Source organism: Streptomyces sp. CC53 (assembly GCF_001865245.1).
Taxonomy (GTDB): Bacteria; Actinomycetota; Actinomycetes; order Streptomycetales; family Streptomycetaceae; genus Streptomyces.
This window is the reverse complement of the sequence record NZ_MKXB01000145.1, coordinates 27217-83585: the sequence shown is the minus strand read 5'-3', so window position 1 is coordinate 83585 and position 56369 is coordinate 27217. Positions and strand designations below refer to the sequence as shown.

52 protein-coding genes, 1 tRNA gene and 1 pseudogene (1 of these 54 running past the window's edge) are annotated in these 56369 nt (G+C 72.8%); 36 read left to right on the top strand and 18 right to left on the bottom strand.

Annotation, left to right across the window (positions count from 1 at the left end; all coding sequences use genetic code 11):
- Positions 1-547, bottom strand: the 5' portion of a protein-coding gene (locus BJP40_RS15445; RefSeq protein ID WP_143065952.1) for a hypothetical protein. The gene continues 281 nt to the left of window position 1, outside the view; the window shows 547 of its 828 coding nt (coding positions 1-547); the start codon lies at positions 545-547; the stop codon falls past the left edge of the window.
- Positions 548-649: 102 nt separating this feature from the next.
- Positions 650-2311, bottom strand: a complete 1662-nt coding sequence (locus BJP40_RS15440) for a protein kinase (RefSeq protein WP_071280852.1) — start codon at positions 2309-2311, stop codon at positions 650-652.
- Positions 2312-2633: 322 nt separating this feature from the next.
- Between BJP40_RS15440 and BJP40_RS15435 the strand changes: the two genes are divergently transcribed.
- Positions 2634-4442 carry a protein kinase gene (locus tag BJP40_RS15435; protein ID WP_079171201.1) on the top strand — a complete coding sequence of 603 codons (1809 nt, stop codon included), beginning with the start codon at positions 2634-2636 and terminating at the stop codon, positions 4440-4442.
- A 230-nt stretch (positions 4443-4672) separates the two neighbouring features.
- Here BJP40_RS15435 and BJP40_RS15430 read toward each other — a convergent pair whose 3' ends face one another.
- Positions 4673-5764, bottom strand: coding sequence for a phosphotransferase (locus BJP40_RS15430; RefSeq protein WP_079171200.1), 1092 nt, complete (start codon positions 5762-5764; stop codon positions 4673-4675).
- A gap of 425 nt (positions 5765-6189) precedes the next feature.
- On the opposite strand from BJP40_RS15430, the gene pdhA reads away from it, so the two are divergent.
- From pdhA to BJP40_RS15405, 5 genes are all read left to right on the top strand, one after another.
- Positions 6190-7383, top strand: coding sequence for a pyruvate dehydrogenase (acetyl-transferring) E1 component subunit alpha (pdhA, locus tag BJP40_RS15425; protein WP_071280850.1), 1194 nt, complete (start codon positions 6190-6192; stop codon positions 7381-7383).
- A gap of 2 nt (positions 7384-7385) precedes the next feature.
- Positions 7386-8366, top strand: a complete 981-nt coding sequence (locus BJP40_RS15420) for an alpha-ketoacid dehydrogenase subunit beta (RefSeq protein ID WP_071280849.1) — start codon at positions 7386-7388, stop codon at positions 8364-8366.
- Between the two features lie 35 nt (positions 8367-8401).
- Positions 8402-9808, top strand: a complete 1407-nt coding sequence (locus tag BJP40_RS15415) for a dihydrolipoamide acetyltransferase family protein (protein ID WP_071280882.1) — start codon at positions 8402-8404, stop codon at positions 9806-9808.
- Positions 9809-9890: 82 nt separating this feature from the next.
- On the top strand, positions 9891-10538 hold the full coding sequence (locus BJP40_RS15410; RefSeq protein WP_177204391.1) for a GntR family transcriptional regulator: 648 nt from the start codon (positions 9891-9893) through the stop codon (positions 10536-10538).
- Positions 10535-11839 carry a nitrate/nitrite transporter gene (locus BJP40_RS15405; RefSeq protein ID WP_071280847.1) on the top strand — a complete coding sequence of 435 codons (1305 nt, stop codon included), beginning with the start codon at positions 10535-10537 and terminating at the stop codon, positions 11837-11839. Before BJP40_RS15410 ends, BJP40_RS15405 begins: the two co-directional genes overlap by 4 nt.
- 150 nt (positions 11840-11989) lie before the next feature.
- Here BJP40_RS15405 and BJP40_RS15400 read toward each other — a convergent pair whose 3' ends face one another.
- Positions 11990-12814 (bottom strand): maleylpyruvate isomerase family mycothiol-dependent enzyme, encoded by an 825-nt coding sequence (locus BJP40_RS15400; protein ID WP_071280846.1) that lies wholly within the window; start codon positions 12812-12814, stop codon positions 11990-11992.
- A gap of 188 nt (positions 12815-13002) precedes the next feature.
- Here BJP40_RS15400 and BJP40_RS15395 point away from each other — a divergent pair, with 188 nt between their 5' ends.
- Positions 13003-13800 carry a carbon-nitrogen family hydrolase gene (locus BJP40_RS15395; protein WP_071280845.1) on the top strand — a complete coding sequence of 266 codons (798 nt, stop codon included), beginning with the start codon at positions 13003-13005 and terminating at the stop codon, positions 13798-13800.
- A gap of 219 nt (positions 13801-14019) precedes the next feature.
- Here the strand turns inward: BJP40_RS15395 and BJP40_RS15390 are convergent.
- Positions 14020-15667, bottom strand: a pseudogene (locus tag BJP40_RS15390) (pectinesterase family protein).
- 305 nt (positions 15668-15972) lie between these two features.
- On the opposite strand from BJP40_RS15390, the gene BJP40_RS35575 reads away from it, so the two are divergent.
- Positions 15973-16098, top strand: coding sequence for a hypothetical protein (locus BJP40_RS35575; protein WP_256220745.1), 126 nt, complete (start codon positions 15973-15975; stop codon positions 16096-16098).
- Between the two features lie 525 nt (positions 16099-16623).
- On the opposite strand, the gene BJP40_RS15385 is transcribed toward BJP40_RS35575, so the two are convergent.
- Positions 16624-17403: a DNA-binding transcriptional regulator gene (locus BJP40_RS15385; RefSeq protein WP_071280881.1), complete on the bottom strand. Its 780-nt coding sequence runs from the start codon at positions 17401-17403 to the stop codon at positions 16624-16626.
- A gap of 307 nt (positions 17404-17710) precedes the next feature.
- On the opposite strand from BJP40_RS15385, the gene BJP40_RS15380 reads away from it, so the two are divergent.
- The 4 genes from BJP40_RS15380 (at position 17711) to BJP40_RS15365 (ending at position 21048) form a co-directional block, all read left to right on the top strand.
- Positions 17711-18199 carry a hypothetical protein gene (locus tag BJP40_RS15380; RefSeq protein ID WP_256220744.1) on the top strand — a complete coding sequence of 163 codons (489 nt, stop codon included), beginning with the start codon at positions 17711-17713 and terminating at the stop codon, positions 18197-18199.
- Positions 18200-18291: 92 nt separating this feature from the next.
- Positions 18292-18969, top strand: coding sequence for a bifunctional 2-polyprenyl-6-hydroxyphenol methylase/3-demethylubiquinol 3-O-methyltransferase UbiG (locus BJP40_RS15375; protein ID WP_071280843.1), 678 nt, complete (start codon positions 18292-18294; stop codon positions 18967-18969).
- A gap of 121 nt (positions 18970-19090) precedes the next feature.
- The gene (locus tag BJP40_RS15370) at positions 19091-20932 is read left to right on the top strand and encodes an NHL domain-containing thioredoxin family protein (protein WP_071280842.1); all 1842 of its coding nucleotides are present in this window, start codon (positions 19091-19093) and stop codon (positions 20930-20932) included.
- A 41-nt stretch (positions 20933-20973) separates the two neighbouring features.
- Positions 20974-21048, top strand: a tRNA-Trp gene (locus BJP40_RS15365).
- A 91-nt stretch (positions 21049-21139) separates the two neighbouring features.
- Here the strand turns inward: BJP40_RS15365 and BJP40_RS15360 are convergent.
- The 4 genes from BJP40_RS15360 to BJP40_RS15345 form a co-directional block, all read right to left on the bottom strand.
- On the bottom strand, positions 21140-21673 hold the full coding sequence (locus tag BJP40_RS15360) for an NUDIX hydrolase (protein WP_071280841.1): 534 nt from the start codon (positions 21671-21673) through the stop codon (positions 21140-21142).
- 127 nt (positions 21674-21800) lie between these two features.
- Positions 21801-22121 carry a MafI family immunity protein gene (locus BJP40_RS15355; RefSeq protein WP_071280840.1) on the bottom strand — a complete coding sequence of 107 codons (321 nt, stop codon included), beginning with the start codon at positions 22119-22121 and terminating at the stop codon, positions 21801-21803.
- A gap of 51 nt (positions 22122-22172) precedes the next feature.
- On the bottom strand, positions 22173-22418 hold the full coding sequence (locus BJP40_RS15350) for a hypothetical protein (RefSeq protein WP_071280839.1): 246 nt from the start codon (positions 22416-22418) through the stop codon (positions 22173-22175).
- Between the two features lie 87 nt (positions 22419-22505).
- Positions 22506-23801, bottom strand: a complete 1296-nt coding sequence (locus tag BJP40_RS15345; RefSeq protein ID WP_071280838.1) for a M18 family aminopeptidase — start codon at positions 23799-23801, stop codon at positions 22506-22508.
- Between the two features lie 134 nt (positions 23802-23935).
- On the opposite strand from BJP40_RS15345, the gene BJP40_RS31845 reads away from it, so the two are divergent.
- A complete protein-coding gene (locus BJP40_RS31845; protein WP_226962574.1) occupies positions 23936-24442 on the top strand; it encodes a DUF6083 domain-containing protein in 507 nt (168 codons plus the stop codon).
- Positions 24443-24685: 243 nt separating this feature from the next.
- Here BJP40_RS31845 and BJP40_RS15335 read toward each other — a convergent pair whose 3' ends face one another.
- A complete protein-coding gene (locus BJP40_RS15335) occupies positions 24686-26515 on the bottom strand; it encodes an acyl-CoA dehydrogenase (protein WP_071280836.1) in 1830 nt (609 codons plus the stop codon).
- Between the two features lie 218 nt (positions 26516-26733).
- On the opposite strand from BJP40_RS15335, the gene BJP40_RS15330 reads away from it, so the two are divergent.
- Positions 26734-27480, top strand: coding sequence for a hypothetical protein (locus BJP40_RS15330; protein WP_226962575.1), 747 nt, complete (start codon positions 26734-26736; stop codon positions 27478-27480).
- An 84-nt stretch (positions 27481-27564) separates the two neighbouring features.
- Here BJP40_RS15330 and BJP40_RS15325 read toward each other — a convergent pair whose 3' ends face one another.
- Positions 27565-27747 carry a hypothetical protein gene (locus tag BJP40_RS15325; protein WP_071280835.1) on the bottom strand — a complete coding sequence of 61 codons (183 nt, stop codon included), beginning with the start codon at positions 27745-27747 and terminating at the stop codon, positions 27565-27567.
- A 119-nt stretch (positions 27748-27866) separates the two neighbouring features.
- On the opposite strand from BJP40_RS15325, the gene BJP40_RS15320 reads away from it, so the two are divergent.
- The 3 genes from BJP40_RS15320 (at position 27867) to BJP40_RS15310 (ending at position 29606) form a co-directional block, all read left to right on the top strand.
- On the top strand, positions 27867-28640 hold the full coding sequence (locus BJP40_RS15320) for a helix-turn-helix transcriptional regulator (protein ID WP_319020091.1): 774 nt from the start codon (positions 27867-27869) through the stop codon (positions 28638-28640).
- A 140-nt stretch (positions 28641-28780) separates the two neighbouring features.
- Positions 28781-29065 carry a DUF397 domain-containing protein gene (locus BJP40_RS15315; protein WP_071280879.1) on the top strand — a complete coding sequence of 95 codons (285 nt, stop codon included), beginning with the start codon at positions 28781-28783 and terminating at the stop codon, positions 29063-29065.
- A 49-nt stretch (positions 29066-29114) separates the two neighbouring features.
- Positions 29115-29606, top strand: a complete 492-nt coding sequence (locus BJP40_RS15310; protein ID WP_071280834.1) for an N-acetyltransferase — start codon at positions 29115-29117, stop codon at positions 29604-29606.
- A 121-nt stretch (positions 29607-29727) separates the two neighbouring features.
- On the opposite strand, the gene BJP40_RS15305 is transcribed toward BJP40_RS15310, so the two are convergent.
- Positions 29728-30660: an alpha/beta fold hydrolase gene (locus BJP40_RS15305; protein WP_071280878.1), complete on the bottom strand. Its 933-nt coding sequence runs from the start codon at positions 30658-30660 to the stop codon at positions 29728-29730.
- A gap of 96 nt (positions 30661-30756) precedes the next feature.
- Between BJP40_RS15305 and BJP40_RS15300 the strand changes: the two genes are divergently transcribed.
- Positions 30757-31380: a TetR/AcrR family transcriptional regulator gene (locus BJP40_RS15300; protein ID WP_071280833.1), complete on the top strand. Its 624-nt coding sequence runs from the start codon at positions 30757-30759 to the stop codon at positions 31378-31380.
- A 321-nt stretch (positions 31381-31701) separates the two neighbouring features.
- Here the strand turns inward: BJP40_RS15300 and BJP40_RS34925 are convergent, their stop codons facing one another.
- Together BJP40_RS34925 and BJP40_RS34920 are read right to left on the bottom strand one after the other, a co-directional pair.
- Positions 31702-32133: a DUF2785 domain-containing protein gene (locus BJP40_RS34925; protein WP_218153211.1), complete on the bottom strand. Its 432-nt coding sequence runs from the start codon at positions 32131-32133 to the stop codon at positions 31702-31704.
- Positions 32134-32532, bottom strand: coding sequence for a hypothetical protein (locus BJP40_RS34920; protein ID WP_218153210.1), 399 nt, complete (start codon positions 32530-32532; stop codon positions 32134-32136).
- 98 nt (positions 32533-32630) lie between these two features.
- Here BJP40_RS34920 and BJP40_RS15290 point away from each other — a divergent pair, with 98 nt between their 5' ends.
- From BJP40_RS15290 to BJP40_RS15275, 4 genes are all read left to right on the top strand, one after another.
- Positions 32631-33083, top strand: a complete 453-nt coding sequence (locus tag BJP40_RS15290; protein WP_071265326.1) for an SseB family protein — start codon at positions 32631-32633, stop codon at positions 33081-33083.
- 58 nt (positions 33084-33141) lie between these two features.
- A complete protein-coding gene (locus BJP40_RS15285) occupies positions 33142-33345 on the top strand; it encodes a hypothetical protein (RefSeq protein ID WP_226962577.1) in 204 nt (67 codons plus the stop codon).
- 621 nt (positions 33346-33966) lie between these two features.
- On the top strand, positions 33967-34938 hold the full coding sequence (locus BJP40_RS15280; protein WP_071280832.1) for a pirin family protein: 972 nt from the start codon (positions 33967-33969) through the stop codon (positions 34936-34938).
- A gap of 317 nt (positions 34939-35255) precedes the next feature.
- A complete protein-coding gene (locus BJP40_RS15275; protein ID WP_107407931.1) occupies positions 35256-36329 on the top strand; it encodes an AI-2E family transporter in 1074 nt (357 codons plus the stop codon).
- Here BJP40_RS15275 and BJP40_RS15270 read toward each other — a convergent pair.
- Positions 36272-38431, bottom strand: coding sequence for a SpoIIE family protein phosphatase (locus BJP40_RS15270; RefSeq protein ID WP_071280831.1), 2160 nt, complete (start codon positions 38429-38431; stop codon positions 36272-36274). The two genes, BJP40_RS15275 and BJP40_RS15270, sit on opposite strands and share 58 nt — an antisense overlap.
- A 165-nt stretch (positions 38432-38596) precedes the next feature.
- Here BJP40_RS15270 and aspS point away from each other — a divergent pair, with 165 nt between their 5' ends.
- Both aspS and BJP40_RS15260 read left to right on the top strand, forming a co-directional pair.
- Positions 38597-40369: an aspartate--tRNA ligase gene (gene aspS, locus BJP40_RS15265; protein ID WP_071280830.1), complete on the top strand. Its 1773-nt coding sequence runs from the start codon at positions 38597-38599 to the stop codon at positions 40367-40369.
- Between the two features lie 177 nt (positions 40370-40546).
- Complete coding sequence (locus BJP40_RS15260; RefSeq protein WP_071280876.1) at positions 40547-41356, top strand: L,D-transpeptidase family protein; 810 nt, start codon at positions 40547-40549, stop codon at positions 41354-41356.
- A gap of 326 nt (positions 41357-41682) precedes the next feature.
- Here BJP40_RS15260 and BJP40_RS15255 read toward each other — a convergent pair whose 3' ends face one another.
- Complete coding sequence (locus tag BJP40_RS15255) at positions 41683-42609, bottom strand: LuxR C-terminal-related transcriptional regulator (protein ID WP_256220742.1); 927 nt, start codon at positions 42607-42609, stop codon at positions 41683-41685.
- Positions 42610-42804: 195 nt separating this feature from the next.
- Here BJP40_RS15255 and BJP40_RS34325 point away from each other — a divergent pair, with 195 nt between their 5' ends.
- Genes BJP40_RS34325 through BJP40_RS15215 form a run of 9 tightly spaced genes read left to right on the top strand, consistent with a single transcriptional unit; the run spans position 42805 to position 52258 of the window.
- A complete protein-coding gene (locus tag BJP40_RS34325) occupies positions 42805-42954 on the top strand; it encodes a hypothetical protein (protein WP_177204390.1) in 150 nt (49 codons plus the stop codon).
- A 46-nt stretch (positions 42955-43000) separates the two neighbouring features.
- Complete coding sequence (hemA, locus tag BJP40_RS15250) at positions 43001-44215, top strand: 5-aminolevulinate synthase (protein WP_079171197.1); 1215 nt, start codon at positions 43001-43003, stop codon at positions 44213-44215.
- Positions 44216-44249: 34 nt separating this feature from the next.
- Positions 44250-45113 (top strand): TauD/TfdA family dioxygenase, encoded by an 864-nt coding sequence (locus tag BJP40_RS15245; RefSeq protein WP_071280828.1) that lies wholly within the window; start codon positions 44250-44252, stop codon positions 45111-45113.
- Complete coding sequence (locus tag BJP40_RS15240; RefSeq protein ID WP_071280827.1) at positions 45101-46060, top strand: 3-oxoacyl-ACP synthase III family protein; 960 nt, start codon at positions 45101-45103, stop codon at positions 46058-46060. Before BJP40_RS15245 ends, BJP40_RS15240 begins: the two co-directional genes overlap by 13 nt.
- A complete protein-coding gene (locus BJP40_RS15235; RefSeq protein WP_071280826.1) occupies positions 46057-47268 on the top strand; it encodes an acetyl-CoA carboxylase biotin carboxylase subunit family protein in 1212 nt (403 codons plus the stop codon). The genes BJP40_RS15240 and BJP40_RS15235 overlap by 4 nt, the downstream gene beginning before the upstream one ends.
- Positions 47269-47324: 56 nt before the next feature.
- Complete coding sequence (locus BJP40_RS15230) at positions 47325-48281, top strand: NADP-dependent oxidoreductase (RefSeq protein WP_256220746.1); 957 nt, start codon at positions 47325-47327, stop codon at positions 48279-48281.
- Between the two features lie 10 nt (positions 48282-48291).
- Positions 48292-48876 (top strand): hypothetical protein, encoded by a 585-nt coding sequence (locus tag BJP40_RS15225; RefSeq protein WP_071280824.1) that lies wholly within the window; start codon positions 48292-48294, stop codon positions 48874-48876.
- Positions 48873-50828 (top strand): phenylacetate--CoA ligase family protein, encoded by a 1956-nt coding sequence (locus BJP40_RS15220; RefSeq protein ID WP_071280823.1) that lies wholly within the window; start codon positions 48873-48875, stop codon positions 50826-50828. Before BJP40_RS15225 ends, BJP40_RS15220 begins: the two co-directional genes overlap by 4 nt.
- Positions 50828-52258: an MFS transporter gene (locus BJP40_RS15215; RefSeq protein WP_071280822.1), complete on the top strand. Its 1431-nt coding sequence runs from the start codon at positions 50828-50830 to the stop codon at positions 52256-52258. Before BJP40_RS15220 ends, BJP40_RS15215 begins: the two co-directional genes overlap by 1 nt.
- A gap of 132 nt (positions 52259-52390) precedes the next feature.
- Here the strand turns inward: BJP40_RS15215 and metG are convergent, their stop codons facing one another.
- Positions 52391-54001, bottom strand: a complete 1611-nt coding sequence (gene metG / locus BJP40_RS15210) for a methionine--tRNA ligase (RefSeq protein WP_071280821.1) — start codon at positions 53999-54001, stop codon at positions 52391-52393.
- Between the two features lie 306 nt (positions 54002-54307).
- Here metG and BJP40_RS15205 point away from each other — a divergent pair, with 306 nt between their 5' ends.
- The 3 genes from BJP40_RS15205 to BJP40_RS34320 all read left to right on the top strand — a co-directional run bounded on the left by BJP40_RS15205 (position 54308) and on the right by BJP40_RS34320 (position 56280).
- Positions 54308-54562 carry a hypothetical protein gene (locus BJP40_RS15205; RefSeq protein ID WP_177204389.1) on the top strand — a complete coding sequence of 85 codons (255 nt, stop codon included), beginning with the start codon at positions 54308-54310 and terminating at the stop codon, positions 54560-54562.
- A 150-nt stretch (positions 54563-54712) separates the two neighbouring features.
- Positions 54713-55960: a helix-turn-helix domain-containing protein gene (locus BJP40_RS15200; protein ID WP_071280819.1), complete on the top strand. Its 1248-nt coding sequence runs from the start codon at positions 54713-54715 to the stop codon at positions 55958-55960.
- A gap of 152 nt (positions 55961-56112) precedes the next feature.
- Entirely contained in the window at positions 56113-56280 is a 168-nt protein-coding gene (locus BJP40_RS34320; protein WP_177204388.1) for a hypothetical protein, read from the top strand.
- Positions 56281-56369 lie beyond the last annotated feature (89 nt).

Genomic DNA, 56369 nt, shown 5'->3' with positions numbered 1-56369 from the left:
TGGATGCGGTGGCGGAGTCGGACGCGGACGGGCTCGGCAGGGGGGAGAACGGGAACGGGAACCGCCCCGGGCGGGGCCGCCCCACACCCTCCGGGCGCCCCGCCATCGACGGCAGCAGGGAGGGGCCGGGCCGGGCCGGTGCCGTGGAGGCGGGCGGCGACGCCTCCGGCGGGTCCTCGGACGCGGAGGCCCCCGGCGAGGCGCTCTCCGTGGGGGACGCCTCGGGCTCCGGTGGTCCTCCGCTGGGGCCGGGGCTCGGGCCGGTCGCGATCGGGGTGCCGGGCGCCGTCGTCGACCTGTTCCGGTCGGTGTACGCCTCCGTGGACGCGGAGGGCGCCGCGGAGGCCGCCGGCACTCCGGCCAGCCCACCGCCGAACAGGACGGCGGCCAGCCCCGCGGCCGCCCCGGTGGCCCGGCGCCTGCGGGCGGGCCGGGCGCCACCCGCGCGTGGACCGTCCGCACCGTCGCCGCACGGGGCCGCGGCCCGGCTCGGCACGGCGCCACGCGCGCGTACCTCGTCCGGAGGGGGGATGAGCGGTGGAGTCACGAGGGACCCCCTCCCGTGACGAGGTGCCGTGTCGTTGGGCTCAGCGTCACACAGCACTCGCACTCCGGCATCTCGCCGTTCCCGCGGTCGCGCCGTCCGGGGTTACTGGGCGCCGTAGCCGGTGGACACGGTGAGGGTGAACTCGACGTCCGACGGGTCGACCTCTTCGCGCTGCTTCGGGTACTGGTCCATGACGGCGCCCTCGCCGTACACGGCCTCGTCCTGGGGGATCTGCCGGGTGATCTTCCAGCCGGCCGCCTGGATGCACTGCTTCACCGAGGTGATGTGCTTGTACCGGAAGTCGGGCAGCTCGATCTTGGACGGGTCGCCGCTCGCCTCCTTGGGGTCCGTGCACTCCTTGGAGTCGATCGTCTTGCCGAGGTCAGGGCCCGTGTACTCGCGCTCTCCGGCATCCGCTGACGGGGTCGCACCCGCGGCACCGGTGCTCCCGGTGTCGTCGTCCTTGAGGTTGAGGACCGTGATCACGCCGCCGACGGCGATCAGGGCGACCACGATGGCGCCCACGACGACCGGCAGGTTCCGCCGGCCGCCCGAGCCGCTGCTGCCGCCGCCGGTGTAGGCGGTCGGGGGCGGGGTCGGGGCCGGGGTGGGGTACGGGCCGGGGGCCTGCTGGTGCGGGTAGCCGTACGCCGCCGGGGCGGGCGTCGGCGCCGGGGTGGGCGGTCCGTACGAGCCGGGGGCCGGGGTGACGTGCTGCGGCGGCTGGTACGGCGTCTGGACGGACCCGTGCGGGCCCGGCGCGGGGGTGCCGGAGTAGTCGACCGGGGGGAACACCGCGGAGCCCACGCCGGCCCCGCTGTTCGTGGGGGCGCCCTGCACGATGACCGGCGCGCCGGTCTGCCCCGCCGACAGCACCCGCAGGCACTCGTCGCGCATGGCGGCCGCGTCGGGGAAGCGCTCGTTCGGGTTCTTCTTCAGGGCCCGCGCGACGAGCGCGTCCATGGCGGGGGTCACCGCCCGGTTGATGGTCGACGGGACCGGCGGCTCCTCCTGCACGTGGGCGTAGGCGATGGCCAGCGGAGAGTCCGCGTCGAAGGGGAGGCGCCCGGTCAGCAGCTGGAACAGCATGATGCCGACCGAGTACAGGTCCGAGCGGGCGTCCACACCGCGGCCCAGCGCCTGCTCGGGGGAGAGGTACTGCGGCGTGCCGACGACCATGCCGGTCTGCGTCATCGACGTGACGCCCGACTGCATGGCCCGGGCGATGCCGAAGTCCATGACCTTGACGACGCCGCGCTTGGTGACCATCACGTTGCCCGGCTTGATGTCGCGGTGCACCAGGCCCATCTCGTGGCTGGTCTCCAGCGCGGCCAGCACGTCGGCCGTCACCTTCAGGGCCCTGTCGGCCGGCATCGCGCCCTGCGCCTGGACGTCCGCCGCGAGCACGGAGCCGAGGGGCCGGCCCTCCACGTACTCCATGACGATGTACGGCATGACGCCGCCGTCGCCCTGCGCCGGATCGGCGAAGGCCACGGTGTCCTCGCCGGTGTCGAAGACCGACACGATGTTCGTGTGCTGGAGCTTCGCCACGGCCTGCGCCTCGCGCCGGAAGCGTTCGCGGAAGGACTGCTCGCGGCCCAGCTCGGTGTGCAGCGTCTTGATGGCGACCTGGCGGTCGAGCGCGCTGTCGTACGCGAGGTACACCGACGCCATGCCGCCCTCGCCCAGCAGGTCCCGCAGCTGGTACCGGCCGTTCGCGACCGAACCGCCCGCGTAGCGGCCCCGGGCGCCGTCCTGGCTCATCTGTGCTTCCCCCTACGCGCGCATGGCCGCGGTGATCCTCATGTACGCGGCCAAGTCTGCCCCAGGCCACCGACACGTCAAGCCGCCCGCCCGTTCCGTGACCGTACGCGCAAGAAGCTTCTCGGAAGCGTTATGCGGCCGGAATCACACGGCACTCGATTTGCACAGGTGTACGGCTCGCCGCTGGAACGGCCGGTCCGTCCGGGACCGGGGCGACGCGCGGAGGCTGTAGCGTGACGGGGCGAAGTACCCCTTGAGAGACGGCGGCACACCGCCCGCGGGCACAGCGCGCGGACAGCGGACGGAAATGACGGCGAGGACCATGGCACCCGGATCCGAAGCAGGTGGCGGCGGAGTGTCGGATGACGGAGCGTCGGCGCGCCCGGCCGGCCACGCGGCAGGCGGCGAAGGTGCCGAGTTCGGCGTCGGCGGCCTCGTCGGGGACGGCCGCTACCGGCTGACCCACCGTCTGGGCCGTGGCGGCATGGCGGAGGTGTTCGCCGCCGAGGACGTGCGGCTCGGCCGCACCGTCGCCGTGAAGCTGCTGCGCCCCGACCTCGCCGAGGACCCCGTGTCCAAGGCCCGCTTCACCCGCGAGGCGCAGTCCGTCGCGGGCCTCAACCACCATGCGATCGTCGCCGTGTACGACTCCGGCGAGGACGTCGTGGGCGACCGGTCCGTGCCCTACATCGTCATGGAGCTGGTCGAGGGCCGCACCATCCGTGACCTGCTGATGAGCGCCGAGGCGCCGCCGCCCGAGCAGGCGCTCATCATCGTGTCCGGCGTGCTGGAGGCGCTCGCCTACTCCCACCAGCACGGCATCGTGCACCGCGACATCAAGCCCGCGAACGTGATCATCACGAACAGCGGCGCCGTCAAGGTGATGGACTTCGGCATCGCCCGCGCCCTGCACGGGGCGTCGACGACGATGACACAGACCGGCATGGTCATGGGCACGCCGCAGTACCTCTCCCCGGAGCAGGCGCTCGGCAAGGCCGTCGACCACCGCTCCGACCTCTACGCGACGGGGTGCCTGCTGTACGAACTGCTGGCGCAGCGGCCGCCGTTCGTCGGCGAGACGCCGCTGTCCGTGGTGTACCAGCACGTGCAGGACACGCCGGTGCCGCCCTCGGAGGTGTCGGCGGGGGCGCCGCCGGAGCTCGACGGGCTCGCGATGCGGGCGCTCGCCAAGGACCCGGACGACCGCTTCCAGAGCGCCGAGGAGATGCGGGGCCTGATCCAGTACGGGCTGCGCATGCTCCAGGAGCAGGGCGGCCACACCGGCGTGTGGAACACCGGCCCGGTGGGGACCTATGACGGCGGGCACACCCCGGACGGCGGCATGGCCGCGACGTCCGTCATGGGCGCCCCCGTCGTCCCCGGCATGGGCCCGCAGCACGGCATGGGGCCGGGCGGCGGCCTCGCCCCGCACCACGGCCCGGGCGGCCACCCGCAGTACGCGGACACCTCGCAGGGCCCGATCCTGCCGCCCGCCAACCCGGACGACGGGGCGTACGCCGTCGGATACGACTACGACGGGCGCAGCCGCGGCGGCCGCGGCAAGGTGCTGCTGTTCGTCGGGTTCGCACTGGTCGCGATCATGGCGGGTGTCGTGTACGCGCTGAAGGTGGCCGAGACGTCGGCCGAGACGCCCTCGAAGCCGGTCGTGAGTCCGTCGTCGTCCTCGTCCTCGACCGAGCCCAGCCCCACCCCGTCGCCCTCGCAGAGCGAGGAGGGCGAGCAGGACACGGACACCTCCACGGGCGGCGGCACCGGCTGGGAGCCGCAGCCGCAGCGCCCGAAGTACCCGACGTACAGCCGGCAGCCCAGCCCGTCGACGAGCGCCTCGGGCGACACCGGCACGGCCGACGGCGGGACCGACGACGGCGGCACGACGGACGGCACCACCGACGGGGGGACCGACGACGGGGGCACCACCGAGGGCACCACCGACGGCAGTAACAGCGAGGGCGGCACCAACGAGGGCAGCGGCGACGGCGGCACGACCGGTTCGACCGACGGCGGGGGCACCACCGACGGCGGGGCTTCCACGACCTCCGGTGGCGGCCAGCAGGGCGGGACGGCCGCGGGCGGCGGCAGCACCAGCACGGGGACGACCACCGGGGGCTGACGTTCCGTCAGGGCCGGGGCCCAAGGCCCGAGGCCGCCGGTGCGGCAGCGACGTGAAGGGGCACGGGCTCCGCGGGGCCCCCGGCGCTACGGGTGCGCGCAGGCGCACGCGCTTGACGCGGGTACGGGGGTCGGACCACAGGAGCCCAGGGGCCCAGAGGTGCGAGCGCGGGTGCGGGGCCGCACGGCTTCATGGGCCCGGGGGCCGCGGGACCGCGGCGGTCCGCGGGTTCACCCGGCGAAGGCGTCCCGTACCGCTTCGTACTCCCGGGTCCACCACACCGTCAGGGCCGACGCCGCGGGGAACTGCGGGTCGGCCCTGCTGTCGCGCAGTTCGTAGCGCCAGCGCAGTATCCAGAAGTCGTTGAGCCGCTCCCACCACACCCTGTGGACGGCCGCGGCGAGCTCCGCCGCGCCGGCCCCGGCGGACCGGCGGTACGCGCGGGCGTAGGCCCGCACCTTCGGCAGGTCGAGGCGTCCGGTCGGCTGCACGTAGAAGATCAGCGCGGCCCGCACCGCCTCCTCGGCGCGGGGCTGCACCCCGAGCCGGTCCCAGTCGACGATCGCGGCCGGCTCGGCCCCCCGGTACAGCAGGTTCAGCGGGTGGAAGTCGCCGTGCACCCAGCCGCCCGACCCGGGCGCGGCCGGGCCGGGCCGCCGGTGGGCGTGCTCGGCCAGCAGCCGCCGCCGCTCCAGCAGCCGCTGCTCGGCCAGCTCGTCGAAGGGGTCCCGCTGGTGCCGGGCCCTGACCAGGGCCAGCAGCTCCTCGATCGCCCGGTGGGTGTCCTCGGGGTCGGCGCTGCCGTGCGGCTCCGCGGGCGCGCCCCCCATGACCCGCTCCAGGCAGGTGTGGACGAGGCCGAGCAGGGCGCCCAGGCGGCGGGACCCGCCCCTGGTGAGCTGGGCGCCGTCCCTGTGGCGGCCCTCCACCCACGGGTGGAGGGCGTAGCAGTGGCCGCCGACCACCGCGACCGTGCGGCCGTCGACGGCCGGGAGCGGCGGGGCGACGGGGACGCCGAGGGCGTGCAGCCGCTCGGTGGCGCGGTGCTGGCGGGTGATCGTCGCCCGGTCCGAGGTGGGGGCGTCGACGTGCTGTTTGAGGAAGAAGGTGCCGCGGGTGGTGGTGAGGCGGTAGCCGCGGTTCAGCAGCCCCTGGGTGAGCGGCTCGCAGGACACCGCCTCGGCGCGGGGCACGTACCGGCGCACCAGCGCGTTCACAGGAGGGACGGGCGCAGCGGCGCCGAGCGGGGCGGGGCGCCGGGCGGCGGGGGGTAAGGCGAGGAGAGGAGCGAGAGGCGCAGATGCGACAGATGAGCGCGGCACCCGACAGATGTTAGATCACGATGAGATCACTCCGCTGCGCCGTTCATCAGGCGGACAGCACCCGCCGGCGGTACGGTCCGGCAGACGAACTCTTCCCGTGGCCGGGGTCCACGGGATACCGTGCCGCTGTTCCGGCGGCCTGCAGGGCTCTGACCAGTGATTGTTCCCCGCTTTCCCGATTTACTTGGAAATCCAAGCAAAATCGCAGGTCAAGTGGGGTTTCGCAGGAATGCGACCCACTGGGTAACGTGCCTATGACAGGGTGCTCGCCGGGACACCTGTCACGCCTGCCACCGGCCGAGGGCACCCACCCCGTGCACGCGTACGGAGTCAGGCGGAGAGCCGCTCCCCCCAGCTCACCGCAGCCAGGGGGACCCCAGTCGCCCGGCGGACCCCGGGGACCGGACAGACGGAGGAGCACGCACGTGACCGTGGAAGGCACTGCCGCGCGCAAGCCGCGCCGCAGCAGCGGGGCCAGTACCGGCAGCACCGGCGCCAAGCGGAGCGCCTCGCGCGCGCACGCGAAGAAGCCGCAGGGCCAGAACTCCGAGCCCCCCCTCGTCCAGCTGCTGACGCCGGAAGGCGAGCGCGTCCAGCACCCGGACTACGACGTCGACCTCAGCCCGGAGGAGCTGCGCGGTCTGTACCGCGACATGGTGATGACCCGCCGTTTCGACGGTGAGGCCACCGCGCTGCAGCGCCAGGGCGAGCTGGGCCTGTGGGCCTCGCTGCTGGGCCAGGAGGCCGCACAGATCGGCTCCGGCCGGGCGCTGCGCGACGACGACTACGTCTTCCCGACGTACCGCGAGCACGGCGTGGCCTGGTGCCGCGGCGTCGACCCGACGAACCTGCTCGGCATGTTCCGCGGCGTGAACAACGGCGGCTGGGACCCGAACAGCAACAATTTCCACCTGTACACGATCGTCATCGGTTCGCAGACGCTGCACGCGACCGGCTACGCGATGGGCGTGGCCAAGGACGGTGCGGACTCCGCGGTGATCGCGTACTTCGGCGACGGCGCCTCCAGCCAGGGAGACGTGGCGGAGTCGTTCACGTTCTCCGCGGTGTACAACGCGCCCGTGGTGTTCTTCTGCCAGAACAACCAGTGGGCGATCAGCGAGCCCACGGAGAAGCAGACCCGCGTCCCGCTCTACCAGCGCGCCCAGGGCTACGGCTTCCCCGGCGTGCGCGTGGACGGCAACGACGTGCTGGCCTGCCTGGCCGTGACCCGCTGGGCCCTGGAGCGGGCCCGCAACGGCGAGGGCCCGACCCTGGTCGAGGCCTTCACCTACCGGATGGGCGCCCACACCACGTCCGACGACCCGACCCGCTACCGCACGGACGACGAGCGGGCGGCCTGGGAGGCCAAGGACCCGATCCTGCGGCTGCGCCGCTACCTGGAGGCGCAGGGCCACGCGGACGCGGCCTGGTTCGACGAGGTCGAGGCGGAGAGCGAGACGCTCGGCAAGCGCGTGCGCGAGGCGGTACGCGCGATGCCGGACCCCGATCACATGGCGATGTTCGAGCATGTGTACGCCGACGGGCACGCGCTCGTCGACGAGGAGCGCGCGCAGTTCGCCGCGTACCAGGCGTCGTTCGCGGATGGCGAGGTCAAGTGATCATGGCGGTGCAGAAGCTTCCCCTGGCGAAGGCGCTCAACGAGTCGCTGCGCAAGGCCCTGGAGACGGACCCCAAGGTCCTGATCATGGGCGAGGACGTCGGCAAGCTCGGCGGTGTCTTCCGCGTCACCGACGGCCTGCAGAAGGACTTCGGCGAGGAGCGGGTCATCGACACCCCGCTGGCCGAGTCCGGCATCGTCGGCACCGCGATCGGCCTGGCCCTGCGCGGCTACCGGCCGGTCGTGGAGATCCAGTTCGACGGGTTCGTCTTCCCGGCGTACGACCAGATCGTCACGCAGCTCGCCAAGATGCACGCCCGCTCCCTGGGCACGGTCAAGCTGCCGATCGTCATCCGCATCCCCTACGGCGGCGGCATCGGCGCGGTGGAGCACCACAGCGAGTCCCCGGAGGCGCTGTTCGCGCACGTCGCGGGCCTCAAGGTGGTCTCCCCGTCGAACTCCTCCGACGCCTACTGGATGCTCCAGCAGGCCATCCAGTCCGACGACCCGGTGGTCTTCTTCGAGCCGAAGCGGCGCTACTGGGACAAGGGCGAGGTCGACCCGGAGGCCATCCCGGGCGAGCTGCACCAGGCCCGTACCGCCCGCGAGGGCACCGACCTCACCCTGGCGGCCTACGGGCCGATGGTGAAGGTGTGCCTGGAGGCCGCCCAGGTGGCCGCCGAGGAGGGCAGGTCCGTCGAGGTCCTGGACCTGCGCTCGGTGTCCCCCGTCGACTTCGACGCGATCCAGGCGTCGGTGGAGAAGACGGGCCGGCTCGTGGTGGTGCACGAGGCGCCGGTGTTCTTCGGGTCGGGCGCGGAGATCGCCGCCCGCATCACCGAGCGGTGCTTCTACCACCTGGAGGCCCCCGTGCTGCGGGTGGGCGGCTACCACGCCCCGTACCCGCCGGCACGGCTGGAGGAGGAGTACCTGCCGGGTCTCGACCGGGTGCTCGACGCCGTCGACCGCGCGCTGGCGTTCTGAGGAAAGGCGAGAACACCGTGATCCGCGAGTTCAAGATGCCCGACGTCGGTGAGGGACTCACCGAGGCCGAGATCCTCAAGTGGTACGTCCAGCCCGGCGACACCGTCACCGACGGCCAGGTCGTGTGCGAGGTGGAGACCGCGAAGGCGGCGGTCGAGCTGCCCATCCCGTTCGACGGGACGGTGCACGAGCTGCGCTTCCCCGAGGGCACGACCGTCGACGTCGGCGAGGTCATCATCTCCGTCGACCTGACCGGCGGGGCCGCCGGCGCCGCCGCGCCCGAGGCCCCCGCCGCCGAGGCCCCCGCCCCGGCCGCACCGGCGCCCGAGGAGCCCGCCGAGGAGCCCGAGCCGCAGGGCCGCCAGCCGGTCCTGGTCGGCTACGGCGTCGCCGCGTCGTCCACCAAGCGCCGCCCGCGCAAGCAGGCCGCTCCCACCGGGGCGGCGCCCGCCGCGGTGGCCGCCGTGCAGGGCGAGCTCAACGGCCACGCCCCGGCGCCCGCCGCTCCGGTCCCGCAGGGGCGTCCGCTGGCCAAGCCGCCGGTGCGCAAGATGGCCAAGGACCTCGGCGTCGACCTGGCCACGGTCACCCCGACCGGCCCCGACGGCGTCATCACCCGCGACGACGTCCGCAACGCCGCCGCACCCGTGCAGGCCCCGCCCGCGCACGCCCCCGCGGCCGTGCCGGCGCAGGCCCCCGCACCGGCCGCCGCCGAGCCGGCCGAGGCGGCCGACGCGGGCGCCCGGGAGACCCGGGTCCCGATCAAGGGCGTGCGCAAGGCGACCGCGCAGGCGATGGTGGGGTCCGCGTTCACCGCGCCGCACGTCACCGAGTTCGTCACCGTCGACGTCACCCGCACCATGAAGCTCGTCGAGGAGCTGAAGGGCGACAAGGACATGGCGGGGCTGCGGGTCAACCCGCTGCTGCTGATCGCGAAGGCCCTGCTCGTGGCGATCCGGCGCAACCCGGACGTCAACGCGGCGTGGGACGAGGCGAACCAGGAGATCGTGCGCAAGCACTACGTGAACCTGGGGATCGCCGCCGCCACCCCGCGTGGCCTGATCGTCCCGAACATCAAGGACGCCCACGCCAAGACCCTCCCGGAGCTGGCCGAGGCGCTCGGCGACCTGGTGGCCACCGCCCGCGAGGGCAAGACCACCCCGGCCGCCATGCAGGGCGGCACGGTGACCATCACCAACGTCGGCGTCTTCGGCGTCGACACCGGCACGCCCATCCTGAACCCCGGCGAGTCCGCGATCCTCGCGGTCGGCGCGATCAAGCTCCAGCCGTGGGTCCACAAGGGCAAGGTCAAGCCCCGCCAGGTCACCACCCTGGCGCTCTCCTTCGACCACCGCCTGGTCGACGGCGAGCTCGGCTCCAAGGTCCTGGCCGACGTGGCCGCGGTCCTGGAGCAGCCCAAGCGCCTGATCACCTGGGCGTAGCGGGACGCACCACCGGCGAGTGCCCCGTCCGCGATGCGGACGGGGCACTGTCTTGTACCCGTCTTGTATCTATGCTGTGCGCATGCCAGCCGCCCCGTCACCGCCCGCCGCAGAGCGCGTCTACGCCCACGTCAAGGAAGCCGTCCTCGACCGCCGCTACGAAGGCGGCACCCTCCTCACCGAAGGCGCACTCGCCCAGGCCGTGGGCGTGTCCCGCACGCCGGTCCGGGAAGCCCTGCTGAAGCTGGAGACGGAGGGGCTGCTGAAGCTCTACCCCAAGAAGGGCGCCCTCGTCCTCGCCGTCTCCGCCCAGGAGATCGCCGACGTCGTCGAGACCCGCCTGCTGGTGGAGGAGTTCGCCGTCCGCAGGTGCGTGCCCGCCCCCCTGCCGCTCCTCGAACGGCTGGCGGGCCTGCTGGAGGAGCAGCGGCGGCACGCGCGCGAAGGAGACCTGCGGGCCGTCGCCGTGACGGACCGGTGCTTCCACGCCGAGATCGTGCGGCACGCCGGCAACCAGATCCTGTGCAGGCTGTACGACCAGCTGCGCGACCGCCAGCTGCGGATGGGCGTCGCCGTCATGGAGGCCCATCCCGACCGCATCGCCAAGAACATCGCGGAGCACGCCCAGATCCTGGAGGCGCTGCGCGCCGGCGACGCCGAGGCCGCCGCGCGCTGCGTGCACGGCCACGTCAGCCGGGTCAGGGTGCTGGTCCGGGGTGAGGACCGGTGACCCAGGACGGCCCCGCCGCGCCACCCGCCGATCCCCCCGGAGGCCGCCGCGCCGTCCTCGTGTGGGGCGTCGGCGTCTCCGTCTACTTCGTCTCGGTCGTCTTCCGCACGTCCCTCGGAGTCGCGGGCCTCGACGCCGCCGACCGCTTCCAGGTCAACGCGTCGGCCCTCTCCGCCTTCTCCATCGTGCAGCTGCTCGTCTACGCCGGCATGCAGATACCCGTCGGCCTCATGGTGGACCGGCTCGGCACCCGCAGGGTCCTGACCCTGGGCGCCGTCCTCTTCACCATCGGCCAGCTCGGCTTCGCCCTCTCCCCCTCGTACGGCATGGCCCTCGCCGCCCGCGTCCTGCTGGGCTGCGGCGACGCGATGACGTTCATCTCCGTGCTGCGGCTCGGCGGCCGCTGGTTCCCGGCCCGGCGCGGACCGATGATCGCCCAGGTGGCGGCCCTCTTCGGAGTGCTGGGGAACCTCGTCTCCACCCTGGTGCTGGCGCGGCTGCTCGACGACGTCGGCTGGACCGCGGCCTTCGCGGGCAGCGCCTGCGCGGGCCTCGTCGTCCTCGTCCTCGCCCGGGTCTTCCTGCGGGACCACCCCGAGGGTCACGCCCCGCCGCCGGTGCCGGCAGGGGGCGCGCCGTCCGTGCGGTGCCAGATCGCCGCCTCCTGGCGGGAACCGGGCACCCGGCTCGGCCTGTGGGTGCACTTCACCACCCAGTTCCCCGCCATGGTGTTCCTGCTGCTGTGGGGCATGCCGTTCCTGGTGGAGGCGCAGGGGCTCAGCCGCGGCCGGGCCGGGGAGCTGCTCACCGTGGTCGTGCTGTCGAACATGGTGGTGGGGCTCGCCTTCGGCCAGATCATCGCCCGCCACCACGCCGCCCGCGCACCCCTGGCGCTCGGCACCATCGGGGCGACCGCCGCCCTGTGGGCCGCCGCGGTCGCGTACCCCGGTGACCACGCACCCCTGTGGCTCCTGGTGACGCTGTGCGTCGTCCTCGGCGCCTGCGGGCCCGCCTCCCTGATCGGCTTCGACTTCGCCCGCCCCGCGAACCCGCCGGAGCGCCAGGGCACCGCGTCCGGCATCGTCAACATCGGCGGATTCACGGCGTCCATGGCGATCCTGCTGGCCGTCGGCGTGCTGCTGGACACCACCGGCGGGAACTACCGGATCGCGTTCTCGTCGGTGTTCGTCCTCCAGGCGGTCGGCCTGGCCCAGATCCTGCGGCTGCGGGGCCGCACGGCCCGGCGGGAGCGGGAACGCCTGGTCGAGAGCCGGGTGGAGACGGTCCACGTCCCGGCGTGACGGGAAGTCACGGGAGGTGTGACGGGATGTCACGGGGCGATGGCGGCACGGGCCGCGCCGTCAGCAGTCCGGGGCCACCGCCGGGCCGCGTCCGCCCGCGGGCCCTGGCACGGGGTGCCGGGGCGTCAGACCGACGGGGAGAGGACGGCGTCACGGGGTGACGGCGAAGTGGGCGAGGATCGCCGCGGCGAGCTCCTCGTCGCCCTCGACCTTGATCCGGTCGGCGACCGCCGCCGGGCGGACCCGTCCGCACGCCAGGCGCACGTACGTCTCCCAGTCCAGTGCGAACGTCACCGCGGGGCCCAGGGACGGCGCCCCGTCGACCGTGCCGCGGCCCTCGCCGTCGACCCGCACGGTCCGCAGGAACTCCACGGGGCCGTTGACGTCGAAGACGACCGCGGAGTTCCGGGGCGCGCCCGCGTCCTTGGCGACGACCCGGGGCAGCACCTCCAGCAGGTTGTCCCGGGCGACGAGGGCGCCGGGCGAGTCGAGGTTCCCGGGCCTGCCGAGTGCGGCCCGCAGGTCCTGCTCGTGCACCCACACGTCGAAGGCCCGCATCCGGTAGGCCACTTCGAGGGTCTGCTCGGCGCCCAGCGGGGCGCGCACGAGGGTGTCGGGGGAGCGGCTCTCGTTGCGGAGCATGCGGGCCCGGCGGATGAGCACGTACTCGAACTCCGAGGTCATCTCCGGCGCGGTGTGGTGGCGCCGCACGTCGACCTGCATCTCCATGTAGCGGGCGAAGTCACTGCGTACGTGGTAAAGATCCCGCGGCAGCGAGTGAATCGGCCGCGGGTCGCCCAGCATTTCGCACTCCATGCCGATGACATGGGAGACGATGTCACGGACCGACCAGCCGGGGCACGGGGTGGCGCGATTCCACTCCCCCTCCACGAGCGGTTGCACCAGCTCGGCTATCGCTTCGATGGAGTGGGTCCAGGCGTCGGCGTAAGTCTGGAGGCTGGGATGGACGGTCACGGGACCCCTCGTGCGGCTTGCGGCGTGCGGCTCGGAACGCGGACTTGGCGCTGTGGCGCCTGGCGGGGGGCGGCCCGGGGGCTGGCCCCCGGGAGAGAACAGTACGCTCCTCGCAGGCACCTCGGCAGTGCTTTCGTGTGACGATCGTAGGCCCGTATTGACGGCTCCAACGCCAGGACGGTGGTAGTGTGCGCGCCTCGCTTCTCCAGATCGCGGTCAAACCGGACGAGTCGGTAGCGGCCCGTCGGGCCCGCGCCGCGGACCTCGTGCGCGATCAGCGCGGCGCGGACCTCGTGGTGCTTCCGGAACTGTGGCCGGTGGGCGCTTTCGCGTACGAGTCGTTCGCCGCGGAGGCCGAGCCGCTCCGGGGACCCACGTACGAGGTGATGGCGCAGGCCGCGCAGGACGCGGGCCTGTGGCTGCACGCCGGGTCGATCGTGGAACGCGCCCCCGGCGGCGCCCTGTACAACACGTCCCTGGTCTTCGGCCCCGACGGTGAGCTGGTCAGCTCCTACCGGAAGATCCACCGCTTCGGCTTCGACCAGGGCGAAGCGGTGCTGATGGCGGCGGGTCAGAACCTGGTGACGGTGCCTCACCCGCTGCTGCCGTTCGGTGTGGCGACCTGCTACGACCTGCGCTTCCCCGAGCTGTTCCGGGGCCTCGTCGACGCCGGCGCGCGGGCCTTCGTGGTCCCCGCGGGGTGGCCGGCGCGGCGCCGGGCGCACTGGACGCTGCTCGCGCGGGCGCGCGCCGTCGAGAACCAGGCGTACGTGCTGGCGTGCGGGACGGCCGGTACGCACGCGGGCGTGGAGCAGGCCGGGCACAGCATCGCCGTCGACCCCTGGGGCGAGGTCCTCGCCGAGGCGGGCCCCGGCGAGGAGACCCTGACGGTGGAGCTGGACCCGGGCAAGGTGGCGGTGACGCGCGAGCAGTTCCCCGCCCTCAAGGACCGGGTGCTGGGGACGCCACCGCCCGCGCGCGCGTAGCGGCTGCCGCCGCACCGGACCGGGGCCGTGGCAGGCCCACGCGCCGGGTGACCGCCCGCACGCACCCGCGGCTGCCGCCTCACCCGGGCCGTGGCCCCGTCCGAGCGCCGAGAACCGCAGCGCCCCTCCTCCGCGCGCGTACGCGTCCGCCGCGCGGGGCCGGAAGGCGGACGGGCCCGGCTTTCCGGCTGCCCGGCCTGCCCGGTGCGGCGGCGGGGGTCAGGAACCGGGCTTCCAGCCCGCGAGCCAGTCGGACACCTCCTGGCCGGCGGCCTGCGCGTCCGTCAGATGCGGCCGGTCGCCGCTCGCGGGCCCGGCGCCGGGCCCGGTGTTCCGGTACTCGGCGAAGCGGTCGTCCTTCCAGGAGAAGCCGCTCATGTCCGTCCACGGCTTCGCCTTGACCGCGGCGCTCAGCCGGGTGTCCCGGACGGTGGTCTGCGGGTCCAGGGACGCGTCACCGCCCGCGTGCCAGGGCCGCCCCAGGTGGAAGGTGCCGTCGGCGACGTCGCCGTCGACCACGGACCGGCTGATCAGCAGGCCCTTGCGGCCGGCCGGGGTGCTGGGCGCCGTGACGTAGCCGCCGGACGATCCGTCCCAGCGCTTCTTCAGGGTGATCACCGACTTGTCGATCACCGCGGTGGCCCGGCCGAAGATGAAGTCGACGTTCCCGACGACGTACGAGTTCGTCATGTAGACCCGGCCGAGCCGGTCCTTGGACGCGGTGTCCAGCAGCAGCGTGTCCTGGTCGCCGCTGACGATGACGCCGTCGAGCAGCACCCGGTCCGCGGCGGTGCGCAGGGCCACCGCCTGGTGGCCGCGGACGTGCTGGTTGCGGGCCTCGTCGAAGTCGTTGGACACGGTCAGGTTGCGTGCCTGGAAGCCGTCCGCCTCGACGGAGACGGTCGCGCTGCCGCTGGTGCCGTACGTGCCGGAGCCGTCCGGCTTCGGCGTGCCCGCGGCGTTCCCGTACACGATGACGGTGTCCTTGCGGCCGGCCCCGGTGCCCTCGATGGTGACGCGCGGTTTGTTCGCCGGCACCCTCACCGTCTCCCGGTACGTGCCGGGCGGCGACCCGGATGACCACGCGGGACGTGTTGCCGGCCGGGACGGCGTCCACGGCGGCCTGCACGGTGGCGTACTGCCCGCTGCCGTCCTTCGCGACGGTGAGCACGGTAGCGGCGGCCGGGGCCCTCCCGGCCGTCCCGAGGGAGGAGCGCGGCCCGGCGCCGCCCTTGACCCGCGCGGGGACGTCGGCGGCCGGGTCGAGCGTGTACGGGTAGAAGGCCCGGGGGTCGAACGCGGTGCCGCCGGACTCGTTGCGGCCGGTGGTGCCGGAGAAGACGTTGCCGCGCTGCACGAGGGAGGCGGTGGCGTCCTTGATGACGGGGTTCCGCATGCCCTGGAAGTAGCTGTTCTCCAGCACCATCCGGGTGCGGCCGCGCGCGTAGTTGCCGTAGGACGACGTGACGGCGGTGCCCGGCTCGTCCTGGAGGTAGTTGTTGTAGAGGTGCGCGTGGGCGGCGTTGTCGGTGGACGGATTGCGCTGCTCGGTCTCGCGGATCCAGTTGTGGTGGACCGTGATGTCGGTGACCACGTTGGGGGTTCAGCCGATGCCGAACGCCTTGTTGTTGTGGCTCATCCGGTTCCAGGACACCGTCACGTACGTGGAGTCCTTCGCGAACCCGTCGGCCGCCTCCTGCGCCCACACCGGGACGGCGGCCGCCGCCCGCTCCTGCGCGTCGTCGCCGAACACCCCGAAGGCCGTGCCGTACGCAAGGGCCCCGGCGGCGGCCAGCGCCGGCGGCAGGCCCGCGGTGAGGGCCGTCCTGCGCCGGCGGTGCCGCGCTCTTCCGCGTGTCTCGCTCACGTGTCGTTTCCGTTCCGTGGAGGGGTGGATGGTCCACGGAACGGTCGCCGCCGACGGCGGGAAGGTTGCCGCCGGAGCCGGATGGCAAGCTTGAACCATGAACGATGCCGCCCCGGCGCCCACCCCCGCGCCCGCGCCCGGGCGTGCCCGCGCCCGTGCTCCCTAGCTGATCGTCAAGGGTGGCTGGCTCAACACGGGTGGGTGGAGTCTGACGCTCGCGGACTCACGAGGTAAGTGCGTTGGCGTTGTCGTGAATTTCTGGATTTCCTGAACCAACATGAGCACTCCTCGCTGGCGTGGGACACGTGCACCAACACACCGCAGCTGACCCGTACTCGCGCCTGTCACTGGACCGGGAGGGCAAGACCGCGATCGATCGCCAGGAAGCCGACTGCCGGGCGTGGGCGGAGCGCAACGGACGGACCATCTGAAATGACGATCGAAGTCCATTACCTCCTTAAGAGATGTCCTGAGTCGCTATGGACGGAACGGAACCAAACGTCATTCCGTCACTTCGTCACTGGGGCCGCCCGAGGGCCGGCGTGAAGTTGCGCGGTGGTCGCCATCCCGACGCCGGCCACAGTTCGGAAGACGCACGCTGGGTGTGACGCCGTTTTTCGGGCCCATCGTGGCTCTGACCAGCACATATCGACCGCCGAAGACGCGAGAGCGACACAGTTGACGCCCTGCGAAGCCCGCCGAAGGCCCCACGGAACCACCGGGCGGGCGGTGGCACACCATGAGCCCCCGTCCTCGTCGCCCCGGATCGGGACGGTGGGTGTGGGAGCTCCGTCTCATCAGGTACCCCGTCGGGATACGCCCACCGGACACGGTGCATCGGAGAATGGCCAGGGGCTGAGGGGTTGCCCAGACAGCGCGAACCTGCCCGACAGCGTTGTTCCCCTGTCGCGGGACGGGGCACTTGCTCGGGGCTGCCTCTTGGCATGTCTGACGCGTCATTCCGGCGGCTGGCTGTACCTCTCCAGCGTCGCCTTGCTCGTGGACCGGTCCACCAGCCGCAGTTCCCAGGGGCCGGTGTTCACGTCGAAGTCCTTGCCGAAGCCGACCCACTTTCCGGCCATGCGCCGTCCGGTCGGCTCCACCAGGAGTTGGATGGCCCCGTGGTAGCGGGCCCCGCTGTAGTAGCCGTCTGCGGCAGTCTGCTCGACCCACGTACCGGTGACCACGTTGCGATCAACGGTCAGGTCCATCGTGAGCGGGCTGTCCGGGTTGCTGCTCGCCCCGGGCAGGCTCTGAACGGTCAGCCGGTTCCCATGCTGGACGATCACTACGCAGTGCTTGCCCTCGTACGAGTCGTCCCGGCTCGAAGAGAAGAACTCGTAGCGGCTGAGCCACACCCCCGAAAACGTCTCCTCACCCGTCTGCGCGGCGGGCTGCACGCCTGCAGCGGCAGATGCGACACCGGTTGCAGCGGTCTCCATGTCATGTCCTCCCTTCCCGTCGGCCTGGACTCGTGCCGTCGGCACCGGCAGGGCGAACCCCAGCGCCTCGATCGGACGACCAGTGACCCGTTCTAAGGCCCTGGCGTAAACACCCCGAGGCGTCTTGCTCGTGCCGGACTCCCAGCGCTGCACCAGCCGCTTGGAAGCCTCGTTCGGCTCCCCCAGTTCCGCACCTGCCCGGCGGAGCGCCTTGGCGAAGTCGTCTTGGCTCAAGCGCAGGCCGATACGCACGGCCCGCAGCACATCATTCGGCACCACGGAGGTCGTCGTCATGACGTCAAAGCTAGACCGAACAGCCATGCAATGACACCGGTTTGACGCCCTAGGGGGCGTCATTGACACCCCACTGAGTGACGCCCAGGCGACGCCCGAAGCGTCGTCGTCCCGACCGACCGGCGGCGGGAACATCGGTTCACCAACCGGACCGGGCAGCGGAAGGCAAACCATGACCATGACCGTGCGGGTCTCTCGCGATTCCGGCCAGACGTTCGGCTCTGAGGTGATCTACCCCCAGCAGCAGCGCCGAGAAGCCGTTGACCCCCATGTCCTCTGCCGCCTGGCCCCCTGCAGGTTGCCCCGGATGCTCCTCACAGACCAGGAAGGCACAGACGTGGCGATCACCGACACGACGAAGACCGTGTACGACCTCATCACTCCGGAACTGAGGGCCGACCTCATCACCATGGTCCGCGAGGACTCCTGGCCGGAGATGACCGACGATCAGGGCGAGCGCGGCGTCAACCAGGTGGCGGCCTTCCTCGCCGTCGCCGCGAACACCACGGAGAGGGCCACGCCCAGCCTCCGCGTGGGCCTCTTCTGGCATGCGCTCGTGCTCCACACCAAGCACTACGCCGAGTTCTGCGACGCGCTCGGCTGCGGGTTCATCCATCACGTCCCCGACCGCAACAGCGGCCACAACCCGGCCGAGGGCCGGGCCGCGATGCGTCGGACGGCCGAGATGATCCGATCGGCCGGCTTCGACGTGGACCCGGAGTTCTGGCCGATCGACGGCGCGGCCGACTGCACCCAGAGCTACGCGGGCTGCTCCGACAGCCCCGTCGCCAAGTAGCTCCGGCGCAAGCGGAGCGACCGACCCACCAGAGCTTCAGCCGCCCGGTATCGTGCCGGGCGGCTGTCGCCGCGAACGAGAACGGACAGGTAGTGACTGACGCTCGCAGCACCGCATGGGACACGTACTCGCAGAGCAAGCCCCAGCGTCGGAAGACCAACGCCGAGGGCGAGACCACGTGGTTCAACTGGACCCAGTACCCGGACCACGGCCCCAGGGCCGATGTGCTCCAGCTGAACCCGGGAGACAGTGCACTCGACCTCGGCTGCGGGTCTGGAGGGAACGCCGCTCATCTCGCAACGCTCGGCATGAAGTCCGTCGGGATCGACCTCTCCGCCAAGCAGCTCGACAAGGCGCGCGAGCGGTGGCCGGACGTGGACGGGATGGAACTCCACCAGGCCGACGCCCTCACCTACCTCGGAGACACGTTCACGATCTTCGATGCGGTGTACAGCGTGTTCGGCGCTGCCTGGTTCACCGCCCCCGGCCTCCTGCTGCCGATCGTTCACGCGAGCCTCAAGCCGGGTGGTGTCTTCGCCTTCTCCCAGCGGCCCCCGGTCGAGGGGTGCTACGGCTGCCAGGCGTCATACATCCCGCGCGGGCCCGAAGAAGACCCCGCTGTCGTCAAGCGGTGGGACTACGACCCCGATGTGTGGGCGCTGATTCTCAAGGAACACGGCTTCGTGGACGTGTCAGCGTCCGTGCTTGCCCCGCCCCTGGGGAGTCGCCGCACAGGCACCCTCTTCGTCCGGGGCATCCAAGGAGGCTAGGGCAGGGGGACTGGTCTGAACCGACGAAAGCCCTCGACAGGCACTCATCAGGACAGCCGCTGGGGCAACGGCGTCGCACGGCCGTGATCCGGTGTTCATGGGCCAATGGCAAGCTTGAACCATGAACGATGCCGCCCCGGCGCCCACCCCCGCGCCCGCCCACCGCCGTGCCCGAGTCCGCGCTCCCGAGCTGATCGGCAAGGGCGGCTGGCTCAACACCGGCGGGAAGGACCTGAAGCTCGCCGACTTCCGAGGCCGCATACTGATCCTGGATTTCTGGACCTTCTGCTGCATCAACTGCCTGCACGTCCTCGACGAGCTGCGGGAGCTGGAGGAGAAGCACCGGGACACGGTGGTCATCGTCGGCGTCCACTCGCCGAAGTTCGTGCACGAGGCCGACCACCAGGCCGTCGTCGACGCGGTCGAGCGGTACGGCGTCGAGCACCCCGTGCTGGACGATCCGGAGCTCACCACGTGGAAGCAGTACGCCGTGCGGGCCTGGCCGACGCTCGTCGTGATCGACCCGGAGGGGTACGTCGTCGCCCAGCACGCCGGTGAGGGCCACGCCCACGCGCTGGCCGAGCTGGTCGCGGAGCTGGAGGCCGAGCACGAGGCCAAGGGCACCCTGCGGCGCGGCGACGGCCCGTACGTGCCGCCGGAGCCGGTGGCGACCCACCTGCGCTTCCCCGGCAAGGCACTGGTGCTGGAGTCGGGCCATCTTCTGGTCTCCGACACGACCCGCCATCAGCTGGTGGAGCTCCAGCCGGACGGCGAGACCGTCGTGCGGCGGATCGGCAGCGGTGAGCGGGGCCTCGCCGACGGGCCCGCGGACCAGGCACGCTTCAGCGAGCCGCAGGGGCTGTGCGCCCTGCCGGACGGCCGGGTCGTGGTCGCGGACACCGTCAGCCACGCGCTGCGGGTCTGGGACCCGGCCACCGGGGAGACGGCCACGGTCGCGGGCACCGGCGCCCAGTGGATGCAGGGCTCCCCGACCCGGGGGCAGGCGCGCGAGGTGGCGCTCTCGTCGCCGTGGGACGTGGCCTGGTGGCAGGGGAAGGTGTGGATCGCCATGGCGGGCGTCCACCAGCTGTGGACGTACGACCCGGAGACCGGCACGGTGGAGGCCGCCGCGGGCACCACCAACGAGGGCCTGGTCGACGGGCCGGCCGCCGAGGCGTGGTTCGCGCAGCCGTCGGGGCTCGCCGCCACCCCGGACCGCCTGTGGGTCGCGGACTCCGAGACGAGCGCACTGCGCTGGGTCGACCCGGACGGCACCGTCCGCACCGCGGTCGGCACGGGCCTGTTCGACTTCGGGCACCGCGACGGCGCCGCCGACCAGGCGCTGCTCCAGCACCCGCTGGGCGTCACCGCCCTGCCGGACGGTTCGGTCGCGGTGTGCGACACGTACAACCACGCGCTGCGCCGCTTCGACCCGGCGAGCGGCGAGGTCACGACCGTCGCCACGGACCTGCGGGAGCCGAGTGACGCGGTGCTCGTCGGCGAGGACATCGTGGTCGTGGAGTCGGCCCGGCACCGGCTGACGCGGCTGCGGCTGCCCGAGGAGGCCCTGAAGGTGGAGGCGGTCGCGCACCGCACCCGGCGGGAGGCCACCACGGTCGCGCCCGGCACGCTGTCCCTGGAGGTCGTCTTCCGCGCCCCGGCCGGACAGAAGCTCGACGAGCGGTACGGTCCCTCGACCCGGCTGCTGGTGTCCTCGACGCCCCCGGAGCTGCTCACCGCGGGAGCGGGCACGGGCACGGACCTGTCGCGTGAGCTGATGCTGAACCCGGAGGTCACCGAGGGCGTGCTGCACGTCTCGGCGATGGCGGCGTCCTGCGACGACGACCCGGACAACGAGTACCCGGCCTGCCACGTGCACCAGCAGGACTGGGGCGTCCCGGTGAAGGTCGAGGCAGGTGGCGCGGCGCGTCTTCCCCTCATCCTGGCGGGACTTGACGCCTAGCCGACCGCGGGAGGGCCGCCGGTACGATGCCGGGCGAGGGCGGGGCCGTAGCGCAGAGGTGGTCGCGCGCGGTCTCCAAAATCGCGAGGACGCCGGTTCGATCCCGGCCGGCCCCGCCCGCCTGGAGCTACGCGCCTGGCGGCGGGGCGGCGCCGGTCCGAGGCGGGCCGGCCTTCCTCGGGCTCCGGGAAGTGCTGCCCCGCCAGGTCAGCGGATCGCCTCGTCCATGAGGAGGTAGAGCAACCCGACGAGGGAGCCGCTGCTGACGATCTCGCGCCGGTCGATCATGGCCCGCACGTCGGTCAGCGGGATCCACTCGATCCGGTCCGACTCGTTCTTCTCGGTCGGCGGTCCTTCGTACGTCGCCCCGTCGGCCCGGAAGATGTGGTGCTGGGAGTCAGTGATGCCATTCGCCGGCTCGGCGTAGATCAGCGGCGTGATCGGCCCGGGCCGCCAGCCGGTCTCCTCCAACACCTCACGGGCTGCCGCCTCGGCCGGCGTCTCCCCCTCCTCGACCAGGCCCATGGGCAGCTCCCATGCCCACGCGTCCGTGATGAAGCGGTGGCGCCACATCATCAGGACCTCACGCCGCTCGTTGATGACGGTGGCCACTGCCAGGTGGCGGAGCTTCACGACGTGGTGCTCCCAGCGGTTCCCGTCCGGCGTCTCGACGTCGGTGAGCCACAGGTTCACCCAGCTGTTCTCGTAGATCGGACGTTCCCCGTGGATCTTCCACTGCATCGCTGCGGCCCCTCTCGATCGGCCTCCAGCATCGCAGAGCGGCGGCTGACAGGAGCCGGGTTCGCCCCCTCTTCACGTCAGGCTGACGAATACCGGACGCCTTCCCCTCGACAGGGGCCCCTTGCCCTCATTCCGGCTCGGAGGCGGCCGCGAGGCGGCGGAGGCAGTGGTCGGCAGCCGTGAGATGCGGCTTGTGCAGCGCATCGCTGTAGAGCCGCATCTCACGGGCCGCTCGGTCCATGTGCTGCCAGAAGGCGAGTGGCAGATCGAGATCCACTGCGAGATCGACCAGACTGTCGAAGGCGAGTCCCAGCTCGTTGTACTCCAGGAACTCGGCGGGCGCCGAGAGGTCGACGCCCGGCAGGCTCGCCAGATGGGTTCGCGCCGCCGCCAGGTGTCTGCGGGTGCGGTCCCAACTGCTGTGCAGGGCGTCCGGGTCAACGGTCATGAGGTCAGTGTCGCCTGTGGGCACGGCCGGCCGGATGCCCCGTGGCGGCCGTCAGACGAGCGGGTCGCGGGTGCCGTCGCGGACCTCGTGGGCCGGGTCCGTGACGGTGGCCGCCATCGGTTGCACCAGCGCCCTGCGGCGCCGGGCGATGCTGGTGTAGGCGGCGACCCCGATGAGCCCCACGGCCATCATGATGAGTCCCGCCACGTCCACGTTGAAGCCGCTGACCTCCCAGTCGGTCGCGAAGGTGAGGATCGCACCGCCGGCGAGGAGCAGCAGGCATCCGCCCAGGCCCATCGTTCGCCTCCCTTTCATCCGTGTTCACGGAAGTCCGAGGACGTACCGGTACCCGGGTAGGCGCATCCAACGCCTGGGCGGACCGCGTTACTTGAGGAAGGCGACGAGGGCGTTCGCGAGCAGGTACGGGTCGTCCGCGCCGCACAGTTCGCGGGCGCTGTGCATCGACAGGCAGGCGACGCCGATATCGACGGTGCGGATGCCGTGGCGGGCGGCGGTGATCGGGCCGATGGTGGTGCCGCACGGCAGGTCGTTGTTGGAGACGAACGCCTGCCACGGCACGCCCGCTGCTTCGCAGGCCGCCGCGAACACGGCCTGGCCGCCGCCGTCGGTGGCGTACCGCTGGTTGACGTTCACCTTGAGGATGGGGCCGCCGTTGGGGCGCGGGTGGTGCGTGGGGTCGTGGCGCTCGGAGTAGTTGGGGTGGACGGCGTGGCCCACGTCGGAGGACAGGCACACCGTGCCGGCGAAAGCGCGGGCCCGGTCCTCGTAGCTGCCGCCGCGGGCGAACACGGAACGTTCCAGCACGCCGCCGAGCATCGGGCCCTGCGCCCCGGTGTCGGACTCGGAGCCGTTCTCCTCGTGGTCGAACGCGGCCATGACGGGGATGTACGCCGGCTCGGTGCGCGCGGTGGCGACGGCGGCGAGCGCGGCGGTGCAGGCGTGCACGGACAGCAGGTTGTCGAGGCGGGGCGCGGCGAGCAGTTCCCGGTCGCGGCCCAGGTAGGCGGGCGGTTCGACGGAGTGGACCATGAGGTCCCAGCCGACGACGGAGGACGCGTCGATGCCCTCCTCCTCGGCGAGGAACCGCATCAGGTCGCCTTCGCGGACGTCGTCGCCGAGGCCCCAGATCGGCTGCATGTGGCGCTGCCGGTTCAGCTTCAGGCCCTCGTTGACCTGCCGGTCGAGGTGGATGGCGAGCTGCGGCACGCGAAGCAGCGGCCGGTCGACGTTGACGAGGCGCGAGGTGCCGTCGCGCAGGGTGAGGCGTCCGGCGAGGCCGAGGTCGCGGTCGAGCCAGGAGTTCAGCAGCGGGCCGCCGTAGATCTCGACGGCGACCTGGCGCCAGCCGTGCCCGCCGCTGTCGGGGCGCGGCTTGACCCGCAGGTTCGGCGAGTCGGTGTGGGCGCCGACGATGCGGAACGGGGTGTGGGCCTTGGCGCCCTCGGGGACGTACCAGGCGACGATGGCGCCGCCCCGCAGCACGTACTTGCCGCCGGTCGTCCCGTCCCACTCGGCGGTCTCCTCGACCTGCCGGAAGCCCGCCTTCTCCAGCCGTTCGGCGGCGGTCGCGACGGCGTGGTACGGGGACGGGGAGGCCGCCAGGAAGGTCATCAGGTCGTCGGTGTGGCCGCGGTCGAAGCGGGCGGGTGAACTGCTCATGCCCACACCATACGGGCGGGCCCCGGCGGGGTCGCAGGGGTTCGCGAACCGGGCGTTGTCAGTGGTGGCTGTCAGTATCGGTGGTGACGACCCACCGTTGATCGACGCGAGTCCGGAGGTGCACGGTGACGACGATGACGAGTGCGGCGGCGACCGCGGCGGCCGCACCTGCGCCCGCCCTGTGCTGCGCGGTGTGCGAGGCGCCGGGTGCGGAGTGGAGCGCCGTGTTCGCGATACCGATGTGCGCGCTGTGCGCGAGGACCGGTGCGGGTGCGCCGGACGACCGGGACCCGGTGCGGCTGGGGGACCTGCTGCCGGTGACGGCGGCGGCGCTGCGGGCGTCGTCCGCGACGCGTTCCGGCGGGGCGTCCCCGGCGCGGGTGAGGGCACGGGTGCCGGCGCCCCGGTCCGGTTCCCTGATGATCTGCCGGCAGTGCGGCGGCCGGGCGCGCTGGCACCGGACGACGGGTGACCGGTGGGTGGCGATGGAGCCGGGCGTGCGCCCGGCGGCCGGGGTGCCCAACGGCAAGCGCTGGTACATCGCGGGGGACGGCACGGCGGTGAACCTGCGGCGCGCCATGCCGTCGGACACGTGCCGGGTGAGCCACTTCGACGTGTGCCCGGGGCGGGTGGGCGAGTGAGCCACTTCGACGTGTGCCCGGGGCGGGTGGCCGGGCAGGACCGGCGGCCGCGTCCCGGTGCGGACGGCGGGCACGGCAACGGCCCGCTTCCCCGGATCGGACCTTCCGGGGAAGCGGGCCGTCATGCCCTGTGCCGAGCTGCCCGCTCGCTGACCGGAGAGCCGCTCGACCGGTCAGCGGGCCGTCATGACCTCAGCCGATGCGGCCGACCAGTCGATGCGGCCGGTCAGCCGACGCGGCCGGTCAGAACGCGGACTCGTCCAGCTCCATCAGGGAGTTGTCGACGCCCTCCGCGATGAGGCGCTCGGTGGCGACGCCGGGCAGGACGTTGGCCGCGAAGAACTTCGCGGCCGCGATCTTGCCCTGGTAGAAGGCGACGTCCTTGGCGGGTGCGCCCGCGGCCAGCTTCTCGGCGGCGACGGCGGCACCGCGCAGCAGCAGGTAGCCGACGACGACGTCACCGGACGCCATCAGCAGGCGGGTGGTGTTGAGGCCCACCTTGTAGATGTTCTTGACGTCCTCGCCGGTGGCGGTGAGGTGCGTCAGCATCGTGCCGACGATGCCCTCCAGGTCGACGGCCGCCTTGGCGAGCGCGTCGCGGGCCGGGGCCAGCTCGTCGCCGCCGGCGCCGAGCGCGAGGAACTTCTTGATCTCCTCGGCCAGCGTGTTCAGCGAGGCGCCCTGGTCGCGGACGATCTTCCGGAAGAAGAAGTCCTGGCCCTGGATGGCCGTGGTGCCCTCGTAGAGGGTGTCGATCTTGGCGTCGCGGATGTACTGCTCGATCGGGTACTCCTGGAGGTACCCGGAGCCGCCGAAGGTCTGGAGGGACTGGGCGAGCTGCTCGTACGACTTCTCGGAGCCGTAGCCCTTGACGATGGGGAGCAGCAGGTCGTTCAGGCCGTGCAGTGCCTTGGCGTCCTCGCCCGCGGCCTCCTTCTCCTGGATCGCGTCCTGGACGGCGGCCGTGTACAGCACGAGGGCGCGCATGCCCTCCGCGTACGCCTTCTGCGTCATGAGGGAGCGGCGCACGTCCGGGTGGTGCGTGATGGTGACCTTCGGCGCGGTCTTGTCCATGAAGTTCGCCAGGTCGGTGCCCTGGACGCGCTCCTTGGCGTACTCCAGCGCGTTGAGGTAGCCCGTCGACAGGGTGGCGATGGCCTTCGTGCCGACCATCATGCGGGCGAACTCGATGATGCGGAACATCTGGCGGATGCCGTCGTGCTTGTCGCCGATCAGCCAGCCCTTGGCGGGGTGCTGGTCGCCGAAGGTCATCTCGCACGTGTTGGACGCCTTGAGGCCCATCTTGTGCTCGACGTTCGTGGCGTAGACGCCGTTGCGGGCGCCCAGCTCGCCGGTCTCCCAGTCGAACTCGTACTTCGGGACGAGGAAGAGCGACAGGCCCTTGGTGCCCGGACCGGCACCCTCGGGGCGGGCGAGGACGTAGTGGAGGATGTTCTCCTCCATGTCGTGCTCACCGGACGTGATGAAGCGCTTCACGCCCTCGATGTGCCAGGAGCCGTCCTCCTGCTGGATCGCCTTGGTGCGGCCCGCGCCGACGTCCGAGCCGGCGTCCGGCTCGGTGAGCACCATGGTGGAGCCCCAGCGCTTCTCGACGGCGATCTCGGCGACCTTCTTCTGCGCCTCGTTGCCCTCCTCGAAGAGGATGCCCGCGAAGGCGGGGCCGGAGGAGTACATCCACACGGCCGGGTTGGAGCCGAGGATCAGCTCCGCGTACGCCCAGATGAGCGAGCGCGGCGAGGTGGTGCCGCCGATCTCCTCGGGCAGGCCCAGACGCCAGTACTCGGAGTCCATGAAGGCCTTGTAGGACTTCTTGAAGGAGGCCGGGACCGGCGCGGTGTTGGTCTCCGGGTCGAAGACCGGCGGGTTGCGGTCCGCGTCGGCGAAGGACTCGGCGAACTCGTTCTCGGCGAGACGGCACAGCTCGTCGAGGACGCTCTTGGCCGTGTCGACGTCCATCTCCTCGAACGGACCGGTGCCGTACACCTTGTCGCGGCCGAGGACCTCGAAGAGGTTGAACTCGATGTCGCGGAGATTCGACTTGTAGTGCCCCATGGCGAACGGCTCCGTAAGGGATCGGGAGGCAGGTTCCTCGTGCATCTACCAGGTAGTAGCTACGATGATGCTACCCGTCGGTAATAAGGGCAACCCCTGGCGCCGAATCTGTGACCTGTCTCAAACCGGACGAGCCGGGCGGGGCGGGTCGTCCCGGGCGCCACCGATCGGGCGCGCCCCGGCGGCGGGCGCCTCCCCCCTGTGCCTACGGTGGCGCCATGCGCGCCGGACGAGAGCCCGCCGAGCCCGAACCCGAGCCGGAACCGGACGCCGGCGCGGGGCGCGGGTCGGCCTCCTGGTGGGAGGGCGGCGACTGGTTCGAGTTCACTCTGGCCGTGCTGCTCGCGCTGGCCGCCGTCGGCACGGCGTGGGCCGGCTTCCAGAGCGCGAAGTGGAGCGGCGTGCAGGCGAACTCCTACGCCTCCGCCGCGGCGGCGCGCACCGAGTCCACCCGCCGCTCCACGGAGGCGGGCCAGTTCCTCACCATCGACGTGATCATGTTCACGCAGTGGCTCACCGCGCTGAACGAGGAGATCCTCGCCGACCCGTCGCAGCGGCCGGAGGGCACGTACCGGCCGGACCCGGACACCGTCTCCGGCCTGCTCTTCACCCGCTTCCGCAGCGAGTTCAAGCCCGCCGTGACCGCCTGGCTGCGGACCCGGCCGCTGTCCGACCCCGCGGCCCCGGTGACCCCCTTCGCCATGCCCGAGTACCGGCTCTCCGCCGAGGAGGACGCGCTGCGGCGCCTGGACGAGGCCCAGCGCCTGTCGGAGAGGGCCCGGCAGGCGAACCAGCGCTCCGACAACTACGTCCTGACCGCGGTCCTCTTCGCCCTGGTGCTGTTCTTCTCGTCCCTGGCCGGCCGCGCCCGCTCCCGGCTCGCCCGGATGCTGCTCTTCGGCCTGAGCGTGCTGACCCTGGCGGGGGCGGCCGTGCTCCTGCTGCTCTATCCCGTCGAGGTGTGACCGGCGGCGGCGTGCGGGCCCCCCGCGGACGGGCGGGGGCCGCACGCCCCCGCTAACGCGCGGCTGGCGGGGCCCGCCCCGGGCTCACCTGGAGCACCTCCAGCAGGGCGCGGGCCGTCGCGAGGTTGCAGTTCCGAGCATGACCAGCGGCGGCGTCCCGAAGTCCCGGCCGAGGCTCGGCAGCGTGATCCCGTGCGACCCCAGCACGATCTTGAGCCGGTCGACGCAGTCCCGCGCCTCCTTGTCGAGCTCCAGCGGCATGTGCATGAGCGGTGTCACCTTTCTGTGCGCGGTGTGACGGACGACTGGTCACACAGTGGTGCCGAACCGGCGTAGCGTGGAAGGGGTCTGGGCGCCTCGGCGCGAGGTGTGGAAGGCGGTCACCTGTGGGTCAGAGGAAGCGCAAGGACATCGACGGGTCGCAGAGCGTCCCGTGCTTCTACGGCAAGGAGTTGAGGTTCCAGCGGGAGAAGGCGGGCCTTTCCATGGCCCAGCTCGTGGAAGGCAGCTTCTACGGGACGTCCTACCTCAGCGAGATCGAACGCGGGCAGCGGCGCATGCCGGTCGACCTGGCCCGGCACGTGGACCGGACGCTCGGGACGGACGGGTACTTCGAGCTGTGCTGTGAGGATGTGCGGCGGGCGAGGCAGGGTGCGCACGCGTCGTACTTCGCGCCGATCGCGGAGGCGGAGACGCGGGCGCAAGCCATCGACGTGTGGGCCAACGCCCTCATCCCGGGCCTGCTCCAAACGGAGGCGTACGGTCGGGCCGCCAACCGGGCCACCGATCCGTTCGACCAGCCCGATGCAGCCGAAGCCAAGCTCCAAGCGCGTCTCGCGCGGGCCAGTCTCTTTGACTCCCCAGAGCGCCCGGAGTACTGGGCTGTTCTCCACGAGTCGTTGATCTTCCAACCCCTCCTTTCGCCCGTGGAGATGGCCGTACAACTGGAGCACGTTGCGGCCTTGGCCAAGGAGGGGCGCATCGTTCCGCAGGTACTGCCGTGGAACGTCGGGACGCGGTCCCTCTTGCAGTTGCCGCTCATGTTCCTGGAGTTCGACGACGAACCGACCCTGGTCTATACGGAAGGCCCTTATCACGGCCAGATCGTGGACGATCCCTGGCCTCGTGAAGCGATACCGCAAGGCATACGATCGGCTTAGGGCCGCCGCTTTGGCACCAGAGGCGTCCCTCGCCCTGATCGAGCAAGCGGCTGAGGACTACCGAAATGGCAAGCGACCAGGACTGGTTCAGCGGGGCTCACTGGCGTAGCAGCAGCTACAGCAGCGGCGGCGGGGAGTGCCTGGAAGTCGCCGAAGCCTTCCCTGGCGCCGCCCGCTGGCGCAAGAGCAGCTACAGCAACACGTCCGGCGGCAACTGCGTAGAAGTCGCCGAAGCCTTCCCCGGCGCCGCGCACTGGCGCAAGAGCAGTCACAGCACCAACGGCGGCGAGTGCCTCGAAGTCGCCGACGACCTCGTCGGCCTCGTCCCCGTGCGGGACTCGAAGGTGCCGGACGGGCCCGTGGTCACCGTGTCCGCGTGGGCCTGGGCGCCGTTCGTCGCGGCCGTCAAGGCGGGGCGGCGGTAGCCGCGAAAGGACTCGACCGAACGACCGTACGGTCCGTACCCTGCCCCGCATGATCGAATACGGAATCGCGGACCGCGCCGGTCGGAGCATCACCCTGCACGGGATCGACGACGACAACTGGCGGGACGTCGCGGACGTGGCGCCGCTGGACGACCAGCGGCGGTTCGCCCCGGCGCTGGCCGCGCGCTACCTGCTGCTGTCGATGCGCGGCCAGGTGTGGACCTCGCTTGCGGTGTGCGCCGACAAGGCCGTCGTCGGGCACGTGATGTGGGCGCGGGACGACGATGACGGCTCGTACTGGATCGGCGGGCTGCTGATCGACGGGACCGAGCAGGGCAAGGGCACCGGCCGGGCCGCCGTGCGGACCCTCATGGCGTGGCTGGCCGAACGGGAGGACTGCGCGGAGATCCGGCTGTCGTACGAGACGGACAACACCGCCGCCGACCGGCTCTACTCCTCGCTCGGCTTCCGGCGGACGGACGCCACCGAGGGTGACGAGGTGGTCGCCGCCCTGCCCGCGCGGGAGGCGCTCCCCGCCTGAGCCGCTGCGGCCCGACCCGGCCCGGCTCGGGAGGGCGCGCCCCGGGGTGCTCCCGTGGCGCGGCACCGCCCGGCCGTGGCGGTGGCCGACCGCTGGCGGTGGCCGGGCGGGGCACGGACCGTCAGCCGTGGGATGCCGTGTGCCGCAGGATCTCGTCCGCCAGGCGGTCGTCCAGCTCCGGGGGCAGGGTGTGGCCCATGCCCTCGACCAGCACCAGGCGGGCGCCGGGGATCGCGGCGGCGGTGGCCTCCGCGTGGGCGGGCGGGAACATCGGGTCCTGAGTGCCGTGCAGGACCAGCGTGGGCGCCTTCACCGACGCCAGGTCCGCGGTGGAGCGGTCCGTGCCGGACGCTCCGGCGAAGGTGTGGTTGACCGCCGCCCCCAGGTCGCGGGCCCGTTCGTACACGCGGCGCTCCATCGCCCGGTACGCCTCCTCGGGGAACGGCAGCGCCGGCCCGTGCAGCACCTTCCACAGCGGGAGCCGCGCCGCGAGGTAGCCCTCGACGCCGCTGCCCGGCTGCGGGAGGGCCGAGACGAGCGCGGCCAGCAGTTCCGGTGCGGGGGGCGGGAGTTCGCCCGGCAGCGGCGCCTCCCCCGCCATGACCCGCTGCACGGCCGCGGCCGTGTCGGTGCCGAGCGGCTGGGACGAGAGGCTCGTCAGGGTCCGTACGCGCTCGGGGTGCGTGACCGCGAGGAGCTGGGCGATGATCCCGCCGAGGGAGGCGCCCACGACATGGGCCCGGTCCGCGCCGAAGGCGTCGAGGACGGCGAGTGCGTCGGAGGCCAGGTCGGCGATCGTGTACGGCCGGGCGGCGAAGTCGACCGTGGAGGACCGCCCGGTGTCGCGGTGGTCGTAGCGGATGACGCGGAAGCCGCCGTCGGCGAGCCGCCTGACGAAGCCGTCGTTCCACTGGATCCCCTGCGCCTGCGCCCCCATGACGAGCAGCACTGCCGGGTGGTCCGGATCGCCGGTCTCCTGCGCCCACAGCTCCAGGCCGTCCGTGTGCACCGTGCGCTCGTGGTGCGGGGTGTGCGCGAGTTCATTTTCCTGCATGGTCATTCAAGATAATGGCTCGGTGCGGTGCGCGCACCTCCTTTGTCCCGGGCAACCGGTTGGACGCGGGGGCGCCCGCCGGGCACCCTGATCCCCATGGCCGGGGTCAAGGGGCAGGTGCAGAAGCGGGGCGTGGAGCGGCGCAGGGCCATGGTCGACGCCGCGATCGAGTTGTTCGCGCGGCAGGGGGTGCGGGGCACCGGCGTGGCGGCCGTCGCCGAGCGGGCCGGGGCCACGCCGTCCGCGGTGATCCACCACTTCGGCAGCAAGGACGGCCTCGTCCAGGCCGTCCTGGAGGAGGCCGACCGGCGGGCCCTGGAGCGGCTGTCCGTGCCCGAGGGCGCGGAACCGACCCTGGACGAGGCCCTTGACTGGCTCGTACGGGACGCCGAGCACACGGCCGCGACGGAACGGGACCTGGCCGCCCTGCACACCACGCTCACCGCGGAGAACCTGGAGCCGGGCTCGGCGCTGCACACGTGGTTCCGGGACCGCGGCCGGGTCCTGCGGGCGCACCTGTCCGCCCTGTTCGCGCGGGCCGCGGCCGACGGCTCCGTCCCTGCCGGACTGGACCCGGAGGTGCTGGCCGCGGAGACGGCCGCGTTCCTGGAGGGCGTCCACCTGCTGTGGCTGCTGGACCCCGAGCGGGTCGACCTGGTCGCCGTGCACCGCAGTTACGTCGACGGCCTGGCCGCGCGGCTGCGGGGCTGCGGAGGCTGACGGGGCGGGAGGGCGCGGCCCGGTCGCAGGGTCGGCTCGATGACGGCTCAACCGGGGCTTCGCCCGCCGGGCCCGCCCGTGCCGGGTGCGTCGGAGGGATGCTGTTGTGTCCCCCCGCCCCGCCGTCTCCTGCCCGCAGGGGCGGGGCCCGCATGGTCTTCGCGACGGCGCGGCCGGCCGGACCTGGCGTCTTCGTGCGCGCGGGGACGGGACCGCCGGACCCGGCCGGGCGCGGGTGGCGCGTGCGCGGCCGCAGGGAGGCGGTGCGGTGGGGTGCGCGGGCAGGTGGCAGCTCACCGCCGTGCGCGTGCCCGCGGGGTCCTAGTACGCCTGGAAGGCGGGCTCCAGCACCTCCGCCAGCCGGCGCTTGACGGCCCCCGCGTAGTGGAGCGGCACCCGGGGGCCGCCGCGGTGGAGGCGGACCCCGAGGTCGGCCAGGAGGTACAGCATGCGCAGGGTGCGCAGGGCGTTGGAGGTGTGCGCGGGGGTGGTGGGCACACCGGGCGGCCGGCCCGCGGCGAAGTGGGCGCCCAGGGGGTCGAGCCAGCCGGTGGCCTCCGCCTCGGTGAGGTCGGGGCGGGTCAGGCAGCGGGCCACGGCCTGGGCGAGGCGGTCGTCCTCCTGCTGCGCGAAGAGCTCGTCCGTGGGGGACAGGAGGCGGGCCGCCGCGAGGGCCGGCATGTCGGCGGGAGGCACTTCGGGGTGCAGGCCGAGCGCGCCGAGGAGGTCCGCCCCGTGGGCGACGGCGTGCAGTCAGCCCACCTCGGGGTCGTGGCCGCGCAGGTCCTCCTCCGCCGGGTACCAGCGGCGGAAGGCGGCGGTCCAGGCGGGATCGAGGTCGCCCCGGCGGACGATCATGTCGAGGACGAGCGGTGCGAAGGCCCTGGCCTGGACCTCGGGGTCCTCGAAGCGGTCGGCCATCACGGTGCCGAGCCGGACCCGCAGCGGCCCGTCGACCACGTCCCGCTCGATCCAGGTGCGCAGCACCATGTACGGGTAGCCGTCGCGGACCTCGGGGGCCGGGTCGCGCAGGGCCCCGGCGAGTTCGTCCACCAGGGCCGGCAGGTCCGCGCCGGCCGGTACGGCGCAGTCGTTCTCGTACACCCGCTGCCAGCGGGCCGGGTCGACCCGGGCGCCGTCGATCGTCGTCATGCGGGGAGCTTCGGCGCCGACGGCTCGGCGGGCAAAGGCTTTTCGGGATTCCCGGGCGCGGTCACGGGGGCGGCGGCGCACTCAGTACCCTTGCGTGCATGTACGGCTACGAGCAGAACCCGGGTGCCCAGCAGTACGCCCCGCCGCACCAGCAGGGGTACGGCCAGCAGCCGCCGCTGTATCCGGAGCCGTCGCCGCCGTCGCTCGCGGACGCGGTGCGGGCCTTCACGACCGGGTCGCTCTCGTCCGAGGACTTCCAGCAGATCTTCGCCACCTCCAAGGTGTACTGCCCGCGCGGCGACAACCCGGGCTTCCTCGCGCTGCACAACACGCAGCAGCCGGTCATCCCGATGTTCTCCACGCTGAAGCAGCTCAGGCGGTACGCGGGCAAGGAGTCCAAGTACTTCGTGATCACCGGTGCCGAGGTGCTCGACCTGCTGCCCACCGGGTACGGCTTCGTCCTCGACATGGAGGGCGAGCACCGGATCGTGGTGGACGCGAAGGCCGTGGAGGAGATGGTCGACTTCGCGATGCGCCGGATGTACGGCTAGGACTGCCGCTTCCTTCGCCTCACGTCCACGGCCCCGGCCCGCCGTGCATGATGTCCGGGTGACTCACCTGGCCCAGCGCGTCAGCGCCTGGATCTCGGCCTTCGGCGTCCTTGCCGCGGGGCTGCTGCTCGTTGTCTCCGCCGGTGAGTACCGCGCCGGGGCGTCGGTCCTCTGGCCCGTGGGGGGAGCCTCGGTCTTCCTCGGCGCTGTGTACGCGCTCGTACGGGACGTGCGGCGGCTCCGCACGCGGCCGGCCCGCTGACAGCGGGACCGTTCCCACCGGGCCCACCGGTTTTCGTCCGGGTGGGCCGCCGACGGGCGCGCGGTGCGCGCACACCGGGCCGTTCCTGCCGGGTGGGGCACGAGCCCGGCCGCGGCCCGCGCGGACGCGGGGGGTGTCTCCGGACCGCACGGCCCGGCGCGGTCGCCGGCCAGGGCGGCCGGGGCGGCGGTCCACGGCGGATGCGCGGCGCCCGTACGCCTCCGGGTGGCCGGTCGCCGACTGCACGGCCCGTACGGCTCCGGCAGCCCTTCGCCGCCCGTGCGGCCGGGGCTGCGTCCGGAGCGCCCGTAGCCCGGCAGCCCGCGCCGTCCCGTGGCGGTCGCCCGCGGTCGGGGTGACCGGTGTGGTGCGGCCCGTGCGGCTCGCGGCGGGCGCCCTTCCCGGCGGCGTCGCCGACGGTGTCTGCGGCCACGGGTCCCGGTGCGGTGCCGGCGCGGGAATGGCGGCGGCTGCCGGCGCGGGAATGGCGGCGGCTGGCAGGGCGGGAATGGCGGCGGCTGGCAGGGCGGGAATGGCGGCGGCTGGCAGGGCGTTCCCCTAGGCAGGAAGTTCAGCTTTCAACTAAACTGGACCCATGCACTACCGGCCCTGGAGGTCCGCATGCCTGCCGTAACCGTCGAGAACCCGCTCACCCTGCCGCGCGTCGCCGCGCCCCTCGACGCGCCGGCCCGCAAGGTGCTGGCCGTCACCACCGCGCCCGCCGGCCTCGAAGGCGAGGGCTTCCCCGTGCGGCGCGCCTTCGCCGGCATCCACTACCGCCACCTTGACCCGTTCATCATGATGGACCAGATGGGCGAGGTGGAGTACCAGCCCGGGGAGCCGAAGGGCACGCCCTGGCACCCGCACCGCGGCTTCGAGACCGTCACCTACATCATCGACGGCGTCTTCGACCACCAGGACTCCAACGGCGGCGGCGGCACCATCACCAACGGCGACACCCAGTGGATGACCGCGGGCGCGGGCCTCCTGCACATCGAGGCTCCGCCGGAGCACCTCGTGGTGTCGGGCGGCCTCTTCCACGGCCTCCAGCTGTGGGTGAACCTGCCGGCCAAGGACAAGATGATGCCGCCGCGCTACCAGGACATCCGCGGCGGCCAGGTCCAGCTGCTCACCTCCTCCGACGGCGGCGCCCTGCTGCGCGTCATCGCGGGCGAGCTGGACGGCCACCAGGGCCCCGGCATCACGCACACGCCGATCACGATGGTCCACGCGACCCTGGCGCCGGGCGCCGAGGTCACGCTGCCGTGGCGCGAGGACTTCAACGGGCTCGCGTACGTCCTCGCGGGCCGCGGCGCGGTCGGCGCCGAGCGGCGCCCCGTCCAATCCGGGCAGACCGCCGTCTTCGGCGCGGGCGGCTCGCTGACCGTCCGCGCCGACGAACAGCAGGACGGGCACACGCCGGACCTGGAGGTCGTCCTGCTCGGCGGCGAGCCCATCCGGGAGCCCGTGGCGCACTACGGGCCGTTCGTCATGAACACCCGGGAGGAGCTCGTGCAGGCGTTCGATGACTTCCAGGCGGGCCGCCTGGGGACCATCCCCGCCGTGCACGGCATGACCGAGGGCGGGCTGTAGGCCCTCGCCCGAGGGACGGTTCCCCGGCTCGCCGGTGGCTCCGCCCGGTCGGCCCCGCCCTCCGGTCACCGGCGGACGGGGCCGACGGCCGTGAAGCCTCTTGCGTCCGACTGCTCCCCCTCTCGCCCGCCCCGGGGGACGGGGCCCCGGCGGGCCGCTCCGGGCGGGCCGCTTCCTGCGGCCCGCGCCTCGAAGCCCCGGGGACCGCTGCTCGTTCGGCGGCGGTCCCCGCGGCGCCGCACGACTGACGGCGCGTCATCCCGGCGGGCCCCCGGCGGGCGCCCGCCCGAGGGGTGTGGTGGAGTGGTGGGGTGCCTCTGTCACCGCTGCCCGAACCCGTGCGGCGCCTCGCCGCCTGGTGTGTCGTCGTGCTGCTCGTGACGGCCGTGGCCTACGTCGTCATCTGGCTGTGCGTCACCTTCCAGACCGCCCTCACCGCCATCCTGCTCGCCGTGCTCGGTGCCGCCCTCCTGCGGCCCGTCTACCGGCGGCTCGTCGACTGGCACGTCCAGCGGTCCCTCGCCGCAGGGCTGACCTGCGCCGCCGTGATCGCCGTCTTCGGCGGCGCCGGGTACATCCTCGTCACCGCGCTGATCGACACCGGCGACCAGATCATCGAGTCGCTGCGCCAGGCCGTGCGCGACCTGGCCCGGCTGGTCGGGGCGCCCGGCACGACCCTGGACGACCTGATCACACAGGGCTGGGACCTGCTGCGGAGATTCGGCGGCGGCGCCGCCTCCGGCGTCGTCAGCGGCATCAGCCTCCTCGGCCAGGTGCTGACCGTCGCCCTGCTCGCGATGCTGCTCCTCTTCTTCTTCCTGCGGGACGCAGGCCGCGTCCTCGCCGCCCTCCGGGACCTCGCACCCGGCGACAGCGCCGAGACGCTGGAAGCGATGGCCCGCCGCGCCTTCGAGGCCGTCGAGGGCTTCATGCGCGGCACGACGATCGTCGCCCTCATCGACGGCTTCTTCATCACCGTCGGGCTCCTCGTCCTCCAGGTGCCCGGGGCCTTCGGGCTCGGCGCGCTGGTGTTCGTCGGCGCCTACATCCCGTACCTGGGCGCCTTCTTGTCCGGGGCCGTCGCCGTCCTCGTCGCCCTAGCCGACCGGGGCCTCGCCATCGCGCTGTGGACCCTGGGCGTGGTCCTGGCCGTGCAGACGCTGGAGGGCAACATCCTCCAGCCGGTCATCCAGAGCCGCACCGTGCGGATCCACCCGGCCATCGTCCTGGTCGCCCTCACCGCGGGCGCGTCCGTCGCCGGCATCCTCGGCATGCTCCTCGCCGTGCCGTTCACCGCGGCCGCCTTCGGCATCGCCGGCGAGCTGCGCAGCCGCTACAGAAGATCCGGCACCTCGACGGACAAGCCGCCGGCGCCGGCGCCCGACTCGTAGAGCTCGAACCAGATGGACTTGCCCTCGCCCCGCGGGTCCACGCCCCACGCGTGCGCCAGCATCTCCATCAGGACGAGGCCGCGGCCCGAGGACGCCATCTCGCCGGGGCGGCGCCGGTGCGGCAGCTCGTCGCTGCCGTCCGCGACCTCCACGCGCAGCCGCCGCTCCCCGTGCAGCCCCGTCGCCTCCGCCACCAGCAGCGCGTCCCCGTCGGTGTGCACCAGGACGTTGGTGACCATCTCCGACACCATCAGGACGGCCGCGTCCACCTGGTCCTCGTCCGCCCAGTCGTGCAGCAGCTCCCGCAGCTGGTGCCGGGCCGCCGCGATCCGCTCCGGCTCCGCCTGCGCCACGCTCAGCACCGTGCGGCGCGGTGCCGACACGCGGGACGCGGGTCCCGCAGTCCGGGACAGCAGCAGCACCGCGATGTCGTCCTCCCGGCGGTCCGCGAACGGGCCCGTCGTGTGGTGCGAGGCCGGCCCGTGCACCGCGTGCACCAGCGCGTCGGCCAGTATGTCGAGGGACTCCGAGGCCGGCTCGTACTCCTCCAGCAGCTTGCGGACCCGCAGCCAGCCGGTGTCCATGTCGTGCCCGCCGGTCTCCAGCAGGCCGTCCGTGCAGATCATCAGGGTCTCGCCGGCCTCCAGCACCAGCCGGGTCGTCGGGTAGTCCGTGTCCGGGACGATGCCGAGCGGCAGCCCGCCGTCGGTGTGCCGGAGCAGGACCGTGCCGTCCGCCATGCGCAGCGCCGGTTCCGGGTGGCCCGCCCGCGCGATGTCGACCGTGCCCGTGGCCGGGTCCACCTCCAGGTACAGGCAGGTCGCGAAGCGCGGTCCGCCGTCCTCGCGGTCCCCGCCGTCCTCGCGGTCCCCACCGGGCCCGCCGTCGCCGTTCGCGCCCTCCGTGATCCCGCACAGGAACCGCGACGCCCGCGACAGCACCGCGTCCGGGCGGTGCCCCTCCGCCGCGTACGCCCGCAGCGCGATCCGCAGCTGGCCCATCAGGCCCGCCGCCCGCACGTCGTGCCCCTGCACGTCGCCGATGACGAACGCGACCCGGCCGCCCGGCAGCTGGATCATGTCGTACCAGTCGCCGCCCACCTGGAGCCCGCCGCCCGTCGGCACGTACCGCGCGGCCACCTCGACACCGGGGATCGCGGGCCCCAGCACCGGCATCATCGCCCGTTGCAGGCCCAGCGACAGCTCCCGCTCCGACTCCGCGACACCCGCCCTGGCCAGCGCCTGCGCCAGCATGCGCGCCACCGTCGTCAGCACCGACCGCTCGTCGGGCGTGAACCCCACCCGGTACGTGAAGGCCGCCATCCACGCGCCCATCGTGCGGCCCGCCACGATCAGCGGCAGGAACGCCCACGACTCCCGCCGGAAGCGCTGCGCCAGCGGCCACGTCGCCGGGTACCGCTCCCGGTAGTCGTCCGGCGTCGGCAGGTAGATCGCCCGGCCGGTGCGCACGACCTCCGCCGCCGGATAGTCCGTGTCCAGCGGCATCTCCGCGAAGGGGCCCTCGTCGCCGGCGTGGTGCCCGTGGTGCCCGATGATCGTCAGCCGGTCACCGGACACCCCGAAGACGGCCAGCCCGTCCGGGGAGAAGCCGGGCATCGACAGCGACGCCGCCACCCGCAGCACCTCGGCCGTCGACCTGGCCTCCGCCAGGGCCCGGCCCGCGTCCAGCAGGAACGCCTCGCGCGAGCGCCGCCAGTCGCCCATCACCGGGGCCCGCCCCGCCGTGCCGGGCTGCGGCTCCGCGGTCTCCTGGAGCGTGCCCACGAGCCGGAAGCCGTCCGCGTCCAGGAGCGGCTTGCAGCGGGTGCGCACCGTTCGCACCACCCGGCCGCTCTCGTCCATGACCCGCAGGCGGGACTCGGCGAGGGTGCCTTCGGTGAGGGCCAGGTTCACGATCCCGTCGATCTCGTTCCAGTCGACGGGGTGGAAGCGGGAGCGGACCGCGCCCTCGGTGAGTTCCGTCGGCTGCGCGGGCAGCCCCAGCAGCCGGGCGGCCTCCGCGTCGAGCGTGACGGTGCCGGTCGCGTTGTCCCAACGCCACAGGCCGGTCAGGACCGCGGCCAGGACGTCCTCGGTGCGCATTGCCCCACTTTAAGAAGATGGACCGATGAATCGCCACTGTGGGGGTGCTGTGAGCTGCGGCTCAGTCGACTCCCTGATACCGGAAACCGATCTCCCGCTGCCCGGTACCCTGGGGTTGTTTCACGTGAAACGCGCCCCCGATCAGCGAAGGCTGGATGAACGACGATGCATCGGTACAGGTCCCACACCTGCGGCGAGCTCCGCGCCTCTGACGTCGGCACCGACGTCCGGCTGAGCGGCTGGCTGCACAATCGGCGCGACCTGGGCGGCATCCTCTTCATCGATCTGCGCGACCACTACGGCATCACGCAGCTCGTCGCCCGCCCCGGCACCGCCGCGTACGAGGCGCTCGACAAGCAGACCAAGGAATCCGTCGTCCGGATCGACGGCAAGGTCGTCTCGCGCGGCACCGAGAACGTCAACCCGGACCTGCCCACCGGCGAGGTCGAGGTGGAGGTCTCCGAGGTCGAGGTGCTGGGCGCCTCCGGCCCGCTGCCGTTCACGATCAACACGGACGACGGCGTCAACGAGGAGCGGCGCCTGGAGTACCGCTTCCTGGACCTGCGCCGCGAGCGCATGCACCGCAACATCATGCTGCGCACCGCGGTGATCGCCGCGATCCGGCAGAAGATGACCGCCCTCGGATTCAACGAGATGGCGACGCCGATCCTCACCGCGACCTCCCCCGAGGGTGCCCGCGACTTCGTCGTCCCGTCCCGGCTGAACCCCGGCCGCTTCTACGCGCTGCCGCAGGCGCCGCAGCAGTTCAAGCAGCTGCTGATGGTCTCCGGCTTCGACCGGTACTTCCAGATCGCGCCCTGCTTCCGCGACGAGGACGCCCGCGCGGACCGCTCGCCCGGCGAGTTCTACCAGCTCGATGTCGAGATGAGCTTCGTGACGCAGGAAGACGTCTTCCAGCCGATCGAGAAGCTCATGACCGAGCTGTTCGAGGAGTTCGGCAACGGCCGCCACGTGACCTCGCCGTTCCCGCGCATCCCGTTCCGCGAGGCGATGCTGAAGTACGGCTCTGACAAGCCGGACCTGCGGGCCCAGCTGGAGCTCGTCGACATCACCGACGTGTTCGCCGACTCCGAGTTCAAGGCGTTCGCCGGCAAGCACGTGCGCGCCCTGCCGGTGCCGGACGTCGCCGGGCAGCCGCGCAAGTTCTTCGACTCGCTGGGCGAGTTCGCCGTGGAGCACGGCGCGAAGGGCCTCGCCTGGATCCGCGTCGGCGACGACATGGCCTTCACCGGGCCCATCGCCAAGTTCCTCACCGAGGAGAACGTCAAGACGCTCGTCGACCGCCTCGGCCTCAAGCCCGGCCACGCGGTCTTCTTCGGCGCCGGTGACGTCGACGAGGTCGCGAAGATCATGGGCGCGGTCCGCGTCGAGGCCGCCAAGCGGGCCGGCCACTTCGAGGAGGACGTCTTCCGCTTCTGCTGGATCGTCGACTTCCCGATGTACGAGAAGGACGAGGAGACCGGCAAGATCGACTTCTCGCACAACCCCTTCTCCATGCCGCAGGGCGGCATGAAGGACCTGGAGGAGAAGGACCCGCTCGACATCCTCGCCTGGCAGTACGACATCGTCTGCAACGGCGTCGAGCTGTCCTCCGGCGCCATCCGGAACCACGAGCCGGACATCATGATCAAGGCGTTCGAGATCGCGGGCTACGACCGCGACACCGTGGAGCGCGAGTTCGCGGGCATGCTGCGTGCGTTCCGCTTCGGCGCCCCGCCGCACGGCGGCATCGCCCCCGGCGTCGACCGCATCGTCATGCTCCTCGCCGACGAGCCGAACATCCGCGAGACCATCGCGTTCCCGCTGAACGGCAACGCGCAGGACCTGATGATGGGCGCCCCCACGGAGCTGGAGGAGGCGCGGCTGCGGGAGCTGAACATCGCGCTGCGCAAGCCGGTGGCCGACAAGGACAAGTGAGCCGCACGGCGCACCGCACACGCTGAGCGCGGGCCCCGGGACCGGAGGAATCCGGCCCGGGGCCCGCGCGTTTCTGTCGACCGGGCGGTCACCCGCAACCCCGCACGGGCGCGGAGGCGTTGACAGGGGGTGAAGCCCCGGCCCCGGCACCTCCGGCTCCTGCGAAAGGCCCGACCCATGCCCGCGTTCCGCCGCCCGCGCCGCCGCCTCCCCGTGGTGGCCGCGGTGCTGTTCCCGCTCCTGCCGGTGACCGCGTGCGCCGACGGCGGCCCACCGGACGGGGCGCGGAGCCACCCGCCGGCCGCCGGGGCGAAGGGCCCCGGCGACCACGGGGGCACGCCGCCGCCCGCGGGGCGCGCCGCTGCCGGTCTCCCCTTGCTGCCGCCGCCCGCCCCGGCCGACATCCCCGGCCTCGGGCCCCGCACCCGGGCCGCCCTCGACCCGGCCACCACGCAGGCGGTCGTCGTCCGGGGGAAGGACCGGGACTCCAGCGACGCCACCGTCACCCTCTACGAGCGGCGGCCCGGGGACGGCTGGAAGCCGGTGTCCGGCCCGTGGCCCGCGCACAACGCGGCCAAGGGGTGGACCGACCACCATGTCCAGGACGACCTGCGCTCGCCCGTCGGCGTGTACGGCCTGACGGACGCGGGCGGCCTGCTGCCGAACCCGGGCACGAAGCTCCCCTACGACCAGGGGCCGGCCTTCACGGTCACCGGCACCGGTGCCCTCGGGGAACCGCTGGCGGGCTCCTTCGACTATGTCGTCGCCATCAACTACAACCGCAAGCCGGGCACGTCCCCCCTGGACTGGACCCGCCCCCTGGGCGCGGAGCGCGGCGGAGGCATCTGGCTCCACGTCGACCACGACGGCCCCACCCAGGGCTGTGTGTCCCTGGAGAAGCCGCAGATGAAGGAGGTGCTGACGTGGCTCGACCCGTCGGCGCGGCCGGTGGTGGTGATGGGCGACGTGCTGAGCCTGGCCCGGTGAGGGGAGGCCGGTGACCGTGGGCCGCCGGGTGCGTCCCCGGTGACCCCGGGGGGTGGTGTCCTGCCCGGCGGGGGCCGGGGCGCGCCGAGCCCGCGTGGTGGGCACGCCGACGGTCTGGCCGGGTGGGTGCGGGGCGTCGTGGCCTGGCGGTGCGTGGCGCGGTGGGGGAGGGTGCCGTGGCGGTGTGCCGGGTGCGGTGCCGGGGGCCGCCGGGGCGGGGCGTGTGGGCCGGGCGTGGTGGGCGGAGGCGCGGTGGGCGGAGGGTGCCGTGGCGGTGTGCCGGGTGCGGTGCCGGGGCCCGGCGGGGGGCGGCGTGGCGCGGGTGCTCAGAGCGCGCCGGCCGCCGGCTCGTCCTCGTCCAGCAGGCCGGCCTTGGCGATCAGATAGGCGAGCTGGGCGCGGCTGCGGCTGCCGAGCAGCTCGGACGCCTTGCGGATATGGGTGGCGACGGTCCGGGTGCTCATGCCGAGGCGCCCGGCGATCGTCTCGTCCGTGTAGCCGTTGACCATGAGCTGGAGGACCGCGCGGCGGGTCTCGTTGGCGAGCAGGGGCGGGCGGTGCGCGCTGGGGGCGTAGTCGAGGGGGACGGCGCGCTCCCAGGCGTGGTCGAAGATGCCGACGAGGTAGCGGATGAGGCCGGGGTGTTCGATGGCCAGGGCGAACTGGCGGCGCTCCTCGGCGGGGTCCGGGACGAAGGCGATCCTGCGGTCGCAGACGATGAGCCGGTCGAAGACCTCGTCCAGGGTGCGCACCTCGGCGCCCGCTGCGGAGACCTGCTCCACGTAGGACAGCGTGGGGCTGTGGGTGCGGACGGTGTGCTGGTAGATGGTGCGCTGGCGTACGCCGCGGCGGAGCGCGGCCACGTCGGACGGCAGCGCCTCCTCCAGCAGCTCCTGAGCCCGGCCGCCGCCCGGCTGCGCCGTCAGCAGCTCATCGTGGCAGGAGTTCACCACCCTCTCCAGCGTGGCGTTGATGGCGGCAGCGCCCCGGATGACCCGCACGCCGGAGTCGCTCCCGACGGATCGGTAGACCTCCTCCACCTGGTGCACCGCCGCTCTTGCCCGGGCCAGGACCCGCTGCGTGGACTCGATCCTCTCCTCCATGGGGACGAGCAGGGAGTTCGCCGCGAGGCCCGGTGGGATGGGGACGAGCTGGCCGTCGCCGCCGCGTTGTACGAAGCCCAGAGCGAGTAGACATTCCGGGCATTCCTCGGGCTGGAAGCGACCCTTCAGGGTCTCCGCGTAGAAGGACAACCCCTCTTCGCACACCGACGGAAGTCCGGTTTGATCTTTTTCATCACTTTTCGTGCACATGTGTCTGACCTTCAGGTTCTGGCGCTTGCATGATCATGCTGCTGGGTTTCCCTGTTCCAGGCGACTGCCAGGGCGCATGATTCTGGTCACGGGCCGGAAGTGGCGGCCCGACAGGATATTGGGGGGAATTTTTTCATGCTGAAGGCAAAGATCCTTCGTTCCGTATTCGGCGTGCTCGGTGCGGCGGTCCTCGCACTTCTGGCGGTGGGCGTTCAGGCGGATACCGAGGGGCGGCCGGAGCGCGCCGCGGTCGCCGCCCTGGCGGACGACTCGCGGTGGGGCTGACCTTCCCCGTCGAGCCGCCGCACCGAATACCAGTGACAGGAGAACCATGTCCGCCGAACAGCTTTCCGTGCGCCCGCCGGCCCCGTTCGAAGGCCTGGCCGGCAAGCTGACGGACCTCAAGGCCTCCGGCCTCTACCGGGAGTTCACGCCCTGCTCGTACCTCGCGGAGGAACCGGGGTACGCGCTGCACCAGGGGCGGCGCATCCAGGTCTGGTGCACCAACGACTACCTGGGCATGAGCCAGAACCCGCAGGTCATGGAGGCGCAGATCGCCTCGACGCGGAGGCACGGCACCGGCAACGGCGGCTCCCGCAACATCGCGGGGACCAGTGAGGCCCACGTTGAACTGGAAGCCCGGCTCGCCGCCTGGCACCGCCGCCCGCGGGCCCTGGTCTTCACCAGTGGATACGTCGCGAACTTCGAAACGCTCACCACTCTCCTCGCGGCCGAGCCCGACACGGTGGTGTTCTCCGATTCCCTGAACCACCGCTCCCTCATCGAAGGGATCCGCTCCGTCGGGAATCGCCGCCACATCTTCCCGCACAGCGATGTGGCGGCGCTGGAGGAACTGCTCGCCCAGTACCCGGTCGAGCGGCCCAAACTGATTGTCTTCGAATCCGTCTACTCGATGGACGGGGACGTCGCGCCGATCAGCCGGATATGTGATCTGGCGGAGCGGTACAACGCCATGACGTATCTCGACGAGACTCACGCGATCGGTGTCAACGGGCCCACCGGCGCCGGTATATGCGAGGAGATCGGCGAGTACCGGCCCACCTTTGTGCAAGGGGTCTTCGGAAAGGCCGTCGGCACCACCGGCGGCTACGTCGCCGGCCCCGACACGGCCCTCGACTACGTGCGGTCGTACGCGCCCGGCTTCATCTTCACCACCACCATCCCGCGGTCCAGCCTCGACGCCACCCGGCGCAGCCTCGACGTCATCCAGGGTGAGCAGGGCGCCGAGATGCGGCTGCGGCTCAAGGCGAACGCCGTCCGCATGCGGACCGCGCTGCACCGCGCCGGAATCGACTTCATCGACGCGGAGAGCCACCTGGTGCCCGTGCTCGTGCCCGGCGGCGAGCGCGTCAAGGCCGTCTCACGGCGGCTGCTCGACGAGTTCGACATCTACGTCCAGCCCATCAACTACCCGTCCGTCGCCAAGGGCGGCGAGCGGTTCCGCGTGACGGTCGCGCCCTTCCGCACCCAGGAGCAGATCGACGGCTTCGTCCGCGCCCTGCGGACCTGCCTCGACGCCGCCTGACGACCGCCCGTACCCACCTGCCAAGGACCCACGCATGCAGATCAAGGACATCACCCCCTTCATCGGCTCCGAGATGACCGGAGTGACCTACGAGGACCTCCAGGACCCGGAGGTGTTCCGGCAGCTCCTCGACGGCGTCCACCGGCGCGAGCTCGTGGTCGTCCGCGGGCTGGAGCTCACCCCGCAGCAGCAGATCGCCCTCGCGTCCCGGATCGGCCGGCCCGTGCCGTTCCTGATGGCCAAGTACCGGCACCCGGAACACCCGGAGATCATGATCTCCTCGAACGCGACGCGGGCGAACCGCCCCGTCGGCGTCGCCCGGGTCGGCAACTTCTGGCACCAGGACTCCTCGTACACGAAGGACCCGGCGCCGTACACGATGCTGCACGGTGTCGACGTGCCCGGCACCAGCGGACACACCCTCTACGCCAGCGCCGTCGACGTCTACGACCGGCTGCCGCAGCGGTGGAAGGACCGGATCGCCGGCCGTACCGCCCTGCACACCGTCGGCAAGCGGCAGCGGATCGCGCAGGAGCACGTGGGGCTGTCCATCGCCGAGTTCCGGGCCCTCGTCGAGCAGGAGTACCCGCCGACCGAGCACCCCCTGGTCAGGCTCGACCCGCACACCGGCCGCCCGTACCTGTACGGCGCGCCCGAGTACATGCAGGCGGTGACGGGCTTCGACGCCAACGAGAACGAGGAGTTCTTCGCGGTGATCGACGGTCTGATCCAGGACCCCGCCCATGTCTACACGCACCGCTGGACCAGGAACGACCTGCTGGTCTGGAAGACCGCGACGACCTACCACGCGGCCACCGCGGTCGAGCCGGGCGTGGACCGCACCGTGCACCGCGTCAGCATCGAGGAACGCGGACAGGACGCCCAGTGGGCGGCATAGCCGACTTCGCCGTCCGCCTCCCCTCCGCGAGGGCCGACATCCACGCCATGCACCGGGCCTCCGGTGTGGCCCTCGCGGACCTCGCCTCGATCACCCACTGCGAGAGCTTCCCCGTGCTCGCCGACGGCGAGTCGGCGTGGGAGCTGGCCCGGGACGCGGCCCGGGACGTGATCGCCAGGACCGGCGTGGCGACCTCCCGCATCCGGCAGGTCGTCTACGCCGGCTCCGGAGAATGGGACCGGCCGTTCTGGTCGCCGGCCGCGAAGGTCGCCCACGAACTGGGCGTCGACCGCGCCCACTGCTTCGAGGTGGCGAACTTCTGCAACGCCGGGATGACCGCGCTGCGCCTGCTGACCGTGCCGGGCGCGCTCGGCCCCGGCGACCACGCGCTGGTCCTGGTCGGGGACCGGCTGAGCCGGATGGTGGACTACGGGGACCCCGATGCCAAAGCTCTGTTCAACTTCGGTGATGCGGCTGCGGCGGTACTGCTGGAGGGCGGTGCGGGCCGTTTCCGCCTCCTCCACTCCGCCATGCGCACCGACGGCAGCTGGTCCGACTACTACGCGGGCGAGCAGGCGCACGGCCGGGTGGTCATCCGGCGCGCCGCGCACCGCAGCGGCCTCGCCGACGCGTACGTACGGAACTTCACCGACCTGGTCGACGAGACGCTCACCGTCCTCGGCAGGAAGCGCCCGGACATCGCGCACTTCCTGATCAACCACGGCGATCGGACCATGCATCTGCGGCTGCTGGACAGCCTGGGCATCCCGGCCGCACGCAGCGTCTTCAACTACCACCGCCTGGCCCACATGGGCGGTACCGACACCCTCATCGCGCTCGGTGACCTCGAACGCGCAGGCCGGCTGAGTCGCGGCGACCTGATCATGCTCGCCACCAGCGCCATGGGCTTCAGCTGGGGCATCACGACCTTGGAGTATCAGGGATGAAGATCCTCGTCATGCACCAGGTGCCGTACCGGAAGATCGACTACCAGCGGGCGATCGACCACGGGCGGCACGACGTGACCTACGTCGGGCACCCCCACCGGATGGCCGACCTGCCCGACGGGCTGCGCTGCACCCGGCTCGTCCTCGACCCGGACGAGGACCTCGTCGCCGGGGTGTGCGCCCGCACCTCACCCGCCGACGGCTTCGAGAAGGTGCTCGCCCTCTCCGAGTTCGGCATCGCCGAAGCCTGCTCCGTACGCCGCCACCTCGGCATCGGCGGGCCGGCGCCGGAACAGGTGGAACTGGTGCGGGACAAGGTGCGCATGAAGGAGGCCCTGGCGGGCTCCGGGCTGCGCCACCCGCGGTTCGTCCGCGAACCGTCCCGGTGCAGGCCCCTGCCGTGGACCGGCCGCACGGTCCTCAAACCGCGCCAGGGCGCCTCCAGTGAGGACGTCACCGTCCACGAGACGGCCCGGGACGCCCTCGGCGCCTACTGGAAGCTGCCCGACCCCGGCGCGTTCCAGCTGGAGGAGCACATCGACGGCGACATCCTGCACGCCGACGGCCTCGTCCAGGACGGCCGCCTGGTGGACCTCGCCGTCAGCCGGTACGTCAACAAGCCCGTCGAGTACGCCGCGGGGACGCCGCTCGGCTCCCACCAGGAGCCGCACAGCCCCGAGCAGCGGGCCTTCGCCCAGCGGGTCGTCACGGCACTCGGCATCGAGGAGGGCTCCCTGCACCTGGAGTTCTTCGAGACCGCCGACGGCGAACGGGTCTTCCTGGAGGTCGCCAACCGGGTCGGCGGCGCCGCCGTCGTCCCCCTGCACGAGCAGCACACCGGGGTGCACCTGCCGTCCCACGAGATCGCCGTCCGGCTCGGCCTCGACCGGCCCGCGACGGGCCGCCCCAGCGGCCGCTACCACGGCTGGCTGGCCTTCCCCGGCCACCACCTCCCCGAAGGCACCCCGGCCGCGATCACCGTCCCGGACAGTGTGCGCACCCACCCCTGCGCCGACCGTGTCCACACCCTCGCCCCCGGCCGGGCGGCCCCCGTGCACATCACCTACCAGGAGTGGGAAGTACCCGTGTTCATCGAGGCGTCCCACACCGACGCCGGGCAGCTGCGGCGCTTCCTGGAGGAGTGCGCCCGCACCGTGACGGTCGACGCCGGCCCGCAGCCTGCGGCGGAGCGGCGGGTGGCCGCGTGAGCACCCCCACCGCGATCCCCGCCCGCGTGGTGCAGCAGGCCCGGCGCCCCCGCGGCATGCCCGTGCCGGACGACTTCACCGAGGTGGAGCTCACCCTGCCGCCGCTCACCCCCGGCACCGCCCTGGTGGAGAACCTGTGGCTGTCCGTGGACCCGTACATGCGGGAGTGCATGGACGGCGACTGGGACCTGCACGCCCCGCTCGAAGGACGCTCCGTCGGGCGGGTCACGGACTCCCTCAGCCCCGGACTGCCCGTCGGCTCCCTCGTCTTCCACCGCGACGGCTGGCGCACCCACACCGTCCTGACCCCGGGGGAGGCCCGGCGGCTGCCCGCGTACGAGGGGATCGCCCCCGAGTCGTTCCTCGGACTGCTCGGCGGCACCGGACTGACCGCCTACGTGGCGCTCACCCGGATCGCCCGGCTGCGCGCGGGCGAGACCGTGTTCGTGTCGGCGGCTGCCGGCGGCGTCGGCACCGCCGTGGGGCAGCTCGCCCGGCTGCTGGGCGCCGGTCGGATCGTCGGCAGCGCCGGTTCCCCGGCCAAGGCGCGCCTGCTCACCGAGGAGCTCGGCTTCGACGCCGCCCTCGACCGCAGTGCCCCCGCCCCGCTCGCCCACCAGCTGCGGCAGGCGGCCCCCGACGGGATCGACGTGTACGTCGACAACGTCGGCGGCGACCACCTGGAGGCGGCGATCGCCTCGATGCGGGAGCACGGCCGGATCGCCTGGTGCGGCGCCATCGCCCAGTACCACGCGGCCACCCCGCCCGCCGCCCCGCGCAACCTCTTCGACCTCGTGGAGAAGAGCATCCGCCTGGAGGGCTTCCTCGTCGCACGCCACGGGGACGCGCAGCAGGAGCTGGAGGACTTCCTGGTGCCGCACCTGCGGGCGGGGCGCGTGGTGGACCGGCTCAGCGTGACCGAGGGCTTCGACCACGCCGTCGACGCGTTCCTCGGCATGCTGCGCGGCGCCAACACCGGCAAGGCCGTCGTGCGGCTCGACCCGCACGGCTAGCGGCACCGCGATGGTTCCGATCAGCACGGGGCTGCACGTCAGCACGGTGAGCGCAGGCGGCTCCCACCGGGTGTGCGCGATCTGGCGGGTGCACGGCCGAGCCGCCTCCCCTCCGGACACCTCCTGCGTCTACCCGGCGGCGCTCCTGCTGCCCCGCCGCGGCGCCGAACAGGACTGGGCGGTGGAGACCGTGCTGGCGGCGCTGCGGGAGCGCGGCGCGCCCGACGGGCCGGCGTGCGCGGCGCTCACCACGGACGCCGACGGCATCGGACTGGTGCGGCTGAGCAGCGGACCGTGCGACGCGGACCTGCTGGAGCTGGGGCGCGCCGCCCTCGGCCGGGGGCAGCGGGAGTGGGCCGCGCTCGCCGCCCGCGACCCCGCCGCCTTCCACGCCGCGGCGGACGCCCCGTACGTGCTGCGGCGGCAGGCCGCCCTCGTCCGCGGCCCGCGGCCGGGCCGCAGACCCGTCCACATGGTGCACCGGCGGTCGGAGGCGGTCCTGCGCGCGTTCACGGCCGACCTGCTCAGCGGCGCGCCCGGCCCCTGGCCGCCCGATCCACCCCTTCCCGAGGACTCCGAGGACATACACCCATGAGGCACTACCCCACCGACCTGCTGCTGGCCGTCGAACACGTCGAGCGGTCCCTCACCGGGGGCGCGCTCCCCGAGCTGGCCGACGCCCTGCGCCGGGCGGGTGTCGCCGAGCCGCCGAGCCGCTTCGACGGCGAGCAGCTCCTGCTGGGCCTGGACCGGCTCCTCGACGGCGTCGGCCAGTACCCGTGGCAGCCGCTGACCGACAGCGACGACGTCATGGAGACGGGGCCCGTGGGCACCGTCGTGCTCGACGACCGGGAGGGGGAGGGCGAAGCCCCGGGCGCGGGCACCGGAGCCCACGCGGCGGCAGCCGCCGGGTCCGGCGCCGGACCCGGCCGGGGCGCGGATCCCGCGGCCGCACCCGACGGGCCCGCCCCCGGTGCCGCCGCCGGAGCCGCCGAGGCGGTGCTGCGCGGGCTGCTGCTCGCCTGGGCGCTGGGCAACGAGGTCGTCGTGCGCTCGGCGCGGCCCGCCCTGTGGACCGCCGTCATGGACGCACTGCGCGCCGCGGGCACTCCGCTGCCCGCGGGTCGCGTGGCGGCGCCCGGCACCCCCGTCGCCGGTGTCGCCGTGGACGTCCCCGCCCTGCCGGAGGGCGCCTCACTCGCCCTGGACTGCCAGGCGCCCTGGGTGCACCGGCTGCTGACCCGCCGTCACCTGCCCGGTGTCACCCTGGCCCGGGCCCGCGCCTCGGACGCCGGGCGGGACGCGCGGATGGCGGCGCGGCTGCGGTTGCTCACCGCCCGCGCCCGGCGCCACCCGTACTACGCGGACCTGCCCGAGGTGGACGGCGTGCGCGGCCTCGCCGCCCTGCCCGTCCTGGAGAAGGCCGATCTGGAGGCGCACTCGCCGCCCGCCGGGCGCGGGCTGTGCAGCGGCGGCCCGGCCACGGGCGAGGTGCTGCGCTCCGGCGCGACCAGCGGCGACCCGCGCTACATCGTGTACTCCCGGGCCGACTGGGACAACATGGTCCGCGAGGCGGTCCCCGTCCTGTACGGGATGGGCCTGGAGCCCGGCGACCGGGTGATCAACACGCTGTTCGGCGGCGGCATGTACGGCGGCCTCACCACGACGTTCAGCGAACTGTCCCGGATGCCCGTGGAGGCGTACTCGACCGGGCAGTTCGCGACCGTGGACGACGTGCTGATGCTGACCGGCCGGTTCGGCGCGAACGTGGTCCTCGGGATGCCGGCGCTGATCCTGCCGCTGCTGAGGGACGCCAAGGAGCGCTGCCCCGGGCTGCGGATCGAGAAGGTCCTCTACGGCGGCACCCCGATGACGCGGACCGACCGGGACTGGCTGCGCGACGCACTCGGCGCCCGGGTGGTGTCCAGCATCCTCGCCGCGAACGACGGTGCCCAGCTCGGCTACCAGTGCGCCCACCTGGGCGGGACGCTGCACCACCTCAACGACGACTACAACCTCCTGGAGATCGTCGACGAGGACGGCGCCCCGCTGCCGGACGGCGCCGTGGGGGAGGTGCTGGTCACCACGGTGCAGAAGTTCGAGGGGCCGCTGGTCCGCTACCGGATCGGCGACACGGGGCGGATCTTCGACCACGCCTGCCCGTGCGGAGTGGCGGGGCGGGTCCTGGAGTACCTGGGCCGTTCCGACGGGCTGATCCGCTTCAAGGGCGAGACGGTGCTCTACGGCGACGTCCTGGCCGTGCTGGAGGGCCGGCGGGTCTCCCAGCTGCAGATCGAGGTGTCCAGCGAGGGCAGCAAGGAGATCCTCACCGTCCGCACCGAGTCGCCGGTGCCGCTGGACGCCGCCGAGGTGCGGGAGCTGCTCGTGGCGGAGTTCCCCGTCCTGGGCGCACTCCAGGACTTCGACGCCGCACTGGACGTGTACGAGCTGCGGGTCGAGTGCCACTCCGAGGGCCGCCTGGCGCGCAACGCGGTCAGCGGCAAGGTGAAGACGGTCATCGACCGCAGGCTGGAGGTGGCCTGCTGATGCTCCGCCGCGACCCGGTGGCCCGCACCATGCTGGGGGCGATCTCCCTGTCCAGCGTCGGCGTCGGCATCCACACCCTGGCCATGGGCCAGCTGCTGTACGACCGCACGGGGAGCCCCGGCGCGTTCGCCCTCATCCTCACCCTCCAGGGACTGGCCGCGTTCTGCGTGCTGCCGCTGTGCGGGCCGCTGGTGGACGCGGTCAGCTCCCGGTGGGTGTACGCCCTGTGCGGCCTCGGCCGCGCCGCCGCCGTGCTGCTCATCGTGGTGCTCGCGACGCTGCCCGGGACGAGCGCCGTCCCCGCGATGGTGGCGGTCGCCGTCCTCCTCGCGGTCTTCGACAACGTGGAACGGTCGGCGCTGTTCAAACTCACCGCCCACCACGTGGACGAGGCCCACATCGCCCGGTTCAACAGCATGATCGGCGTGGCCTTCCAGGCCGGTGCCCTCACCGGGATGGCGCTGCTGGGGCTGATCCTCACGTGGGGCACGGCCGAACACGCACTGCTGGTGGACGTCGTCATGTCGGTGGCCTGCGCCGGCGCGGTCGCCCGGGTCCGGCTCACCGCGAACGAGGACAACCCGCCGCTGTCCGCCCGCCTGCTGGGCACGGCGGTGGCGGGCACGGTCGGCGAGTGGCGCCGCATGCTGGGCCGGTACCGCCGGTACCGGTCGGTGTTCCTGATGATCCTGCTGTGCGCGGGTGACTTCGTCTTCGCGCACGCGCTGAGCGCCCTGGTCGTGCCGCTGGTGGACAGCCGGTACGGCGGCCGGGGCGGGTACATCGCCGCGCTGGAGGCCACCTTCGCCGTCGGCATGATCAGCGCCTCGTTCTTCACCCGTCGGCTCGTGGCCCAGCGGCTGCTGCCGCTGTGGCTGCTGGGCCAGGCGGCAGCCGCGGTGCTCCTGGCCGCGTCGGACACGGCGGCCGTGCACTTCCTCGCCTTCTTCCTGGCGGGGTTCGCCAACCTCAACAGCCTGACATGGCTGCTGACCACGCTCCAGCAGCGGGCGTCGGACGGTGACAAGGCCAAGATGGCCTCGCTGCGGCTGCTCGCCATCGGCCTGGGGACGGCGGCGCTGATGCCGGTGATCGGCAGGTCGGCGACCGTGTCGCCGGCCGCCGGCTTCTGGAGCCTCACTGCGGTCATGGTGCTCTTCGCCGCGGGCGGGGCGTGGGTGGCCCGCACCTACCGGGCGGAACCGGAGGAGCCGGATGCGGCTGCCGCCGTGCCGGGGGCCGGCGGGGTGCGGGAGGCGGCTGCCGCCGCAACGGGCGCGGCCCGCCTGCCGGGGGGCCCGGAGGGGCCTGCCGGGGAATCTGCGGTGGCCGCGCCTTCCGCGCCCGCGGTGCCGGAACCCTCCCGCACGGCCTCGGCCGCGGCCTGCGCGGAACCGGCGGCACCGGCCGGTGGACCCGGTCCGCGGTAAGCGGCGCCGCGCCTCCTCTCGGGCCCCCGGACACGGGAAGACCCCTCCCGCGTGCTGCCCTGCGCGCCGGAGGGGCCCCACGAGCTGCCGGTGGGCGGGCCCGCCGGTGATCGGGGGCCCGCCGGGCCGTTCCTACTGGTCCTTCTTCGGCTCCTCCAGGCGCGGGAACAGCACCGCGCCCTTCGTGACCGTCGCACCGGCCGGGAGGCGGCCCCAGTCGGCGGCCTCCTGCACCTTCTGGTCCGCGAGGGCGCCCAGCGACGCCTCCGCGCCCAGGGAGTCCCACAGCTTCTGCGAGGTGTCCGGCATGACCGGGTTCAGCAGGACCGCCACCGCGCGCAGGGACTCCGCCGCCGTGTAGAGGATCGTCGCCAGGCGGGCGCGCCCCTCGGGCGACTCGTCCTTGGCGACCTTCCACGGCTCCTGCTCCGTGATGTAGCCGTTGACCTGCTTCACGAAGTCGAAGACGGCGAGGATGCCGCCCTGGAAGTCCAGCTCCTCGCCGATCTTCCGGTCGGCCTCGGCGACCGCCGTGGCCAGGCCGTCCTTGATCGCCTGCTCGGCCTCGCCGCCGGCGGTGGCCTCCGGCAGGGCGCCGCCGAAGTACTTGCCGACCATCGCCGCGACGCGTGAGGCGAGGTTGCCGTAGTCGTTGGCCAGCTCCGAGGTGTAGCGGGCGGTGAAGTCCTCCCACGAGAACGAGCCGTCCTGGCCGAACGCGATGGCCCGCAGGAAGTACCAGCGGTAGGCGTCCACGCCGAAGTGCGAGGTCAGGTCCTGCGGCTTGATGCCGGTCAGGTTCGACTTCGACATCTTCTCGCCGCCGACCATCAGCCAGCCGTTCGCGGCGACCTTCCCCGGCACGGGCAGGCCCTGCGCCATCAGCATGGCCGGCCAGATCACCGCGTGGAAGCGGAGGATGTCCTTGCCGATCAGGTGCACGTCCGCGGGGAACGTCGCGTCGAACTTCGCCTGGTCGGCGCCGTAGCCGACGGCCGTCGCGTAGTTCAGCAGGGCGTCCACCCACACGTAGATGACGTGCTTCTCGTCCCAGGGGATCGGGATGCCCCAGTCGAAGGTGGAGCGCGAGATGGAGAGGTCCTCCAGGCCCTGCTTGACGAAGTTCACGACCTCGTTGCGGGCCGACTCGGGCTGGATGAAGCCCGGGTTCGCCTCGTAGAACTCCAGCAGCTTCGGGCCGTACGCGGAGAGCTTGAAGAAGTAGTTCTCCTCCTTGAGGATCTCCACCGGCTTCTTGTGGACCGGGCAGAGCTTCGTGCCCTGCTCGTCCTCGATCAGGTCGCCGGGGAGCTTGTACTCCTCACAGCCCACGCAGTACGGGCCCTCGTAGCCGCCCTTGTAGATCTCGCCCTTGTCGTACAGGTCCTGCACGAACTCCTGGACGCGGTCCGTGTGCCGCTTCTGGGTGGTGCGGATGAAGTCGTCGTGTCCGATCTCCAGGTGCTCCCAGAGGGGCTTCCACGCCTCCTCCACGAGCTTGTCGCACCACTCCTGCGGGGAGACCCCGTTCGCGTCGGCCGTGCGCATGATCTTCTGACCGTGCTCGTCCGTGCCGGTGAGGTACCACACCTTCTCGCCGCGCTGACGGTGCCAGCGCGTGAGCACGTCGCCTGCGACGGTCGTGTAGGCGTGGCCCAGGTGAGGAGCGTCGTTGACGTAGTAGATGGGGGTGGAGACGTAGTACGTCGTTTTCCCCTGCTTCTCGGATCCAGTGGCCGCCATGGGCGAAATCCTATCCGGCGGGCGGGGGCCGTCTCTGCCGCGTTTCGGGGGGTGAGAACGGGTCCCGGGACCCGGACGGCCCCGGCGGCGGCCCTGCAGTCGCGGACCCGCTGCCGCGGACGGCGGCACCGGCTGCACGAGCGGGTCCCGGCCGCCGTTGCCCGGCCCGTCCCCGGCCGCGTCCGGGCACACCGTCGTCGAGCGGCGACCCCGGTCCCTTGCAGGGGGGTGCGGGACGATGCGCGCGGTCCGCGGCCGGAGGAGGCGGTGTTCCGGCGCCATCTCGCCTTCCGTGTACGGCCACCCGTGGCTGATCTTCGGGCGGGTGTGGTGGACGCGTACGCGCTGACCCTGCACAACGGCCTGGCCCGGGCCCACGGGATGAAGGGCGAGGCCGTCGCACAGGTGGCGCTCCTGGAGAAGGCGTGGCGGGAGTCGCCCGAGACGATGCAGTACAACCTGCACGCCAGGGCGGCCCTCCCGCACCTGGTGAAGACGGCGCCTCCGGTGGTGCGTGAGGACGCCCGGCGGCTGGCGGTGGAGATCGGCGTGCCGGTCTAGTGCCTCGACGGGGGAGCGGTGCTCCCCGAGGCGGAGGGGCGGGGCCTGATCACCCCCACGTGGTGGGAAGGCGGGCGGTGGTGTTCTCGCCATCTTCCTTTCGGGGCAGGGGAGTACCGTTTCGAGGGTCTAGGTCAGAACGGAGTTCATATGCCCGGCCGCACTGAGACATCACCGCCCCTCTCCGGAGGCCGACTCCGGGACATCCGGCTCAGCAGGGGCCTGACGCAGGAAGGGCTGGCCGAGCGCGCTGGGCTCAGCCTCGGCGTCGTGAAGAAGGTCGAGCGTGGCGGATCTGCACGGCTGGAGACCTACCACGCACTCGCGCGAGCGCTCGGTGTGCGGACGTCCGCGCTCTTCGACCCCTCCGGTCCCCACGCCACGCGGCGCGACGACCGCGACAAACTCGATCTGATGCCGCTCCGCCAGGCCATTGCCCCACCGATGTCCCTGAGCGGGCGGTTCGTGTCCGGTAACACCGTCGAGCCGGAGCCCGACCTGCGCGGCCTGCGGCGTACCGCTGCCGCCCTCGCCTCGTCGTACTACGGCGACGACTACGCGGCGCTGGCCGGGCTGCTGCCGGCCCTGGTGCGCTCGGCGCGCACCGCCGTCGACCACTTCGACGGCGGGCCCCAGCGCGCGGAAGCCCTGCGGATCAGGGCGGACGTCCTGCAGATGGCCGGGCGGTACCTCACGCAGGTACGGGCCTACGACCTCGCCCACATCGCCCTGCGCGACGCGGTGACGGACGCGGTCACCGCGGCCGACCGCGCCGCGGCGGCGTCAGCGGTGTACTTGCAGGGCTGGACGCTGATCCGGCAGGGGCGTCTGGACGAGACCGAACAGTTGGCCGTCGCCACCGCCGACGACATCGAGCCGCGCATCTCCCGCGCGACCCGTGTGGAGCTGGGGGTCTGGGGGCGGTTGCTCGTCCGCGGATCGTCCGCGGCCGCGCGGAACAACCGTCCGGACGCAGCGCGGGAGATGCTGCGCCTGGCGCGTACCGCGGGCTCGGCCCTCGGCGCCGGCACGGCCGCGCACCCCTACGGGTGGGGCAAGTTCAACTGGTCCACCGTCGCACTCCAGGCAGTCGAGAACCACGTCGTTGGCCGGAGGCCCGACCGCGTCCTCGGCCTGTCGACCCGGCTCGCCGCGTCGACCGTCACGATGACGTCCAACACCTGGCACCGGCACCGGCTGGACGTGGCCCAGGCCCACGCGATGCTGGGGCAGGGGAGACAGGCCACCGACGTGCTGGCGCAGATCCACGACGAGGCCCCCGAGTGGCTCCGGCACCAGCAGTTGGCCGGCAGCGTGTTCCAGGAGGCGCTGCGGTCGTCCGGGCGGAGCCTGACGCGGCAGCAGCGTGAGCTGGCGGCCTTCTTCGGCGTGGCATAGGGGGCACGTTCCGTAGCTCCTTGGACGCATGGCGCCCGCCGAAGGCTACGGAACGTGTCTGTTGCGGAGCCGTGCGGAGTCATAGCTTCAGCGGCATGGAGGCCACTACCCCGGACCGGGGCGTGTGGCGAGTGACCCACGCAGGAGCTGTCATGTCGATGACGATCAAGGTGTATGCCGTGCACCGCGACGGCACCACCCAGGTGATCCGCGAGAAGCGCGAGATCCCCGGGGACGAGGAGCTGCCGCCCGTCGGCGCCGCGTTCCCGCCGTGTGCCTGTCCCTCGTGCCGGCGGGTGCGGGAGGTGGCCGTCCGATGACCGTGCCGCCGCCCTTCGGCCCGCCGCCGACGTGGCTCGCCGCGACCGCGCTCGCCGGGCCGCCGCAGCCGGTCCCGCTCACCGACCGG

Excerpts from the sequence above, each read along its gene's own strand:
- BJP40_RS15440 (WP_071280852.1), bottom strand. The coding sequence starts at position 2,311 with ATGAGCCAGGACGGCGCCCGGGGCCGCTACGCGGGCGGTTCGGTCGCG.
- BJP40_RS15435 (WP_079171201.1), top strand. The coding sequence starts at position 2,634 with ATGGCACCCGGATCCGAAGCAGGTGGCGGCGGAGTGTCGGATGACGGA.
- BJP40_RS15420 (WP_071280849.1), top strand. The coding sequence starts at position 7,386 with ATGGCGGTGCAGAAGCTTCCCCTGGCGAAGGCGCTCAACGAGTCGCTG.
- BJP40_RS15415 (WP_071280882.1), top strand. The coding sequence starts at position 8,402 with ATGCCCGACGTCGGTGAGGGACTCACCGAGGCCGAGATCCTCAAGTGG.
- BJP40_RS15410 (WP_177204391.1), top strand. The coding sequence starts at position 9,891 with ATGCCAGCCGCCCCGTCACCGCCCGCCGCAGAGCGCGTCTACGCCCAC.
- BJP40_RS15385 (WP_071280881.1), bottom strand. The coding sequence starts at position 17,403 with ATGACGACGACCTCCGTGGTGCCGAATGATGTGCTGCGGGCCGTGCGT.
- BJP40_RS15380 (WP_256220744.1), top strand. The coding sequence starts at position 17,711 with ATGCTCCTCACAGACCAGGAAGGCACAGACGTGGCGATCACCGACACG.
- BJP40_RS15370 (WP_071280842.1), top strand. The coding sequence starts at position 19,091 with ATGAACGATGCCGCCCCGGCGCCCACCCCCGCGCCCGCCCACCGCCGT.
- BJP40_RS15360 (WP_071280841.1), bottom strand. The coding sequence starts at position 21,673 with ATGCAGTGGAAGATCCACGGGGAACGTCCGATCTACGAGAACAGCTGG.
- BJP40_RS15355 (WP_071280840.1), bottom strand. The coding sequence starts at position 22,121 with ATGACCGTTGACCCGGACGCCCTGCACAGCAGTTGGGACCGCACCCGC.
- BJP40_RS15350 (WP_071280839.1), bottom strand. The coding sequence starts at position 22,418 with ATGGGCCTGGGCGGATGCCTGCTGCTCCTCGCCGGCGGTGCGATCCTC.
- BJP40_RS15345 (WP_071280838.1), bottom strand. The coding sequence starts at position 23,801 with ATGAGCAGTTCACCCGCCCGCTTCGACCGCGGCCACACCGACGACCTG.
- BJP40_RS31845 (WP_226962574.1), top strand. The coding sequence starts at position 23,936 with ATGACGAGTGCGGCGGCGACCGCGGCGGCCGCACCTGCGCCCGCCCTG.
- BJP40_RS15335 (WP_071280836.1), bottom strand. The coding sequence starts at position 26,515 with ATGGGGCACTACAAGTCGAATCTCCGCGACATCGAGTTCAACCTCTTC.
- BJP40_RS15330 (WP_226962575.1), top strand. The coding sequence starts at position 26,734 with ATGCGCGCCGGACGAGAGCCCGCCGAGCCCGAACCCGAGCCGGAACCG.
- BJP40_RS15325 (WP_071280835.1), bottom strand. The coding sequence starts at position 27,747 with ATGCACATGCCGCTGGAGCTCGACAAGGAGGCGCGGGACTGCGTCGAC.
- BJP40_RS15310 (WP_071280834.1), top strand. The coding sequence starts at position 29,115 with ATGATCGAATACGGAATCGCGGACCGCGCCGGTCGGAGCATCACCCTG.
- BJP40_RS15305 (WP_071280878.1), bottom strand. The coding sequence starts at position 30,660 with ATGCAGGAAAATGAACTCGCGCACACCCCGCACCACGAGCGCACGGTG.
- BJP40_RS15300 (WP_071280833.1), top strand. The coding sequence starts at position 30,757 with ATGGCCGGGGTCAAGGGGCAGGTGCAGAAGCGGGGCGTGGAGCGGCGC.
- BJP40_RS34920 (WP_218153210.1), bottom strand. The coding sequence starts at position 32,532 with ATGACGACGATCGACGGCGCCCGGGTCGACCCGGCCCGCTGGCAGCGG.
- BJP40_RS15290 (WP_071265326.1), top strand. The coding sequence starts at position 32,631 with ATGTACGGCTACGAGCAGAACCCGGGTGCCCAGCAGTACGCCCCGCCG.
- BJP40_RS15280 (WP_071280832.1), top strand. The coding sequence starts at position 33,967 with ATGCCTGCCGTAACCGTCGAGAACCCGCTCACCCTGCCGCGCGTCGCC.
- BJP40_RS15270 (WP_071280831.1), bottom strand. The coding sequence starts at position 38,431 with ATGCGCACCGAGGACGTCCTGGCCGCGGTCCTGACCGGCCTGTGGCGT.
- aspS (WP_071280830.1), top strand. The coding sequence starts at position 38,597 with ATGCATCGGTACAGGTCCCACACCTGCGGCGAGCTCCGCGCCTCTGAC.
- BJP40_RS15260 (WP_071280876.1), top strand. The coding sequence starts at position 40,547 with ATGCCCGCGTTCCGCCGCCCGCGCCGCCGCCTCCCCGTGGTGGCCGCG.
- BJP40_RS34325 (WP_177204390.1), top strand. The coding sequence starts at position 42,805 with ATGCTGAAGGCAAAGATCCTTCGTTCCGTATTCGGCGTGCTCGGTGCG.
- hemA (WP_079171197.1), top strand. The coding sequence starts at position 43,001 with ATGTCCGCCGAACAGCTTTCCGTGCGCCCGCCGGCCCCGTTCGAAGGC.
- BJP40_RS15245 (WP_071280828.1), top strand. The coding sequence starts at position 44,250 with ATGCAGATCAAGGACATCACCCCCTTCATCGGCTCCGAGATGACCGGA.
- BJP40_RS15235 (WP_071280826.1), top strand. The coding sequence starts at position 46,057 with ATGAAGATCCTCGTCATGCACCAGGTGCCGTACCGGAAGATCGACTAC.
- BJP40_RS15230 (WP_256220746.1), top strand. The coding sequence starts at position 47,325 with ATGCCCGTGCCGGACGACTTCACCGAGGTGGAGCTCACCCTGCCGCCG.
- BJP40_RS15225 (WP_071280824.1), top strand. The coding sequence starts at position 48,292 with ATGGTTCCGATCAGCACGGGGCTGCACGTCAGCACGGTGAGCGCAGGC.
- BJP40_RS15220 (WP_071280823.1), top strand. The coding sequence starts at position 48,873 with ATGAGGCACTACCCCACCGACCTGCTGCTGGCCGTCGAACACGTCGAG.
- BJP40_RS15215 (WP_071280822.1), top strand. The coding sequence starts at position 50,828 with ATGCTCCGCCGCGACCCGGTGGCCCGCACCATGCTGGGGGCGATCTCC.
- metG (WP_071280821.1), bottom strand. The coding sequence starts at position 54,001 with ATGGCGGCCACTGGATCCGAGAAGCAGGGGAAAACGACGTACTACGTC.
- BJP40_RS15200 (WP_071280819.1), top strand. The coding sequence starts at position 54,713 with ATGCCCGGCCGCACTGAGACATCACCGCCCCTCTCCGGAGGCCGACTC.
- BJP40_RS34320 (WP_177204388.1), top strand. The coding sequence starts at position 56,113 with ATGTCGATGACGATCAAGGTGTATGCCGTGCACCGCGACGGCACCACC.